The sequence below is a fragment of the Pseudomonas sp. SDO52101_S400 genome, from assembly GCF_054071635.1.
In genome coordinates this window covers 1-57308 of record NZ_JBSVWF010000018.1, presented here as the reverse complement: position 1 = coordinate 57308, position 57308 = coordinate 1, and the positions used below count along the sequence as shown (strand labels likewise).

Here is a 57308-nt window from a genome sequence, read left to right as displayed (position 1 = left end):
AGTTGTGCCACTGGTAGCCACACCTTTGGCATTGACGGCAATTTTTGTGTAAGTGCCGGCAGCAACACCTGAATCGGCAAGTGCCAGGGCAATGTTGGCATTCGCCGATCCGTCAAATGAGGCGCTACCACTCGCCGCGCCGGAGATGGAAATGCTGCGCGCCGTTTCAAGCTTTCGAGCCGCGAATGCAGTTGCATTGATTCCAAGGGCGTCAGTGATCCCAAAACCGGCCAGTGTCACGGGGTTGGCCCCGGCTGTCGCACGGCCATACTCGTCGACAGTCAGACTCTTGTAAGTCCCGGCAGCAATCCCGGTACGCCCCGCCAGCATCTTGAATGTCAGCGCGGTGGTGCCGAGGGTGATCGGCGCGTTGGTGGTCAGGTGCCACAGCGAATCGCCGTTGAGCGTGCCCTCTTCCACCATCACCGTCAGGCCCGGCGTGACCTTGGCGCTGACGTTGGCATCGTTGGCCCGAACCCAGTCACCGTTGGCGACGATCCACAGGCCGTTGTCCTTGGCCAGGGTCTGGTTCGGCAGCAACACGCGGTCGCCGGCAATCACCGCCACACCGTCGATCTGCTGCGCACCGTTCAACACCACGTTGGCGGTGGCGGCGACGCGCACCGATTGCTTGCCATCGAGTTTGCCGAGTTCTTCGGCGAGGTAGCTCATGACCCAGGCGCGAGTGGCCTTGACCACAGTGTCATCGATCAGCAGCGTCACCAGCGAGGCATTGCTGGTCTCGAAAATCGAGCGGATGTAGAACTCTTTGCCCGAGCCGGAGGTGGCCAGCACCGGTTTGAATGACTCCGGGTATTTGACGATGGCGTAGAGAATCCCGGTGTCGGTCCACAGGCCGGCTTCACGTACGTACCAGCCGCCGACGTCAGGCGGGATGGTGACTTCGGCGAGCAGCCAGCTCGGATTTTTCTCGTCCTGGAATAGTGCGTTAAGCGGTCCGCGCCAGACTTCGCGCTTCAGCGCGGTAGCCGTCGCGGCCGGGTTGTAGACCGCGCCGCCGCCATCGCCGACCGAAATCTGCGTCAGCTTGATCGGCACGCCCGCTGCCTTGCAGGCGGTTTCGTAGGCAATCCCTGCGTTGGTGAGCAGGGTGTAATAGTCAGCCATTCAGGCCCCCTGAGGATAAATAGTGGATGTTTCGACGGTGTAGAAACCGGCCGCCATGAAGGCTTCACCGGAGGTTTCGAGGCCTTCGAGGAATACCGGGTAGACCGTGGTCAGTTCGCCGCAGAAGGTCGCGGCGCCGATGACGTGACTGCCGAAGGCACTGAGGCCGACCGACACCGACAGCACGTCCCGTTCGCTCTTGGCATCAGCCAGGCGTCGGTCGAGACGGGCGTCGATAGCTTCGCTGTAGGGTTGTTCGCTGAAGGCCCGCACAGAGAAGCTGTAAGGCGCGCCCGGAGGAGTCTGTTCGTACCAGGCGCGGATTTCGGGTCTCAGTTGCAAGCCTTTGGCGGCGTTTTCCAGTGCCTTACGGGTACCGGCCTGACGCGCGGTGGGCCAGGCCAGTTCGACGGTCAGGCGCTTTTCCGCTTCCGGAGCGTCGGTGCTCCATTCAGCCACGCCGCGATCCGCCGCGAGATACGGCAGGAACGCGACCGGCGTTTCGCTCGGGTTCATCAGTTCGGGAAACGGCGGCACGATGCGGTCAAGCAACGCGCCGAAACCGATGTCGAGCGCCCGTTCCAGCGCCGAGCTGTTGGCCGGCAGCAGAGTAGGACGCGATGTCTGATCCGTCATAGCGTCTGCACCTCGACTTCGACCGCCGTGCAGTACGGCGCTTGAAACGCGGTGCACACGATCGGTGTCAGCGGTTCGAGAATCTGCAATTGCACGGCGCCGGCGCTGTGCAGCGTGTAGTCGATCCAGCTCGGATCGACCCGGCCTTCCAGGCGATGGCAACTGTCGGCGTAAGCTTGCAGATGCTGCTCGGCGGCGACTTTGGTCAGGCCCGAATCGGGACCGGAATTGATCTTCGCCACGACGCGGATCTTGTAGCGCTGAATGTCAGCGCCCTGCACCGTGACCTTGTCGGTTTCCGGACAGACATCGGGTCGGGCAAAGTGTTGGCGCACGCCGTCGAGCAGTGCAGCGGACGGTGTACCGTCGGCGTCGCGGGAGAGCACCGTAACCTGCACTTCGCCGGGCGCCGAGCGCCGGCCATTGCCATCCTTGACCTGTGCGGCGAGGCCATCGGGGTTGAAGGTGTATGTGACGTTCACCACCCCCGCATCGGTGGATTCGACTTTTACCGCCGGCCGTTCGCCGAGGGTGAAGACTTCACGGCGGTACTGCATCCGCGAACCCGCCGCCGGGGCATGGGGCGCCAGGTAGTAGCGCAGCCGGGCGTCATCGTCGCTCTCGTAAATCGCCGGTACCGGCGGGAATGCCGCCGGGTCGCCCGGGTCGAGCAACTGCCGCTCCAGGCCCATGTCCGCCAGCCGCGCATCGAGGTTGCTGCCGGTGGCCCACCACGCCAGCATCTGCTTGATGCGAGCGTTGTATTTGCGTTCGTGGGTTTGCAGGCGAACGCAGAAAGCCTCCAGGGCCAGGGTCAGCAGTTCGCTTTCGTTTTCCAGGCTGGTCTTGAGTTTCGCAGCGCTGTCCGGCGAGCGAGTACCGACGTACTCGAGCACGAAGGTCTTGAACTCGGCGAGCAGATCCTCGAAGGCCTCGACCTTGATCAGCGAAGGTTCGGCCAACTGGTTCTGACCAGGGATCAACATGCTCATGTCACCACCTCGAAAGTCTGTTGGCGGTTTTTCCAGGTGCCGGCAAAACGCAGCAGCAACCCTGCGCCCTGACGGCTGGCGACGATCACTTGCGGCTGGAAGTCGCCGATACCGTTCTGTGCGTTGTAGAACGCTTGCGCGGCGTGGCTTTGCGCCAGAAGCAGAACGTCGTCGCCGAGGTTCTGCCCCAACAGCGTGGGGATCAGCGAACCGTACAAGGGCCGCTTCTGCCGTGTGCCCAAAGGCGTGGTCAGGGCCCGGGTCGCGCGCTGCACGAATTGCAGCCAGTCGTCGACCGTGGCTCCGGTGTTTCTATCGATTCCGATCATGGGAGGCTCTTGATTCAGGGGCTGATGACGCGACCCTGGTGATCCACCAGCGGGCCGCTGAAATGCACGCCCGAAGCGTCGATGGTCAGGCCGACCGCGCCCAGTTGCAGGTTGATCGCTTGCGGCGTCATCGCCAGCCGCGCCGGGCCGATGCTCAGTTCAAGCGCTTCGCGAGAGCCGCTGAAGGCTGCCGGACCGTTCTGCCAGTGCAGGGTGTGCGTGGCGTCGTCGTAGCCGCTTTCGCTGCCGTCGACATGTACCCGTCGCGTCAGCGTGGGGATGGTCGAAACAGGTGGAAAACGGTCACTGTTCAAGCCGAACAACGCCACACTTTGCGCACCGCTTTCGCCGCTTCCGTAGTTGAACAGCAGACACTGTTCGCCAACGCTGGGTATCCGCGATTCGCTCTGGGCTCCGGCGCTCGGGTTGAAGAACTTGATGGCCGGGGTGAGCAATCCACCGTGGCTGACCCGACAGGTGTTGCTCGCGGCATCGACCTCCTGACAGATACCGATTCGGCAAAAACTCTCGGCGCGCCGGTGCAGGTCTTCGATCTCCGCTTCCATCTCGGCCAGGCGCTCGATGATCGGGCCCAGTTGCATACGCAGTAATGCGTCGAACATCGGTCAGGCCTCCAGCGAGGTGTATTGGTCGGGGTCGTCGATGTCGCTGACTTCCCAGGTGCGGGCGAATTTCGGTGTGCCGAGCGGATCGTCGAGCAAGGTCGGGCCGAGGTAAAGGGTCTGGTTGAATGTCAGGGTCCACGCCTTGTTTGGCTGATCGGCGCGAATCGCCAGTGAAGGTAATCCATCGATGTTCATCGGCAGATCGCATTGATCGCCAGGTAGACCCCAGCGGTTGTCGGTGATCAGGTTTTTCAGCGCGGCGATCAGGTCGCAGGCAGCAAACGCCGTGGCGGACAGCGCCGGAATGACCTGCAGCGACAGCGTCAGTACATGGGCAATCCGTCCGTTGGCTGCACGCTCTCCCGGTGCATTTCGCTCGATGTCGATCAACACCCAGGCTTTGTCGCCGGGTGTGGTGAAGTCATCGTGATTGCCGACTTGTATGTTCAGGCCGGCGTTGTTGCGCAAGGCTGTCGCCATTGCCGTGAACAGCTGCGAAGGCTGCTGAATGGGTGTGGGCACGCTTGACCTCCTTTTCTGATGTCCACGCGAAGCCGCGCCGCACAAGGTGCAGCGAGGCACGAAAGTGAAAGATTTACTGTGAGTCGCGGGGCGGGATTTCGCAGACGCCGATGCGCTTGGCGGCCCAGCGTTCATAAAGACCGATGGCCACGTCGGCGCCGGCCATTGCCGTCAGGCAACCAATCGCACACGCGGCCCAGATGGACATACCGGCGGCATACAGCAGCATGATCGCCGACACCCCGCAGATAACGCAGGCCCCGGAACGCAACGCCAGACGCCTGATCAGCGCCCAGCCACGCGCGCCCTCCTTGTCGGCACGCCACATTTCGCCGGATACGCCGCCCACCAGGGCGAGCAGGATGACCAGCCAGATCGGCATGTCCGCCAACGCTTGTTGCTCGTTTGTCATGTCACGCCTCCTTGGGTGATTGATGAGTAATGTGTGTTGGGTTCAATCGTTTTCTCTTGAGGTAGGCATTCCAAAAAGCCCGGCAATTAGCCAGGCTTTTCAGTAATGCATTCCCGGAGCCGGGACTTGATCGGCGCTGCGAATCAGAAAGGAGCAGCCGGCCAAATGATCTGCGGAAATACGGCGTTGTTTTTCACTTCACTCAAGGCAACGAAATACTGCTTGAAAGCAACCAGTGCCGCTTCATCAGCCGGGGTGGCAACTCCCAGATCCAGTTTGTATTGCAGAGGATTGAAGTCGAGCCAGCGCGCTGCCTCGTCAAAGTGCAGTTGCATGCGACCGCTGGTGAAAAGCTCCTGCTCTGCGGCAGTTGTCTCAAAATACTCTTCGCCGGCAGGCCCCCACTGCATCTTCATCCCCGGTTGAACAGCGTCGTTACCGGTGATGTCCCGCCACACGGAACTCGGTTCAGCAGCCGGTCTGGCTGGCGCCTCTCCCTCAATGTCCAGAACCTGAAGAACGACGGTGTAACCGGATGCAGTCAATGTCAGTGCATATCGATTCATTTCAATTTCCTTATCAGCGGTTCCAAAGCGAACTCGGCTAGTGGATGTCTGTCAGTACGGAGCCACAGGCCAGACAATGTTTGCCGGGTAACCCGATTGCTTGTCGATGTCGCTGACAGCGATGGAATACATCTTGTGAGCCAGCAACTTGGCCTCGTCATCAGGGGTGGCCACGCCGGTGTCTACCTTGAACTGCAGGGAGTTGAGCAGCAGCCAGTTGGCGGCCACGTTCAGCAGTTGCCATTTGTTCAGTTGCGCCTTGGCGATGAGTTCCTGCTCGGTCGGCGGTGGCGGCACATAGGCGGCAAAAGTCCAGACACCGTCGGTTTTGGTGGCCACCCAGCCCAGTTGTACTTCAGGGTGGTCAGTCACTTCTGCCCAGATAATGCTTGGGTGAAACATTTGCGTGATGTCACCGTCGGTTTCAAAAAACTCGACAATTCGATCCTGATCAACACGTCCATATCGGCGCATGATTTTTCCTTTTTTCCGCGTTATTTAATAAGTGATTTATCGATGTGCAATGCACGGTTGAACGGGTGATGCACTGGATATCGATGCTGGTGCCTCAGACAGGCATTCCAAAAAGCCCGGCGCAACGGCCGGGCTTTTCAGTAATGCGTTCTCGAAAGTGGTGCTGAATCAGAAAGGTGCTACCGGCCAGGTCACCGTGTAGGGGTAACCCGATTGTGTTTTCACCTCACAGACCGCGACGTAGTACTGCTTGTAAGCCAGCAGAGAGGCTTGCTCTTCAGGTGTGGCAATGCCCATATCCAGTTTGTATTGCAGCGGGTTGAGCATTAGCCAACCTTCTGCGGCTCCCAGCAGGAAGCGAACGTGATTGGTAACGATATCGACTTGATCCTGGTAGGTTGGCTCGGAGAAGGCCCAACCATTCACCGTGTACTCAGCTTTCCACCCGATTTGAATGGGCGTGTCGACGCTGGTCTCGACCCAGAAGCCCGATGCTCCTGGCGGGATCGATGGCATTTGCTCGGCATCCACAAATTGCAAAACCTTTGCAAAGGGGATCAGGTTGTTCGTTTCGATCAAGACATAACGAATCATTAATTCTTCCTTGTTGCTGATGATCAGTGCGGTTGTTGTCGAACTCTGCGACCCGGTGGTGCAAGTGACCATTTCAGGCAGGCATTCCAAAAAGCCCGGCAATCGGCCGGGCTTTTCAGTAATGCGCTCCTTCGCCTTCCTTCGGTCCATTGTTCAAAGAAGGAAGCTGACTTTTCGGCGCTACTGGCGCGGTACGAGTCCATTCAAATTGTTTTTCCGACCGCGGTCCCTGCCCGCCGGATAACTGCTTCTGGTGCTTTACGCTGCACACCCGGGTCAGTTGCCAACCCTCTGAACCGTTGAGGCCGGTTCATCGCTGCCTGTTCTTGTGGAACTAAAGAGCTGTTGTTGCCAGCCGCTTTGTCGAGCGGCTTGGTGGCAAGAATATGCACTCATGCATATCCAGTCAATGCGCAAATGCATTTATTTATGCATGAGAAATGCGCAGATGCATGAAAGCCCCGCCATTCAAGGGTCTTAGGGTTTTGCGCAGGCGAAAAAAAACCCGCCGAGGCGGGTTTTATCTGAAAGGGATCGGGTTATCGGGCGTACATGCCCCACCAGAAGACGTGACCGAGGATGACGATCTGCTCTTCCTGCATATCCTGGAAGCTGTAGTCCTCGTCCGGGTGTTCATCGCGGTTGAAGCTGCGCAGACGGATACCGGTAGGCAGGCGATAAAGCTGCTTCACCCGCAATTGGCCGTTGTGATTGATCGCATAAAGGTCGCCATCAATGATGTCGCCAATCCCGCACTTGCCCGCATTGACCCCGACTGTGGCGCCGTCACGCAGCACCGGCAACATGCTGTTGCCCCGTACGGTCACGCATTTGGCCTGGTCGAACTGCACGCCATTATGGCGCAGGCTACGCTTGCCAAAGCGCAGGCTAGAGCGCTCGCTCTCTTCGATGACGAATCTTCCTGATCCAGCAGCCAATTCAACCTCGCGAAGAAAGGGCACCGACACCTCGTCGTCATCGACTGGCGTGTCATCGTCCCACAGGCTTATGTCCTTGAGTTCGGAATGCGACTCCTCGCGCCCGCCGCCGGCGACCGGCGCAACATCCGCGCGCCCGCGCAACTGATCGGTGCTCACGGCGAAGTACTCGGCAATCTTCGAGATGTGTTTATCCGAAGGATCGACGATCTTCCCGCTGAGAATCCGCGAGAGAGTGGATTGAGGCACGCCGGTGCGACGGTGGAGCTCCGTGGGGGAGATCCCGTGCTGGTCGAGCAGTGCTCTTAAGACGGAGGATACGTTGCGTTTTTGCATATGCGAATAGTGCTTGATCTTTTTTCAGAAGACAAATGCATAAACGCATAAATTAGCAAAAGGGACAAGGGAGATCAAAAAATGATGCACCGTTTTCAGACCCCAGAATGCGGATCGCTCATTGCGCAAAGCCTGGATCCAAACGCTGGAGGATCATCAGTCTCGCGTATTCTTTGATGACATAGCGAATCCGTCCGGCATAAAATGGCATGAATTCTGTATCAAAATAAACACAAGCGGTAAAGGGAATATATTGTCAACATGGGATTTATTCGATTCTTTCTAGCATTATCCGTAATGTTCTCCCACATCGGCCCCCTCAGCTGGATTCCTGTAGTACCCGCAGGGTTTGCCGTTAACTGTTTCTATCTTATGTCCGGATTTTATATAACACTGGGATTAAACGAACGATACAAAACGCCAAACACTAATAGTGAATTCTACATTGGTCGCGTTTTGAGACTCTGGCCCGTTTATCTATTCTCTTTATTTATTTTGATACCGACAGGAATGATTGAGGCGGTAGCACACAACATCTCGCAACAACCATTGATTATTCAGGCGATCGCCACCTTCTCGAATATTTTCATGTTGGGCTCGGATCTACTTCTTCACATGAGTTCGGTTGATGGCAAGGTAGTATTCTCCGAATTCGGTATCGACAAGGCACACAACGGTGCTCAAAATATTATCAACCTTCCCGCGTGGACCCTATCGATCGAGATCCTATTCTATATAGCTGCCCCTTTCATTGTTAGAGACACAAACAAAACACTTATTTTTTTCGCCACCGCTGCATTGTATACGCTAGCAGCAAAAATATTCTTGTCTGCGACCTCCATGCATCTGCGAACGGACCTTTACTACTTGGGCCCTGCACTATATTTTGCGCTTGGAGCGGCTAGCTACTGGATACACAGACTCTATTCCGACAGTATAAATAAAACAGTCGCCATCTATATTTTGGCATTTGCAATTGTCGCACTCTGCACTGCTCACACAACACAGCAATCCTTAACACTTATTGGGTTGGCTGCACTGTCACCTCTCCTGTTCGAAAAAACAAAAAACAGCAAAATTGACAAATGGTTTGGAGATTTATCCTATCCGCTTTACATAACTCACATCCCAGTAACAATAGTAGTTCGATGGCTCGGCTACTTTGAAGCCAATACGTTCAGCTACGTCGTATCCATTATGTTTGGCACACTCATAGCCGTGTACGCTGTGGAATTACCGATCGAGAAACTTCGCAAAAATATGCGCGCACGTAAAAAATCAACACTCATTACCGCTACTCCTTAAAACCTCCAGCGCCCATATACTTTATGGGCGCTTAATCTACTCAGATGACATTTTCGAAAAGTAGCCAACCCAACAAAAATCTGCGAAGACCTCGTTCCTGGAAGCCAAAAATCACTCAATAAAAACCGAGAACTAATTTGACCATCGCGGACAGATCGTGACCGTCGTATACAGCCAGAATGAGCAGCACCTGCTACCCGCACAAGATCAACTCCAGCCAGCAATCAACCACGCCAAAAAAATCCCTGTACCATTTAGATATTTTGAACAGCGTCAGATAGATAAATAGAGCCAAATTCGCGTATGACAGACCTTTCAAGCCACACCCCGATGATGCAGCAGTACTGGCGCCTGAAGAATCAGCACCCGGATCAGCTGATGTTCTACCGCATGGGCGACTTCTACGAGATCTTCTATGAAGACGCGAAGAAGGCGGCCAAGTTGCTGGACATCACCCTGACTGCCCGTGGGCAATCGGCGGGACAGGCGATTCCGATGTGCGGGATTCCGTATCACGCGGCGGAAGGCTATCTGGCGAAACTGGTCAAGCTCGGCGAGTCGGTCGTTATCTGCGAGCAGGTCGGCGACCCGGCCACCAGCAAGGGTCCGGTGGAACGTCAGGTGGTGCGGATCATCACCCCGGGCACCGTCAGCGACGAGGCATTGCTGGATGAGCGTCGCGATAACCTGATCGCGGCGGTGCTGGGCGATGAACGTCTGTTCGGTCTGGCGGTGCTGGACATCACCAGCGGCAACTTCACGGTGCTGGAGATCAAGGGCTGGGAAAACCTGCTGGCGGAGCTGGAGCGGGTCAACCCGGTCGAGTTGCTGATCCCGGATGACTGGCCAAAGGATCTGCCGGCGGAAAAGCGCCGTGGTGTACGTCGCCGTGCGCCGTGGGATTTCGAGCGCGATTCGGCGCTGAAAAGTCTCTGCCAGCAATTCTCCACCCAGGACCTGAAAGGCTTCGGCTGCGAAACCCTGACCCTGGCCATCGGCGCCGCCGGTTGCCTGTTGGCGTACGCCAAGGAAACCCAGCGCACCGCCCTGCCCCACCTGCGCAGCTTGCGCCACGAACGTCTGGACGACACCGTGGTGCTGGACGGCGCCAGCCGCCGCAACCTGGAACTCGACACCAACCTGGCCGGTGGCCGCGACAACACCCTGCAATCAGTTGTAGACCGTTGCCAGACCGCCATGGGCAGCCGCTTGCTGACTCGTTGGCTGAACCGCCCACTGCGCGACCTCACCGTGCTGCTCGCACGTCAGAGTTCGATCACTTGCCTGCTCGACCGCTATCGCTTTGAAAGCCTGCAACCGCAGCTGAAGGAAATCGGCGACATCGAGCGGATCCTGGCGCGGATCGGTCTGCGCAATGCGCGTCCTCGCGACCTTGCCCGCCTGCGCGATGCCCTCGGCGCCCTGCCTGAACTGCAAGTGGCGATGACCGATCTGGAAGCGCCACACCTGCAACGCCTGGCAACCACTACCAGCACTTACCCGGAACTGGCGGCGCTGCTGGAAAAAGCCATTATCGACAACCCGCCGGCGGTCATCCGTGATGGCGGCGTGCTGAAAACCGGTTACGACAGCGAACTCGACGAGCTGCAATCGCTGAGCGAAAACGCCGGCCAGTTCCTGATCGATCTGGAAGCCCGGGAAAAGGCTCGCACCGGCCTGGCCAACTTGAAAGTGGGCTACAACCGTATCCACGGCTACTTCATCGAATTGCCGAGCAAGCAGGCTGAATCGGCACCGGCGGACTACATCCGTCGCCAAACCCTCAAGGGTGCCGAGCGCTTCATCACGCCTGAGCTTAAAGAGTTCGAAGACAAGGCGCTGTCGGCCAAGAGCCGTGCACTGGCTCGCGAGAAGATGCTCTATGAGGCGCTGCTGGAAGATCTGATCAGCCAGTTGCCGCCGTTACAGGACACTGCAGGTGCACTGGCTGAACTCGATGTGCTGAGCAACCTCGCCGAGCGTGCATTGAATCTCGACCTGAATTGCCCGACCTTCGTCAGCGAACCCTGCATGCGCATCACCCAGGGTCGTCACCCGGTGGTCGAACAAGTGCTGACCACGCCGTTCGTGGCCAACGACCTGAGCCTGGACGACAACACCCGGATGCTGGTAATCACCGGCCCGAACATGGGTGGTAAATCCACCTATATGCGCCAGACTGCATTGATCGTGTTGCTGGCGCATATCGGCAGCTTCGTGCCGGCGGCCAGCTGCGAACTGTCGCTGGTGGACCGCATCTTCACCCGAATCGGCTCCAGCGACGACCTGGCCGGCGGGCGTTCGACCTTCATGGTGGAAATGAGCGAAACCGCCAATATCCTGCACAACGCCACCGAACGCAGCCTGGTGTTGATGGACGAAGTGGGTCGCGGCACCAGCACTTTTGACGGTTTGTCCCTCGCTTGGGCGGCAGCCGAGCGACTGGCGCACCTGCGCGCCTACACGCTGTTTGCCACACACTATTTCGAACTGACCGTGCTGCCGGAAGCCGAGCCATTGGTGGCCAACGTGCACCTCAATGCCACCGAGCACAACGAACGCATCGTGTTCCTGCACCACGTGCTGCCAGGACCGGCCAGCCAGAGTTATGGCCTGGCCGTGGCACAACTGGCGGGAGTGCCGAGCGAAGTGATCGTACGTGCCCGTGAGCACCTGAGTCGCCTGGAAGACACCGCTTTGCCACATGAAGCGCCCAAACCTGCCGCCAAGGGCAAACCGGCGACGCCGCAACAAAGCGACATGTTCGCCAGCCTGCCGCATCCGGTGCTGGATGAGTTGGCTAAACTGGACATTGACGACATGACACCGCGCCGTGCGCTCGAAATGTTATATGCACTTAAGAACCGGATCTAAGCACCAAAGAACCGGATATAACGCAAAAGGCTTCAAGCTGTTAGAATCTCGCGCGGTTTGGGATGCTGCTGGCTAATAGCCTGGCTGGCAGACATCGCTCCCGAACCTGGCGACCCCAACCGTGAAGGGGCAACGCTGCCGCCGCCTGAGGAGAAAATTAGAAATGACCTTCGTCGTCACCGACAACTGCATCAAGTGCAAGTACACCGACTGCGTAGAAGTCTGTCCGGTGGACTGCTTTTACGAAGGCCCGAACTTCCTGGTGATTCACCCGGATGAGTGCATCGACTGCGCCCTGTGCGAACCAGAATGCCCGGCCGTAGCCATTTTCTCCGAGGATGAAGTCCCGGACGAGATGCAAGAGTTCATTCAACTGAACGTCGAGCTGGCGGAAATCTGGCCTAACATCACCGAGAAGAAAGAATCGCTGCCGGACGCCGAAGAGTGGGATGGCGTCAAAGGCAAGATCAAAGACCTCGAACGCTGATCTGCCCTGCGTTTGAAGAAAAGGCCCATTGCGGGCCTTTTTGCTTTTCCGGGTTTTGCTTTATTTCAGGCAAAAAAAGGGGCGGTTTGACCCGCCCACATTTTTTCCCTATTCCCTATGTTCCTTTTCATCGTCCTGATGAATCGCGTCCTGCGATGTCCATTCCCCTCTTCCTTGAAGGGCGTGTCTGTCCGTCGACACAACCCAGATACTAGAGATTTCCCTGACAGCCGCAACCGGCCTGCTCAGCTAAAACACGCTGTCATATGCACTTAATATTTAAAAATAACCATACAAATCAATAAGTTGAACATACTCAACAAGCTCAATGGACGTCTGCCGCAGTGTAAAAATAGCGAACACTTACGAAAGAGTAAGCCTGGGCTTACAACGCGAGACTACAAACCCGGGGAAGCAAACCGCTTTGCCGCAGAAAACAAAAAGCCCCGAACCAGTCGGGGCTTTTTGCGGGCGATCATGCAAGGCGCTTATTGAAACAGCGACTCGCTCGACAGGCCGTTTTTCTCGAGGATTTCACGCAGGCGCTTGAGGCCTTCCACCTGAATCTGTCTCACCCGTTCCCGGGTCAGGCCGATCTCCAGGCCTACATCTTCCAGCGTGCTGCTCTCGTGACCGCGCAAGCCGAAGCGACGTACCACCACCTCGCGTTGCTTGTCGGTCAGCTCCGAGAGCCATTGATCGATGCTCTGCGACAGGTCGTCGTCCTGCAGCAGTTCGCATGGATCGGTCGGACGGTCATCCGTGAGGGTATCCAGCAGGGTTTTATCCGAATCCGGACCCAGCGAGACGTCGACCGAAGAAACCCGCTCGTTCAGGCCCAGCATGCGCTTGACCTCGCCCACCGGTTTTTCCAGCAGGTTGGCGATTTCTTCGGGTGAAGGTTCGTGATCGAGTTTTTGCGTCAGCTCCCGTGCAGCCCGCAGGTACACGTTGAGCTCCTTGACCACATGGATCGGCAGCCGGATGGTCCGGGTCTGATTCATGATCGCGCGTTCGATGGTCTGACGGATCCACCAGGTCGCGTAGGTCGAGAAGCGGAAGCCCCGCTCGGGATCGAACTTTTCCACCGCGCGGATCAGCCCGAGGTTGCCCTCTTCGATCAGATCCAGCAGCGACAGCCCCCGATTGACGTAACGCCGGGCGATTTTGACCACCAGCCGCAGGTTACTTTCAATCATGCGCTTGCGCCCGGCGGGATCGCCACTTTGCGACAAGCGCGCAAAATGAACTTCCTCTTCCGGGGAGAGCAATGGGGAAAAGCCGATTTCGTTGAGGTACAGCTGCGTGGCATCGAGTGCCCGGGTGTAGTCGATGTACTTGTGTTGCTTAAGTGAAGCGGAGTGTTTGGATTTGGCACGAACGGAAGGTGGAGCAGCCCCTTCATCATTCGACATCGAATCCGAATCGATGCCGGTCTCCATCAGGAGAACCTCATCGTCGATGTCAAACTCCGGCACTTCTTTACTGAGAGCCATTGTTATAGTCCTTTGGTGAGTTCGACCCCAAGCTCAAGCGACGCCTTTATCCTTGGCAACGCTGGAGCCTGTCCCCTCTACGCGACGGAACAGGCTGGTCTGCAAATCAACGTCTTGGCAGGAACTGCAGCGGATCTACAGGTTTACCTTGTCGGCGAATCTCAAAATGCAGTTTCACCCGGTCTGTACCCGTTGACCCCATTTCGGCAATTGTCTGTCCGACTTTGACCTGCTGCCCCTCCCGTACCAACAGCCGACGGTTGTGTCCGTAAGCACTGACGTAGGTTTCGCTGTGTTTGATGATGACTAATTCGCCGTAGCCCCTTAAGCCACTCCCGGCGTAAACCACCGTCCCATCAGACGCAGCTAAAACAGGCTGTCCCAAATCCCCGGCGATATCAATTCCTTTATTCAAACTACCGTTTGAAGAGAATTTTCCAATCAGAATGCCATTAGATGGCCATCCCCAGCCGGTCGGGGCCGGACCCGGAGGAGGCAATGGAGCGGGTGCCGGCTTGTTGGCGACGGACGGTACAACGGTCGTGGCAGCTGCCCCGGAACCGGTGGTTGTGGTGGTCGTCGTGCCATTTGCCTGGCGCCGGATTATCGTGGTTTTGCTCGACGAAGACGGCGCAGAACCGCTGTTGCTCACCACTGCGGTCGGCGTTGAACCAGGGCGGCCGTCGAAGCGAATCGTCTGACCCGGATGGATCGTGTACGGCGTAGGAATATTGTTCCGGGCTGCGAGGGCTTTGTAGTCCCAGCCGTAGCGAAACGCGATCGAAAACATCGTGTCGCCCGGACGGACTACATATTGCCCGGTCGTTACGGTAGGACGCTGGGCCACCGCATTGTTGCGATCAACGACCCGCACGTTGCTCGATTTGGTGCTGGAGCAACCGACCAGCAAGGTGCTCAAGACAAGGCCAGTCACCAGGCGCTGAAAGCTCGTGTTACCCATACGCTGCGCAATGACTGTGAGACTCACCCGCCGCTCCCTTTGTGGTGGCTGAAAAATGTGGAATGCCGATTCCGGCATGTAACTTCGCAAGTATAACGGGCGAAACAGGCTTTACCTTTAATGAAGCGATATCGCTCGACGCACACGTTTGCTCATGGACGATAAATCCTGTTTAAACAATCGATGCCGCTGTAAGACAGGCGCTCTGGCAAGGAATTCAGCGCCGGCAAACAAATGCTCAGGCCAGTGGCCCGTTGAGCAATGGCACGAAGCGAACCGCCCCGAGAACGTGTCGGGAGAAGCCGTTTTCTTCGCGCACGATCAACATCAATTGCTGCACTTCTCCGGAGCCGACCGGAATCACCAGCCGACCGCCAGGTGCCAGTTGATCGAGCAAGGCCTGTGGCACATCGGTCGCAACGGCCGTAACGATGATGCCGTTGTACGGCGCCAGTGCCGGCCAGCCTTCCCAGCCATCGCCCCAGCGGAACACCACGTTGCGCAGGTTGAGCTCGACCAGGCGTTCCTTGGCCCGGTCCTGCAGCACCTTGATCCGCTCGACGGAGAACACCCGTTCGACCAGTTGCGACAACACTGCGGTCTGGTAACCGGAACCGGTGCCGATCTCAAGCACCTTGTCCAGCGGCCCCGCCTCGAGCAGCAGCTCGCTCATGCGCGCGACCATATAAGGCTGGGAGATGGTCTGGTTGTGGCCGATCGGCAGCGCGGTGTCTTCATAGGCCCGGTGCGCCAGCGCTTCATCGACAAACAGATGACGCGGCGTGCGGCGGATCACTTCCAGCACGTTCGCGTTGGACAGTCCTTCTTCATACAAACGCTGAATCAGGCGTTCACGGGTGCGCTGGGAGGTCATCCCGATGCCGCTGCGCAACCGGTCGTCTTGTTCACGAGCCATCAGTTGAGCCCCTCCAGCCAGCCGTCGAGACTTCTGAAGGCATCATTGAAGGTGCGATCGAGCTGCAACGGAGTGATGGAAACGTAACCCTGCATCACCGCATGGAAATCAGTGCCCGGCCCGCCATCCTCAGCATCACCGGCGGCGGCAATCCAGTAACCGGCCTTGCCACGGGGATCGACCACTTTCATCGGCGCTGCCGCACGGGCGCGATGCCCCAGGCGCGTCAGCTGAATGCCGCGAATGTGATCGATGGGCAGATTGGGAATGTTCACGTTCAGTACCGTGCGCGGTGGCAGATCGAGCCCGGCGTGGGCCTCGACCAGTTTGCGCGCAAAGTAGGCAGCGGTGGGCAGATTGTCCAGCTGCCGGGAGGCTAGCGAGAAGGCAAACGATGGGCGTTCGAGAAAACGGCCTTCAAGGGCCGCCGCCACCGTCCCGGAATACAACACATCGTCGCCCAGATTGGCGCCTAGGTTGATGCCTGAAACCACCATGTCCGGCTCGCGCTCCAGCAAACCATTGAGCCCCAGGTGCACGCAGTCGGTCGGCGTGCCGTTGAGACTGATGAAACCGTTGGCCAGGTATTGCGGGTGCAGCGGACGGTCCAGCGTCAGCGAACTGCTGGCACCGCTCTTGTCCTGTTCCGGGGCGATAACCACACACTCCGTGTAATCCGCCAGCGCAGCATAAAGCGCGGCAAGACCGGGTGCGGTTACCCCATCGTCGTTAGAAATCAGAATACGCATGGGCTGTCCGTCTGCCCCACCGGCACCAGATCAACGAGTTCGCGCACCAATACGGTGGCGAAGCATCCGGCCGGGAGGACGAATTCCAGTTGCAGAATGTCAGGCTCGGGATAATGCCACGTCAACCCGCCAATGGGCAGCCGCAGGATACGACGTTCGTGGCTCATACCGGCATTAATCAACCAATCGCGCAGATCCGCCTCGCGTGCGGCGATTGCCTGCTCCAGATCATGGACAGCGCCGGCGGCCGGTGAGTCACCTTCGCCCCACTGCGGCCCGGTCGGATGCAGGTCGAGAATCGCCAGGCGCGGGTCGCTGCACTCGGCAACACCCGCCGGGAAAAAGCTGCGGCTGTCGGTGAAGGCCAGCAGATCGCCGACCTGCGCGCGCTGCCAGGTGCCGTCAGCCACCCGCGCCGCCAGCACCTGGTTGAATAGAAAGCTGCGAGCGGTCGACAGCAGGCGCGAACGCACATTGCGCTGCTCCGGCAGGGCCTTGCGCGCCGCCCATGAACGAGCGTCGACCACGTTGCCGCCGTCATGGCCAAAACGCTGGGCGCCGAAATAGTTCGGGATACCTTGTTTGGCAATCAGTTGCAGACGCTCATCGATGGCAGCCTTGTCGCCATTGAACTGGGTCAGGCGCAGCGTGAAACCATTGGCCGAATGCGCGCCGCGTTGCAGCTTGCGCTTGTGACGAGTGGTCTTGAGGATCTTCAGCGTGTCGTTTTCCGCCGCCGACAGATCCGGATCGGCCTTGCCCGGCAGTTGCACGCTGAACCACTGACGAGTCAGCGCCTGACGGTCTTTGAGGCCGGCATAGCTGACCGTACGCAACGGCACACCGGCCGCCTTGGCGATGCGGCGTGCCGCTTCTTCGGTGTTCAGGCCGCGCTTTTCCACCCAGATCCACAGGTGCTCGCCGTCACCGCTGAACGGGATGTCGAGGACTTCATCGACCTGAAAATCTTCGGCGATGGCTTTCAGTACCGCGGTGCCGAGCGCGTCGCCATAGGCCCGCGGGCCGAGCAGTTGCAGTTCGTTCATGCGCGCAGCAACAAGGCAACGGAATGCACGGCGATGCCTTCTTCGCGACCGACAAAGCCGAGCTTCTCGGTGGTGGTGGCTTTCACGTTCACTTGATCCAGTTCTACTTGCAGATCCGCGGCAATCAACGCGCGCATCGATTCGATATGAGGGGCCATTTTCGGTGCCTGGGCAACGATGGTGTTGTCGACGTTGCCGACTTTCCAGCCTTTGGCGTGGATCAGGCTGACCACATGACGCAACAGCACACGGCTGTCGGCGCCCTTGAATTGCGGGTCGGTGTCCGGGAAGTGCTTGCCGATATCACCCAGCGCCGCCGCGCCGAGCAAGGCATCGCTCAAGGCATGCAGCAGGACGTCACCGTCGGAGTGAGCGAGCAGCCCGAAGCCGTGTGCAATTCGCACGCCGCCCAGAGTAATGAAATCGCCTTCAGCGAAACGGTGCACATCATAGCCGTGGCCAATACGCATAAAAAAACGCCCCGAATTTTGTCAGGGCGTGATTCTACCTGCTTTGTCAGGCATTAGGCGCCTAGAGCGCGTGCGTGATGCTGCAAGTGGTCGTCTATGAAGCTGGCGATGAAGAAATAGCTGTGGTCGTAGCCCGGTTGCAGGCGCAACGTCAGCGGGTGGCCCGCCTGTTTTGCCGCTTGTTGCAGCGCTTCCGGCTTTAGCTGGGTGGCGAGGAAATCGTCGCGATCACCCTGATCGACCAGCAGTGGCAGTTTCTCGTCCGCTTCAGCGATCAGCGCACAGGCATCCCACTCGCGCCATTTCGAACGGTCTTCGCCCAGATAGCGGGTGAATGCCTTCTGGCCCCACGGGCAATCCATCGGATTGTTGATCGGTGAAAACGCCGACACCGACAGATAGCGCCCCGGATTGCGCAACGCACAGACCAGTGCACCGTGACCGCCCATGGAATGGCCGCTGATGCTGCGCTTGTCCGACGCCGGGAAATGCGCTTCAACCAGTGAAGGCAATTCCTGCACGACGTAGTCATGCATCCGATAGTGCCGCGACCACGGTTCCTGCGTGGCATTCAGATAAAACCCGGCACCGAGGCCGAAATCCCAGGCCCCGTCAGGATCACCCGGTACATCCGGGCCGCGCGGACTGGTGTCCGGTGCCACGATGATCAGCCCGAGCTCGGCCGCCATGCGCATGGCGCCGGCCTTCTGCATGAAGTTCTCGTCCGTGCAGGTCAGGCCCGACAACCAGTACAGCACCGGCAACTTTCCGCCCTGCTCTGCCTGCGGCGGCAGATACACAGCGAACACCATGTCGCAGCCCAGCACTTCGGAGCGATGGCGATAGCGCTTGTGCCAGCCGCCGAAACTCTTCTGACAGGAGATGTTTTCCAGACTCATGTAGGACTCCTACGCAACCACGGCTGCACATTGGCAGCCGTGGCATCGCGATTGATCAGAAATGAATGACGGTGCGGATGCTCTTGCCTTCGTGCATCAGGTCGAAGGCTTTGTTGATGTCTTCCAGGCCCATGGTATGGGTGATGAAAGTATCCAGCGGGATTTCGCCGCTTTGCGCCATGTCGACGTAGCTTGGCAACTCGGTACGGCCACGCACGCCGCCGAACGCCGAACCGCGCCAGACGCGACCGGTCACCAGTTGGAACGGACGGGTGGCGATTTCCTGGCCGGCACCGGCCACGCCGATGATGACCGACTCACCCCAGCCTTTATGGCAGCACTCGAGGGCCGCACGCATCAGTTGCACGTTGCCGATGCATTCGAAGGAGAAGTCGACGCCGCCATCGGTCATGTCGACGATCACTTCCTGGATCGGACGATCGAAATCTTTCGGGTTCACGCAGTCGGTAGCGCCCAGTTGCCTGGCGATTTCGAATTTGGCCGGGTTGATGTCGATGGCGATGATGCGCGAAGCCTTGGCTTTCACCGCACCAATCACGGCCGACAGACCGATGCCGCCGAGACCGAAGATGGCTACGGTGTCACCCGGTTTGACCTTGGCGGTGTTGATCACTGCACCGATACCGGTGGTCACGCCGCAACCGAGCAGGCAGACCTTTTCCAGCGGTGCATCTTTGGAGATCTTGGCCACGGAGATTTCCGGCAACACGGTGTATTCGGAGAACGTCGAAGTACCCATGTAGTGGAAAATCGTTTGGCCCTTGTAGGAAAAGCGCGAAGTGCCGTCCGGCATCAGGCCCTTGCCCTGGGTGGCGCGAATCGCCTGGCACAGGTTGGTCTTGCCCGACTTGCAGAATTTGCACTGGCCGCATTCCGGGGTGTAAAGCGGGATCACGTGGTCGCCGACGGCAACCGAGGTCACGCCTTCACCGATCGCTTCAACGATGGCACCACCTTCGTGACCGAGGATCGACGGGAAGATACCTTCCGGGTCAGCGCCGGACAGGGTGTAGGCGTCAGTGTGGCAAACCCCGGAGGCCACCACGCGCAACAAAACTTCACCGGCCTTAGGCATGGCAACATCGACTTCTACGATTTCCAGCGGCTTCTTGGCCTCGAAGGCAACGGCGGCGCGCGACTTGATCATGCTGACTCTCCAGTGAATCCATTGAATAAAAAACCAGACAGGCAGTGTAGTCCAGCGCTGCATGATGAATAATCCGGACAAAAGCAAAACATTATTGCCATACAGGGATAATCCCCATGTCCGAAAACCGCTGGGAAGGCATCGATGAGTTCGTCGCCGTTGCCGAATGCAGCCAGTTCACCGCTGCTGCCGAACGTCTGGGCGTTTCCTCCTCGCACATCAGTCGCCAAATCGTACGGCTGGAAGAGCGTTTGCAGACACGACTGCTCTATCGCAGCACCCGGCGCGTCACGCTTACCGAAGCCGGCCAGACCTTCCTGCAACATTGCCAGCGCCTGCAGGACGGCCGCGAAGAAGCATTGCGTGCGGTCGGTGATCTGACGAGCGAGCCCAAAGGCATGCTGCGCATGACCTGTGCCGTGGCTTATGGCGAGCGCTTCATTGTGCCGCTGGTGACCCGGTTCATGGGGCATTACCCGCAATTGCGCATCGATATCGAACTGACCAATCGGCAACTCGATCTGGTGCACGAAGGCCTGGACCTGGCGATTCGCCTCGGGCGCCTTCAGGATTCCCGGTTGGTGGCGACCCGACTGGCCCCGCGTCGCATGTACCTCTGTGCATCGCCGTCCTACCTGGAACGGTACGGTCGGCCACACAGCTTGTCGGAACTGAGCCGACACAACTGCCTGATCGGCAGCTCGGATATCTGGCAGTTGGAACAGAACGGGCGGGAATTTTCCCAGCGGGTACAGGGAAACTGGCGGTGCAACAGTGGGCAAGCGGTGCTGGATGCGGCGCTACAAGGCGTCGGGCTGTGTCAGTTGCCGGACTATTACGTGCTGGAGCATCTGCACAACGGTGCGCTGATTTCGCTACTGGAGGCGCATCAACCGCCGAATACGGCGGTGTGGGCACTGTATCCGCAGCAGCGACACTTGTCGCCCAAGGTGCGCAAACTGGTGGATTTTCTCAAGGAAGGCTTGGCCGAGCGGCCTGAGTATCGGATTTAACGACGGTTGGCCCAGCGCTGGCGCAACCATTCGAGGTCTTCCGGGCGGGTGACTTTCAGGTTATCCGCACGACCTTCGATCAGGCGCGGTGCCATGCCCGCCCACTCCATCGCCGAGGCTTCATCGGTGATCAGCGCATCGGCCACCAGACTGTCCGCCAGTGCGCGGTGCAGTGCTCCGAGACGGAACATCTGCGGCGTGTAAGCCTGCCAGATCACACTGCGATCAACGGTTTCGACCACACGACCGTGCTTGTCGACCCGCTTCAGGGTGTCGCGCGCGGGTACGGCCAGCAAGCCACCGACCGGATCGTTCGCCAGCTCAGCCAGCAGTTTATCGAGATCGTCACGGCTCAGATTGGGCCGTGCCGCATCGTGCACCAGCACCCAATCCTCATCGTCGGCACCTTGCGCGTGCAGATGAAGCAAGGCGTTGAGCACCGAGCCGGAACGCTCGGCGCCACCATCAACCCGCTGAATCCGCGGGTCGCTGACGCAAGCCAGGTTCGGCCAGTAAGGGTCGTCGACAGCAAGACTGACCACCAGCCCCTTGAGGCTCGGGTGATCGAGGAAACAGCCGAGGCTGTGTTCGAGAATAGTGCGCCCGCCCAGTTGCAGATATTGCTTGGGACGGTCCGCGGCCATACGGGCACCGACGCCCGCGGCAGGAATCACGGCCCAGAAGGCCGGCAGGGAATCGATCATTGGGCCAACTGGTAAAGGGTTTCGCCGTCCTTGACCATGCCCAGTTCGTGACGAGCCCGCTCTTCAACGGTCTCCATGCCTTTCTTCAATTCGCTGACTTCAGCGTCCATCACCCGGTTGCGCTCCAGCAGGGCTTCGTTCTCGGCGTGCTGATCAGCAATCTGCTGATTCAGTTCGGCAACTTGCGCCAGACTGCCATTGCCCACCCACAGGCGGTACTGCAGACCGGCCAGCAGCAAGAGCAAGACGAGAAACAACCAGTAAGGACTGCGCATCGAATATCAGGTATCCAGTGAAAAAAGACAGCCACGCCAAAACTTTGAAGCATCTGATAGCACGAAGCCTGGAATATCCAGGCTTGTGCATATAAGGCATCAGATTAGTGGCAAATCCATCGCTGTCACGACTTTTCCGACACAATCCGGTGTCTTTCTATCATTTACTGCTCAGCCGCGGAACTCGGAGCGACCGTTGTACTTGGCTTTGCCATTCAACTGCTCTTCGATACGCAGCAGTTGGTTGTACTTGGAAACGCGGTCGGAACGGCACAGCGAACCGGTCTTGATCTGGCCAGCCGAAGTACCCACCGCCAGGTCGGCAATGGTCGAATCTTCGGTTTCGCCCGAACGGTGCGAGATCACGGCGGTGTAACCGGCAGCCTTGGCCATCTGGATGGCTTCCAGGGTTTCGGTCAGGGTGCCGATCTGGTTGAACTTGATCAGGATCGAGTTGGCGATCTTTTTATCGATGCCTTCTTTCAGGATCTTGGTGTTGGTCACGAACAGGTCGTCGCCAACCAGCTGGGTCTTCTCGCCGATTTTGTCGGTGAGGATCTTCCAGCCAGCCCAGTCGGATTCGTCCAGACCGTCTTCGATCGAGATGATCGGGTAACGCTCGGTCAGGCCTTTCAGGTAGTCGGCGAAACCTTCAGCGGTGAACACCTGGCCTTCGCCGGACAGGTTGTACTTGCCGTCTTCGAAGAATTCGCTGGCCGCGCAGTCCAGAGCCAGGGTCACGTCGGTGCCCAGCTTGTAACCGGCGTTGGCAACAGCTTCGGAGATCACTTTCAGTGCGTCTTCGTTGGACGCCAGGTTCGGCGCGAAACCACCTTCGTCACCGACAGCAGTGCTCAGGCCACGGGCCTTCAGAACAGCTTTCAGGTGATGGAAAATCTCGGTGCCCATGCGCAGACCTTCCGAGAAAGACTTGGCGCCAACCGGCTGAACCATGAATTCCTGGATGTCGACGTTGTTGTCGGCGTGTTCGCCACCGTTGATGATGTTCATCATCGGAACCGGCATCGAGTACACACCCGGGGTACCGTTCAGGTTGGCGATGTGTGCGTACAGCGGCAGGTCCTGATCCTGTGCAGCTGCCTTGGCCGCAGCCAGGGACACGGCGAGGATGGCGTTGGCGCCCAGGGTCGCTTTGTTTTCGGTACCGTCGAGCTTGATCATCGCGTGATCCAGGGCTTTCTGGTCGCTTGGGTCGGTGCCCAGCAGCAGATCGCGGATCGGACCGTTGATGTTGGCTACCGCCTTGAGCACGCCCTTGCCCAGGTAACGGCTCTTGTCGCCATCACGCAGCTCGAGCGCTTCACGCGAGCCAGTGGATGCACCGGACGGCGCGCAAGCGCTGCCGATGATGCCGTTGTCGAGAAGCACGTCCGCTTCCACGGTGGGATTGCCACGGGAGTCGAGAACTTCACGACCTTTGATGTCGACGATTTTTGCCATTGTTGTAAACACTCCAAAGTTGACGAAAACGACGCAGCTAGAGGAAATCTTTTGACCGTCGGCAAGTGTTGTGCAGCGGGCAGCTTGCAGACGACAACGCTCATACCCGAGGGCATGAGCGACAAATCGTGCGGTACTTTACCGGAGAATTGAGGTTTACGCGGTTTCTACCGTCGGAAAACTCTTCACCAGTTCGTCCAGGGCTTTGAGCTGGGCCAGGAATGGCTCCAGTTTGTCCAGACGCAAGGCGCAAGGGCCGTCGCATTTGGCGTTGTCCGGGTCCGGATGCGCTTCGAGGAACAGCCCCGCCAGCGACTGGGACATGCCAGCCTTGGCAAGGTCAGTGACCTGGGCGCGGCGACCGCCGGCGGAGTCGGAACGACCACCTGGCATTTGCAGCGAGTGGGTCACGTCGAAGAATACCGGGTACTCGAACTGCTTCATGATGCCGAAGCCGAGCATGTCGACCACGAGGTTGTTGTAGCCGAAGCTCGAACCGCGCTCGCAGAGGATCAATTGATCGTTACCCGCTTCCACGCATTTGTTCAGGATGTGTTTCATTTCCTGAGGCGCGAGGAACTGGGCTTTCTTGATGTTGATCACAGCGTTGGTCTTGGCCATCGCGACGACCAGATCGGTCTGGCGCGACAGGAAGGCCGGCAGCTGGATGATGTCGCAGACCTCAGCGACGACCGCGGCCTGCTCAGGCTCGTGGACGTCGGTGATGATCGGCACGCCGAAGGCTTGTTTGATGTCCTGGAAGATGCGCATGCCCTCTTCCAGGCCAGGACCACGATAGGAGGTCACAGAAGAACGGTTGGCCTTGTCGAAGCTGGCCTTGAACACGTAAGGGATACCGAGTTTTTCAGTGACCTTCACGTACTCTTCGCAAACCTGCATGGCCATGTCACGGCTTTCCAGCACGTTCATGCCGCCGAACAGCACCATGGGTTTGTCGTTGGCAATCTCGATGTCGCCGACGCGGATGATCTTCTGTGCCATCGGGGTTACGCCTTCTTCTGGTGTTGAGCCAATGCCGCTTTGACGAAGCCGCTGAACAGCGGATGGCCATCGCGTGGCGTCGAGGTGAACTCTGGGTGGAACTGGCAAGCGACGAACCATGGGTGATCCGGTGCTTCGACCACTTCAACCAGCGCAGCATCAGCGGAGCGACCGGAAATCTTCAGGCCGGCCTCGATGATCTGCGGCAGCAGGTTGTTGTTCACTTCGTAACGGTGACGGTGACGCTCGACAATCACATCCTTGCCGTAGCAGTCGTGCACCTTGGAGCCGGCTTCGAGCAGGCATTCCTGAGCGCCGAGGCGCATGGTGCCGCCCAGATCGGACGCTTCGGTACGCACTTCGACAGCACCGGTGGCGTCTTCCCACTCAGTGATCAGGCCGACAACCGGATGGCCGCTGGCACGATCGAACTCGGTGGAGTTGGCGTCTTTCCAGCCCAGCACGTTACGGGCGAACTCGATGACCGCCACTTGCATGCCCAGGCAGATGCCCAGGTATGGAACCTTGTTTTCACGAGCGTATTGAACGGCAGTGATCTTGCCTTCCACGCCACGTAGACCGAAGCCGCCCGGTACGAGGATCGCGTCGACGCCTTCCAGCAGCGCGGTGCCCTGGTTCTCGATGTCTTCGGAATCGATGTAGCGCAGGTTGACCTTGGTGCGGTTGGTGATGCCGGCGTGACTCATCGCTTCGATCAGCGATTTGTAGGCGTCCAGCAACTCCATGTACTTGCCGACCATCGCGATGGTGACTTCGTGCTCTGGATTGAGCTTGGCATCGACAACCTTTTCCCACTCGGAGAGGTCGGCGCCATTGCATTGCAGGCCGAAACGCTCGACGACGAAATCGTCCAGACCCTGGGCGTGCAGCACGGCCGGGATCTTGTAGATGGTGTCGACGTCTTCCAGGGAGATCACCGCACGCTCTTCAACGTTGGTGAACAGCGCGATCTTGCGACGCGACGACACATCCACCGGATGGTCGGAGCGGCAGATCAGCACGTCTGGCTGCAGGCCGATCGAACGCAGTTCCTTCACGGAGTGCTGGGTCGGCTTGGTCTTGGTCTCGCCAGCGGTGGCGATGTACGGAACCAGAGTCAGGTGCATCAGCATCGCGCGCTTGGAACCGACTTCCACACGCAGCTGGCGGATGGCTTCGAGGAACGGTTGCGATTCGATGTCGCCAACGGTACCGCCGATTTCAACCAGGGCCACGTCGGCATCGCCGGCGCCCTTGATGATGCGACGCTTGATTTCGTCGGTGATGTGCGGAATCACCTGGATGGTTGCACCCAGGTAGTCACCACGGCGCTCTTTGCGCAGCACGTGCTCGTAGACACGGCCGGTGGTGAAGTTGTTGTTCTGGGTCATGGTCGTGCGGATGAACCGCTCGTAGTGGCCCAGGTCCAGGTCGGTCTCGGCGCCGTCGTGGGTGACGAACACTTCACCGTGCTGGAACGGGCTCATGGTGCCCGGGTCGACGTTGATGTACGGATCCAGCTTCAGCATGGTGACCTTAAGCCCCCGCGCCTCCAGGATGGCCGCCAATGAAGCCGATGCAATGCCTTTCCCCAAAGAAGAAACAACACCGCCCGTGACGAATATGTAGCGCGTCATGAAAAACCCTAGAAGTCTGCGTTAAAGCGGTCCGAGCCGCCGGGGAAAGCGAAGGAAGGCCGAAGCCCCCGATCACCTGCATTAATCACAGTGCACCTTTCAAAAAAACCGCCGCGTTGGGACAGACCGGAAGTGAAAACACCGGTACGTTGCTCGCTACACATTTTTTGGAATCGCCCAGCAAAGACTGCTTGGTAATCGGCAACTCCTGCAATTCAGGCGAATCCACAGAAGTTGTATCAAGAAGGGAGCGTAGTCTACCGGAATGCCCCCTTCAGCTCAAACCTTGATCTTCATCAAAAGGCACCCAATGCAATCGCCAGCCTTCCTGCACGTTGCCATCAAGCCCCGGCAGGTTCGCCACGGCGAGCAATTCTTCACCGCGAAACAGCAGCGGCAATCTGCCACGCACGAAGCCCGGCACCGCGCGCTCATTGAGCAGGCGCTTGAGATCGCGGTGACCGCGATCCGCCAGATGCATCACCTCGCCGCCCTGCCGATAGCGGATGCGCAGCGGCCCTGCGGGAGCCTGACCGCTGAACATGACACGCCCGTTACCGGGCAAGCGTAGCGCCAGCGACGGGTCATGCCAGTCGCCGCTGACCACCGGCGCGCGCAACCATTGCCCGCTGAGCCACCACAGGCGACCGACGCTGCGGTGCAGCTCGCCATCCGCCAGACGCCAGACCGGAGAAGCACCGATGCCGGCATCGCGTAGATCCGCCCAACCCGACCAATGGTCGGTATCCGGCAGTAGGGTGAGTGGTTCCAGCCAGTGACTGAGTGCATTTCGCTGACGGGCTTCGGACAACCTGTCGATGGCCACAGACGCCAGTGATGGCAATCCCAACCACTCGAAATCAACGGATAACGTCGCTTGAGCCAGATCAATTTGCGCCAGCTCATCGAGCAAGCCTTGCGCCTCACGCAAATGTGCCGCACTGCGGGCCATGCTGGCGTGAGCCTGCGGCCAGCGACCAGCCAGCAGCGGCATGACCTGATGGCGCAGGTAATTGCGCGAAAACTGTCGATCCTGATTCGACGGATCCTCTACCCAGCGCAGGCCATGATCCTGCGCATAAGTTTCCAGCTCGGCACGCGTGACGTCGAGCAACGGCCGAACCAGATAACCCTGCCCCAGCGCGCGCTGAACGGGCATACCGGACAGCCCTCGGACCCCGGCGCCGCGCAACATACGAAACAGCAGCGTTTCGGCCTGATCGTCACGATGTTGCCCGGTCAATAACACGTCGTTGACCTGAGTCGCCGCACTGAACGCTGCATAACGGGCATCCCGTGCCGCCCGCTCCTGACTCGCCCCGGGCTGCACCTGCACACGCATCACTTGCAACGGCACCGACAGTTCATCGCAGACAGCCTGACAATGCGCCGGCCATGCGTCGGCCACAGCCTGAAGGCCATGATGGACATGGATGGCGCTCAGCGCCGGAAGGGATTCGGTTTTGGCGAGAGTTGCCAGAAGGTGCAACAGGACGGTGGAGTCGAGGCCACCCGAGAAGGCGATGCGCCAATGGGCCGCATTGAGCCAGGGCTTGAGATTGCGCAGAAGTCTGGAAGGCAAATCAATCGACGGCTGACCCATTTTTCTACCTTTTCACAAACCAAATGTGGGAGCGGGCTTGCTCGCGAAAGCGGTGAAACAGCCAACACAGTCGTTGAATGTTACATCGCATTCGCGGGCAAGCCCGCTCCCACAGTGTTTTGCATTGTCAGCCAAAACGGCTTTCGATCAGAGACCGTAGCTCATCAGACGATCGTAACGACGCTTGAGCAGCGCTTCGTTGTCGAACTTCTTCAGCATCGCCAGTTGCGAGCTAAGCTCGGCACGGATCGATGCCGCCGCAGCCGCCGGATCGCGGTGGGCGCCGCCCAGAGGCTCGCCAATCACTTTGTCGACAATGCCCAGGCCTTTCAGACGCTCAGCAGTGATGCCCATCGCTTCAGCGGCATCCGGCGCCTTTTCTGCGGTTTTCCACAGAATCGAAGCGCAGCCTTCCGGCGAGATCACCGCGTAGGTCGAGTACTGCAGCATGTTCAACTGATCGCAGACACCGATCGCCAGTGCGCCGCCGGAACCACCTTCACCAATTACGGTGGCGATGATCGGGGTTTTCAGGCGTGCCATGACGCGCAGGTTCCAGGCAATCGCTTCGCTCTGGTTGCGCTCTTCAGCGTCGATACCTGGGTAGGCGCCCGGGGTGTCGATGAAAGTCAGGATCGGCATTTTGAAACGCTCGGCCATTTCCATCAGGCGGCAAGCCTTGCGGTAGCCTTCCGGGCGCGGCATGCCGAAGTTGCGGCGTACCTTTTCGCGCACTTCACGGCCCTTCTGGTGACCGATCACCATCACTGGCTGGTCTTCCAGACGTGCCACGCCGCCCACAATGGCCGCGTCGTCGGAGAAGTGACGGTCACCGTGCAGCTCGTCGAACTCGGTGAAGATGTGCTCGATGTAGTCCAGGGTGTATGGACGTTTCGGGTGACGCGCCAGACGTGCGATCTGCCAGCTGGTCAGCTTGCCGAAAATGTCTTCGGTGAGCGTTTTGCTCTTGTCCTGCAGGCGGGAGATCTCATCGCCGATATTCAGCGAATTGTCATTACCGACCAAGCGCAACTCTTCGATCTTGGCTTGCAGGTCGGCGATCGGCTGTTCGAAATCTAGAAAATTCGGGTTCATAGGCGTCCGTCTAGGGTCGTGTCCCAAGTGAGCTTGGGCCGGCCGGTTGTCTATTCGCGCCCTACCTTAAGGGAGAGGCGCGCTAAGGTCGAGATTAAAAATTCAGGTTGCGGGCAAGCGGTTCGATACCACCTGCCGGTCAACGGTATTGGAGGAAGACGTTGTCTCGCCCGAACTGGTCACGCAGGGCTTGAATCAAGGCATCCGCCGGGTCGATCCGCCAGGTCTCGCCAAACTGCAGCAAGGTCTTCGCATCGGGACTGGTGTACTCCATGGTTATCGGGCACGCCCCGCGATGACGCTTGAGCAAATCACCCAACCAGCGTAGCTGATCGCCTTTCAGGTCCTGGGTCTGCAATTTCAGGCGCAGGCTCTCGGCCAGGTTGGTGCGCGCATCCTCCATGCTCATCACCCGCTTGACCCGCAGGCGCAGGCCGCCGGAGAAGTCATCGTTGCTGACCTCGCCTTCGACCACCACCATCGCATCGGTCTGCAGCAGCGATTGCGCGGAGTGGAACGCATCGGCGAACAACGATGCCTCGATCCGCCCGGAGCGGTCGTCGAGGGTGATGAAGCCCATCTTGTCGCCCTTTTTGTTCTTCATCACCCGCAGCGCAATGATCATCCCCGCCACGGTCTGGGTGTCCCGGGCCGGTTTCAGGTCGATGATCCGCTGGCGGGCGAAACGGCGGATTTCACCCTCGTATTCATCGATCGGGTGACCGGTCAGGTACAGGCCGAGGGTGTCTTTTTCACCCTTCAGGCGTTCCTTGAGCGTCAGTTCCTTGGCCTTGCGATGCAGCGCGTAAACGTCCGCATCTTCCTCCACGAACAGCCCGCCGAACAGGTCGGCATGGCCGCTGTCACGGGTACGGGCAGTCTGCTCGGCCGACTTGATCGCCTCTTCCATCGCCGCCAGCAGTACCGCGCGGTTGCGGTCGATGTTGGCCTGATAAGCCTTTTGCTCGTCATGGAAATACGGGCCGAGACGATCAAGCGCGCCGCTGCGGATCAGACCGTCCAGCGTGCGCTTGTTGATACGTTTAAGGTCAACCCGGGCGCAGAAGTCGAACAGATCCTTGAACGGTCCAGCTTGACGGGCTTCGGTGATTGCTTCCACCGGGCCTTCGCCGACGCCTTTGATCGCGCCCAGACCGTACACGATGCGGCCCTCGTCGTTCACCGTAAACTTGAACTCCGAGGTGTTCACGTCAGGCGCGTCGAGGCGCAGCTTCATCGTGCGCACTTCCTCGATCAAGGTCACGACCTTGTCGGTGTTGTGCATATCCGCCGACAGCACTGCGGCCATGAACGGCGCCGGGTAGTGAGCCTTCAGCCATGCAGTCTGGTACGACACCAGGCCGTAGGCGGCGGAGTGGGATTTGTTGAAGCCGTAACCGGCGAATTTCTCCACCAGGTCGAAAATGTTACCGGCAAGATCCGCGTCGATATTGTTCGACGCACAACCTTCAATGAAACCGCCGCGCTGCTTGGCCATTTCCTCGGGTTTCTTCTTACCCATCGCCCGTCGCAGCATGTCCGCACCACCGAGGGTGTAACCGGCCATGACCTGGGCAATCTGCATCACCTGTTCCTGATACAGGATGATGCCGTAGGTCGGCGCCAGTACCGGCTGCAGGCCTTCGTACTGGTAATCCGGGTGCGGATACGCCAGCTCCGCGCGACCGTGCTTACGGTTGATGAAGTCATCCACCATGCCGGACTGCAGCGGGCCCGGACGGAACAGGGCCACCAGTGCGATAAGGTCTTCGAGGCAGTCGGGCTTGAGCTTTTTGATCAGCTCTTTCATGCCGCGGGATTCAAGCTGGAACACCGCGGTGGTTTCAGCTTTTTGCAGCAGCTGATAAGTCGGCTTGTCATCCAGCGGGATGAACGCGATGTCCAGCGGTGGTTCGTTGACCTTGGCGCGGTCACGGTTGATGGTCTTCAGCGCCCAGTCGATGATCGTCAGGGTCCGCAGACCGAGGAAGTCGAACTTCACCAGACCAGCCGCCTCGACGTCGTCCTTGTCGAACTGGGTCACCAGACCGTCGCCGGCCTCGTCGCAATAAATCGGCGAGAAGTCGGTCAGCTTGGTCGGCGCGATAACTACACCACCGGCGTGTTTACCGACGTTACGCACCACGCCTTCGAGCTTGCGCGCCATCTCCCAGATTTCCGCCGCTTCTTCATCGACCTTGATGAAGTCGCGCAGGATTTCTTCCTGTTCGTAGGCTTTTTCCAGGGTCATGCCGACTTCGAACGGGATCATCTTCGACAGACGATCCGCCAGACCGAACGACTTGCCCTGGGCCCGCGCCACGTCCCGCACCACAGCCTTGGCCGCCATGGAACCGAAGGTGATGATCTGGCTCACCGCGTTGCGGCCGTATTTTTCGGCCACATAGTCGATTACCCGGTCGCGACCATCCATGCAGAAGTCGACGTCGAAGTCGGGCATCGATACCCGTTCCGGGTTGAGGAAACGTTCGAACAGCAGGTCATATTCCAGCGGGTCGAGGTCGGTGATCTTCTGTACATAGGCCACCAGCGATCCGGCACCCGACCCCCGGCCAGGCCCCACCGGCACGCCGTTGTTCTTGGCCCACTGGATAAAGTCCATCACGATCAGGAAGTAACCGGGGAACCCCATCTGGATGATGATATCCAGCTCGAAATTCAGCCGATCAACGTAGACCTGACGCTTGGCCTCGTAATCCTCGGTGGTGTCCTTGGGCAGCAGCACGCTGAGGCGGTCTTCCAGACCGTCGAACGACACCTTGCGGAAATACTCATCGATGGTCATGCCATCGGGAATCGGATAGTCGGGCAGGAAGTGCTTGCCCAGCTTCACGTCGATGTTGCAGCGCTTGGCGATCTCGACGGTGTTTTCCACCGCATCCGGCAGGTCACTGAACAGCTCGGCCATTTCCTCGGCGCTTTTCAGGTACTGCTGGTCGCTGTAGTTTTTCGAACGACGCGGATCGTCGAGGGCGCGGCCCTCACCGATGCAGACGCGGGTTTCGTGGGCGGCGAAGTCTTCCTGCTTGATGAAGCGCACATCGTTGGTCGCGACCAGCGGTGCACCGAGCTTGTCGGCCAGCGCCACGGCGCCGTGCAATTGCTCTTCGTCATTCGGACGGTTGGTGCGCTGGATCTCCAGATAGAAACGATCCGGGAACACCGCCATCCATTCGCGCGTGAGGGCCTCGGCCTCGGCGGGGTTGCCGCCGATCATGGCCATGCCGATCTCGCCTTCTTTCGCGGCGGACAGCATGATCAGGCCTTCGTTGGCCTCGGCGACCCATTCGCGCTCGATAATGATCATGCCGTTGCGCTGACCCTCGATGAAGCCACGGGAAATCAGCTCGGTCAGGTTGCGATAGCCCAGGGCGTTCATGACCAGCAAGCTGATACGGCTCAGCGGACCATCGGGATCCTTGTTCGACAGCCACAGGTCGGCGCCGCAGATCGGCTTGATCCCGGCGCCCATGGTGTTTTTATAGAATTTGACCAGCGAACACATGTTGTTCTGGTCGGTAACCGCAACGGCCGGCATGCCCATGCCGGTCAGGGCCTTGACCAGCGGCTTGATCCGCACCAGCCCGTCGACCAGGGAGTATTCAGTGTGCAGGCGTAGATGAACGAATGAAGCCGGCATAGTGATCCTGTCCAGTTACATAGAGACAACAAGGCCCGGATTGTACCGGGCCCTGAGCAAAACATCAGCCTCGCCGCTAAACCTGCGTGAGGCCTTCCAGCGCTTCATAAGCCTGCCGCACCGGAGCGAACGAGCGCCGGTGAATCGGCGTCGGCCCGAGGCGCACCAGCGCTTCCAGATGAACGGGCGTCGGGTAGCCTTTGTGGCCGCCGATGCCGTAACCCGGGTAGATCAATTCGAACGCTGCCATCTCACGGTCGCGGCTGACCTTGGCCAGAATCGACGCAGCCGCAATAGCCGGAACCTTGCTATCGCCCTTGACCACCGCTTCGGAACGCATCGGCAGCTTAGGGCAACGGTTGCCATCGATCATCGCGAGTTTCGGCTGGATGTGCAGACCCGCCACCGCACGCTGCATCGCCAGCATGGTGGCGTGAAGGATGTTCAGCTCGTCGATTTCCTCGACTTCGGCACGGGCGATACACCAGCTCAGTGCCTTCTCGCAGATTTCGTCGTAGAGCTTTTCACGCTTGGCTTCGGTGAGTTTCTTCGAGTCGTTGAGACCGAGAATCGGCCGATTCGGATCGAGGATCACCGCCGCCGTGACGACCGCACCGCACAACGGGCCGCGACCGACTTCATCAACGCCGGCCACCAACTCTTCGACTTCGGCAACCAGGGTGAAATCCAGGCCCATCTGCATGCTTGTCTTGCTCATCGTGTTTGACCGATCAGGTTCAGAACGGCGTCAGCCGCCTGATTGGAGGCGTCCAGGCGCAGAGTACGGTGGATCTCATCGAAGCCCCGCGTCTGCTCTTCGCCACCGTCAATCAACGGCGACAAGGTCTGGGCGAGCGCTTCGACCGTCGCATCATCCTGCAACAATTCCGGCACCAGCAATCGCTGGGCCAGCAGGTTCGGCAGGGACACGTACGGGCTCTTGACCATGCGCTTGAGAATCCAGAACGTCAGCGGTGCAAGACGATAGGCCACGACCATCGGGCGCTTGTACAGGAGTGCTTCCAATGTCGCTGTACCCGACGCGATCAGTACGGCGTTGCACGCTGCCAGGGCCAGATGGGACTTGCCATCGAGCAGGGTCACCGGCAGGTCGCGACCGGCCAGCAACTCTTCAAGCTGGGCCCGACGCTCGGGGTTGGCACATGGGATGACGAAACGCAACCCGGGGCGCATGGCACGCAGGCGTTCAGCGGTATCGAGGAAAAGCGCACCCAGACGACTGACTTCGCCACCTCGGCTGCCGGGCATCAACGCGACTAGCGGACCGTCAGGCAGCCCCAGTTCGGCGCGCGCAGCGGCACGATCGGCTTCCAGTGGAATGGTATCGGCCAGCGTATGACCGACGAAACGTACCGGTACGCCTTTCTCTTCGTAAAATCTGGCTTCGAACGGCAACAGCGTGAGCATCAGGTCGCAACCTTCGCGGATCTTCAGAACTCGCTTCTGCCGCCACGCCCATACCGAAGGGCTGACGTAGTGCACAGTCTTGATCCCGGCCTGACGCAGCTTGAGTTCGATATTGAGGTTGAAATCCGGAGCATCAATGCCAATGAACGCGTCCGGTTTTTCGGCAATCAGGGTGGCGATCAAGTCCTTGCGGCGCTTGAGCAATTCACGCAACCGCCCGAGGACCTCCACCAGCCCCATGACCGACAGCCGCTCCATGGGGAAATAGGAGGTCAGGCCTTCAGCCTGCATCAACGGGCCACCGACGCCGATGAATTCGACCGCTGGATGCTGTGCCTTGAGAGCACGCATCAGGCCCGCGCCCAGAATGTCACCGGAAGCCTCACCTGCCACCAGCGCAATACGCAGATTGGCCATGATCAGCGGGTGATGCCGCGAGACGACGACTGGATGGAGTCACGGAACACCGCAACTTCCGGGAACTCGGTGGCAGGCTCGGCCAGTTCGGCCAGCGCTTGCTCGACAGTCAGCCCCTGGCGGTAAACGGTTTTATAGGCGCGGCGCAAGGCATGAATGGCATCCTCGCTGAACCCACGACGGCGCATGCCTTCAAAGTTCATGCTGCGCGCTTCGGCTGGATTACCGAACACCGTAACGAACGCCGGAACGTCCTTGCCGATGGCCGTGCCCATGCCGGAAAAACTGTGAGCGCCAATGTGGCAATACTGGTGTACCAGGGTAAAACCGGACAGGATCGCCCAGTCCTCGACGTGCACATGCCCGGCAAGCGCGGTGTTGTTGACCAGAATGCAGTGGTTGCCGATGACGCTGTCGTGACCGATGTGGGCGTAAGCCATGATCAGGTTGTGATCGCCCAGGGTAGTTTCCGAGCGATCCTGAACAGTGCCACGGTGAATCGTCACACCTTCACGGATAACGTTATGGTCACCAATCACCAGACGGGTTTCTTCACCCTTGTACTTGAGATCAGGCGTGTCTTCGCCTACCGAAGAAAACTGGTAAATGCGATTGTGCTTGCCGATTCGGGTCGGACCTTTGAGGATCACGTGAGGCCCGATCACTGTTCCCTCGCCGATTTCCACACCTGCGCCGATGATCGACCACGGGCCGACCTCGACACCCTCAGCCAGTACGGCCGAAGGATCGATGATTGCGCGAGGGTCAATCAAACTCATAGCTTGCGTTCCGCACAGATGATTTCAGCGGAGCAGACAGGCTTGCCATCGACCGAAGCCTGGCATTCGAATTTCCAGATCTGACGCTTGCAACTGATGAACTTGGCTTCAAGAATCAACTGGTCGCCCGGCAGCACAGGCTGACGGAAACGCAGTTTGTCGGAACCGACGAAATAGTAGAGGGTGCCATCGGCCGGTTTCACGTCGAGCATCTTGAAACCAAGGATCCCGGCAGCCTGAGCCATCGCTTCGATGATCAACACGCCAGGCATGATTGGATGCGCCGGGAAGTGACCATTGAAAAAGGGTTCGTTGATGCTGACATTCTTGTAGGCGCGAATGCGCTTGCCTTCAGTATCCAGTTCCACCACCCGGTCCACCAGCAGGAACGGGTAACGGTGAGGCAGGTATTCGCGAATCTCGTTGATGTCCATCATTTCGGGGGGAAGCCTATGTAAAGATTGGGAGCGCGACTGACGCGCACTCCTCTAGCAAATCAAGGAGGCAGTCCAGAGGCTGTGCACACTTGATATGGAAATGGTATCAGCCTTCAGATGAAGCATTACCGCCAGGGGTCACTTCCCCTGCCCGCTTTTCCAGCTGTTTCAACCGTCGCGCGAGGTCATCGAGCTGACGGATGCGTGCCGCGCTTTTGCGCCATTCGGCAGCCGGCTGCATGGCCGTACCGGAAGAGTAGGCACCCGGCTCGGTAATCGAGTGAGTCACCATGGTCATCCCGGTCAGGAAAACGTTGTCGCAAATATCGATGTGCCCTACCAGGCCAACACCGCCGGCGAGCATGCAGTGTTTGCCGATTTTGGTGCTGCCGGAAATCCCCACACACGCCGCCATGGCGGTGTGATCCCCGACCTGAACGTTGTGGGCGATCTGAATCTGGTTGTCGAGTTTCACGCCGTTGCCGATCACAGTATCGGCCAACGCACCGCGGTCGATGGCGGTATTCACGCCGATCTCCACATCGTCGCCGATGGTAACGCCGCCGATCTGGGCGATTTTCTGCCAGATGCCTTTCTCGTTGGCAAAGCCGAAGCCTTCACCACCGAGTACTGCGCCGGACTGGATAACCACGCGCTTGCCGATGCGCACATCGTGATACAGCGTCACCCGCGGGGCCAGCCAGCCACCCTCGCCGATTTCACTGCGGGCGCCGACAACGCAGTGTGCGCCGAGCGTCACGCCCGCACCGATCCGGGCACCGGCTTCGATAACCACAAAGGGACCAATGCAGGCAGTCGGATCGACGACGGCGTCCGAAGCAATCACTGCGGTCGGATGAATACCGGCTGCGGATTTCGGCTTCGGGTCGAACAAGTGGGAAATGCGTGCATAAGCCAGATAAGGGTCCGGCACCACCAACGCATTACCGGCATAACCTTCGGCATCAGCCGCTTTGAGCAGCAGTGCAGCCGCCTGCGAGCCAGCGAGGTATTTGCGGTATTGGGGGTTTGCCAGAAAGCTCAACTGAGCTGGGCCAGCCTCCTGCAAGGTGGCTAGCCCAGTTATTTGCTTCTCGGGGTCGCCACTCAAGGTGGCACCGAGGAACTCGGCCAACTGGCCGAGTTTGATAGTCACGGCCATGGGTTACTTCAGCTGATTCATGCGCTCGATAACCTGGCGCGTGATGTCATATTGAGGTTTGACATCAATCACTGCGCCACGCTCGAACACCAGGTCAAAACCACCTTTCTTGATGACTTCTTCCACTGCGCTATCCAGTTTCGGCTTGAGCTGCTTGAGCATTTCACGGTCAGCAACGGCTTTGGCTTCGTTCAGTTCCTTGGACTGGAACTGGAAGTCACGGGCCTTTTGCTTGAATTCCAGCTCCAGGCGCTCACGCTCGCCCTGCTGCATCTTGTCGCCGCCAGCCATCAGACGGTCCTGGATACCCTTGGCACTGCTTTCCAGTGTCTTGAGCTTGGTCAGTTGAGGACCGAATTTCTTCTCGGCATCCACAGCGTATTTCTTGGCCGCGTCGGATTCCAGCAGTGCCATCTGATAGTTCAGAACAGCGATTTTCATGTCGGCAAATGCCGGGCCTGCCACCAGTACGGAGGCCAGGAGAACCAATTGAGTCAACTTACGCACGATGCACTCCTACAAAATCCATTGTCGTTATCTTGGGTCAGACGCTTAGAACGTCTGGCCGAGGGAGAATTGGAACACTTGAGTTTCAGCGTTATCCGGTTTCTTGATCGGTGTGGCCAACGCGAAGCTCAAAGGACCCAGTGCGGTAACCCAGGTCACGCCAACACCGACGGAACTGGCCATGTTGCTCAGGCTGATGTCGTTGCACTTGGTGCTGGACTTCGAGCCGTCGGCGTTCACAGTATCCTTGCACTGCGAGTCAAACACGTTACCCACATCCCAGAATACCGAGGTACGCAGGGAGCGCTGATCCTTGACGAATGGCAGCGGGAACAGAACCTCGACACCGCCCTGGATCAGGACGTTACCGCCGAACGGAAGCGGATCCTGGTCCGGGTCTGCCAAGGTGCCAGGGTTAGTACCCTTACTTGGCGTACTGCGCGGACCGAGAGTGCTGTCCTTGAAGCCACGAACCGAGTTGAAACCACCAGCATAGTAGTTTTCATAGAACGGCAAGCCATCAGTCGAACCATAACCGTCGCCATAACCCAGTTCGGTATGCAGACGCAGCGTGTAGTTCTCGGTAATCGGCTGGAACAGCTGACCGCGGTAATCAAGTTTGTAGAACGACAGGTCGCTGCCTGGAATGGTGGATTCCAGGGTCAGGCTCTGGGAGCGGCCACGGGTTGGCAAAACGCCTTTGTTCAGAGTGGACTCGGACCAGCCGGCCGACGCCTTGAAGTTCAGGTATTGGTCGCCTTCCTTCTTAACGAAGTCGAAAATCTCGTCAACGGTGTAAGTACCGGTCTTGATCTTGTCCTGTTGAGCGGACAGACCGAAGGTCAGACGCGAAGTCTCGCTGATCGGGTAGCCAACGTTCACACCGGCACCCAGGCTGTCTACCGCATAGCTTGCTACGTCGACGTCGAGGTCTTTGTAGTCGGTGGTGCGATAGAACGCGTTGTAACCCAGGCTCACGCCATCGGCGGTCCAGTAGGGGTCAACGTAGCCGAAGTTGTAGCGGCTCTGGTATTCGCTGCGGGTCAGGCCGACGCTTACACGGTTACCAGTACCGAGGAAGTTGTTCTGGGTGATCGAACCACCGAGGATCAGACCGGCGCTCTGGGCGAAACCGACGCTGGCGGTGATCGAGCCGGAAGCCTGTTCTTCAACGCTGTAGTTCACGTCAACCTGGTCGTCGACACCCGGAACGGCCGGAGTTTCAACGTTGACCTCTTTGAAGAAGCCCAGACGCTCCAGACGGGTCTTGGACTGGTCGATCAGGTAGGTCGAAGCCCAGCCGCCTTCCATCTGACGCATTTCGCGACGCAGCACTTCGTCTTCGGACTTGGTGTTGCCGCGGAAGTTGATACGGTTGACATAGGCACGCTTGCCCGGATCAACAGCGAACAGGATGTCTACGGTGTGATCATCATCGTGCGGTTGCGGAACGCCGTTGACGTTGGCGAAGGTGTAACCCTCGTTACCCAGACGACGAGTGATCAATTCCGAGGTGGTGGTCATCAGCTTGCGCGAGAACACCTGGCCTTTCTGCACCAGCAGCAACGACTTGACCTGGTCTTCAGGAACTTTCAGGTCACCGCTGAGCTTGACGTCACGAACGGTGTACTTCTCGCCTTCGGTCACGTTGACGGTGATGTAGACGTGTTTCTTGTCCGGGGTGATGGACACCTGGGTCGAAGCGATATCCATGTTGATATAGCCGCGGTCCAGGTAGTAGGAACGCAGACGTTCCAGGTCACCGGAAAGCTTTTCACGGGCGTACTTGTCATCGTTCTTGAAGAACGACAGCCAGTTGGTGGTTTTCAGTTCGAACAGGTCGGTCAGGTCTTCTTCAGGGAAAACCGTGTTGCCCACCACGTTGATGTGCTGAATGGCAGCGACGGTGCCTTCGTTGATCTTCACTTTCAGGCCGACACGGTTGCGCGGCTGTGATACCACTTCGGTATCAACCGTGGCCGAGTAACGACCTTGCGCAACGTACTGACGCTGCAGCTCGTTACGCACGCCTTCAAGGGTCGCACGCTGGAAGATCTCGCCTTCGGCCAGACCGGATTGCTTGAGGCCTTTCATCAGGTCTTCGGTGGAGATCGCCTTGTTGCCTTCGATCTCGATGCTCGCGACCGAGGGACGTTCGACGACAGTGATCACCAGAACGTTGCCTTCGCGGCCCAGCTGGATATCTTGAAAGAAACCGGTTTTGAACAACGCACGAGTGGATTCCACCAGGCGACGATCATCCGCCTGCTCGCCGACGTTCAACGGCAAGGCACCAAAGACGCTACCCGCGGAGACCCGCTGGAGGCCATTGACGCGAATATCAGAGATAGTGAAGGACTCGGCGTGAACTTCGGCGATCATCAATACGGTGAGAACCGCAGTTAGCAGCAGACGTTTCATGAAGTCCTTTCTTATTCCAACTGGCAATAAACAAACTGCCGCAAAATGCGGCAGATTCGCAATTCAGCGAAGCGTTACAGTCGACCCAGATCGTTGACCAGAGCAAGCAACATCACCCCGACCACCAAACTGATACCGATCTGTATCCCCCAACCTTGCACCCGATCCGACAAGGGACGACCACGCGCCCACTCGATCAGATAAAACAACAAATGCCCCCCATCCAGTACAGGAATGGGCAGCAAATTCAGAACCCCCAGGCTAATACTCAGATAAGCAAGGAAATTCAGGAAATCAGCGACACCCGACTGGGCAGAAGCGCCCGCCACTTTAGCAATGGTTATCGGTCCACTCAAGTTTTTTACCGAGAGCTCGCCGAACAGCATTTTCTTCAGTGAATCCAGCGTCAGGACGCTCATGGTCCAGGTACGACGGACGCCCTCGCCAATCGCGGCCAAAGGACCATAGCTGACCTCACGAATCATCTCTGGCGGCCAGTCGACAGCTTTCACTCCCGCCCCCAGATAACCGCTTGGCGACTTGCTTTCGCCACGCGCCGCCAAGGTCACGGGGATGTCGATTTGAGCACCGTCGCGCTCGACGTGCAGCATGATTTTGGTATCAGGACGCGTACGAACGGTGTCGACCACTTGTTGCCAGTCATCCAGCGCCTTGCCATCCAGCGCCAGCAGGCGGTCGCCGGTTTTCAACCCGGCTGCCTGAGCCGGGCCTTTCGGATCGAGTTCAGCGAGAATCGGCGGCAACGCCGGACGCCACGGACGGATGCCCAGGGACCGAATCGGATCCGGCTCATCGGCGCCCTTCAGCCAGTGATCGAGTGCAAGCTCACGCGCAGAGTCAGCCGTGGAACCCTGCTCCCGCACCAGCACCTGCAAGGAACCGCTCTCCCCCAGGCGACGCACCAACTGCAGATTGACCGCGGCCCAGCCGGAAGTCGGCTCACCGTCGATAGCGATGATTTCCTGACCCGTACTCAGACCGGCCTTTGCCGCAAGGCTGCCGGACTCAACCGCACCAATGACCGGGCGCACCTGTTCGCTGCCCAGCATTGCCAGCACCCAGAAGAACACCATGGCCAGCAGGAAGTTGGCGACAGGGCCGGCTGCAACGATGGCAATCCGCTGGCGAACGGACTTGCGATTGAAAGACAAATGAAGCTGATCGGCGGGCACCTCGCCTTCACGCTCATCGAGCATCTTGACGTAGCCACCCAGCGGAATGGCCGCGATGACAAACTCGGTTCCCTGCTTGTCATGCCAGCGCAGCAACGGCATACCGAAGCCTACGGAAAAGCGCAGAACCTTGACGCCACAGCGACGCGCGACCCAGAAATGGCCGAATTCGTGAAAGGTGACCAGCACACCCAAGGCGATCAGGGTGCCGGCAATCATATAGAGCGCGCTCATCTACTTTCTCCGCAATCCTGTTCTATGCCGCGTGGAGCCATGTACCGCAAGGCCTATCGACCGTAACGGGTCAACCATTGGCCAGCCAGGGCGCGTGCTGCCGCGTCCGCCGTAAACACCGCATCGAGATCATTCAGAGCAACCACCGGCTCGAGATTCAACACTTCCTCGATGATACTCGCGATTTCGAGGTAGCGAACCCGCCCGTCGAGAAACGCTGCAACCGCCACTTCATTTGCCGCGTTGAGCATGGCCGGCGCACTGTTGCCCGCCTCAGCCGCCTGACGCGCAAGTCGCAGGCACGGGAAGCGCTCTTCATCGGGTGCTTCGAAGTCCAGGCGCGCGATGGCAAACAGGTCCAGTGGCGCCACACCCGAATCGATGCGCTCAGGCCACGCCAGCGCATTGGCGATCGGCGTACGCATGTCAGGATTACCCAGCTGCGCCAACACCGAACCGTCGATGTAATCAACCAGCGAATGAATCACGCTCTGTGGATGGATCACCACCTCGACTTGCGAAGGTTTGGCATCAAACAGCCAGCAGGCCTCGATCAACTCGAGACCCTTGTTCATCATGCTGGCCGAATCCACGGAGATTTTGCGACCCATGGACCAATTTGGATGAGCACAGGCCTGATCAGGTGAAACATGCGCCAGCTCAGCCATCGGCGTCTGCCGGAAAGGACCACCAGAGGCCGTCAGCAGAATCCGACGCACGCCGACTTTACTCAGCCCTCGGGCAAAATCCTGCGGCATGCACTGGAAAATCGCATTGTGCTCACTGTCGATCGGCAGCAGGACCGAACCACTCTTGCGCACAGCCTCCATGAACAAGGCGCCGGACATCACCAGCGCCTCTTTGTTGGCCAGGAGAATCTTCTTGCCTGCCTCGACTGCCGCAAGGGTAGGACGCAGGCCGGCCGCGCCGACGATGGCCGCCATCACGGCGTCCACCTCAGGGGCTGCCGCGACCTGACACAACCCCTCCTCCCCCACCAGCACCCGAGTCGACAGGCCAGCGGCACGCAAGTCGTCCTGCAGGCCACGAGCAGCAGCGACTTCAGGCACCACCGCAAACTGAGGGACATGGCGTACACACAAAGCAAACAGCTCACTGAGACGAGTAAAGCCGCTCAGTGCAAAAACCTGATAACGCTCGGGGTGACGAGCGATGACATCCAGAGTACTCAGACCGATCGAGCCGGTTGCCCCAAGAACGGTAATCTGCTGCGGGCGGCTCACGGTGCAGCCATCCACAACAGCACGGCGAATACAGGGATCGCCGCTGTCAGACTGTCGATTCGATCCAGTACGCCACCATGACCAGGCAGCAGGTTACTGCTGTCCTTGATGCCGGACTGACGCTTGAACATGCTTTCCGTCAGGTCACCCACCACCGAGATGAACACGATCAGCGCTGCACCGATCAAACCCTTGAACAGCTGCGCCACCGTCCAGTCGCGAAACAGAGCGACCAGCGTGGTGATGACAAGACTCAGCACCAGGCCGCCATACACGCCTTCCCAGCTTTTGCCCGGACTGACTTGCGGGGCAAGCTTGCGCTTGCCGAAAGCACGGCCGGAGAAATAGGCACCGATATCGGCGCCCCAGACCAACACCATCACCGCCATGATCAGCCAGTTGCCCAGCGGATATTGCTTGATCTGCACCAGCCCTTGCCAGGCCGGCAGGAGAATCAGCAAGCCGATCACCAGTTTGCTGGCAGCACTGGCCCAGCGCTCACTGGAGCGCGGATAGGTCAGCACCAGCCAGGTCGCTACCGCCCACCAGATCACCGAGGCACCCAGCACCCAAGGCGCCAGTCCCGGCAAGATGTACATGACGAACAACATCAGCGCGACCACTGCCGCATAGCCGACGCGAAACGATTGCGCAGCGAAGCCGGCCAGGCGCGCCCATTCCCAGGCACCCAGACTCACGACCAGCCCGATGAACAGCGCGAAACCGGAACCTTCGAGCAGGAAAAAACCGCCCAGAGCGATCGGCAGCAGGATCAGCGCAGTGATGATTCGTTGTTTAAGCATTAAACCCGGGCTCCAGCTTCGACCTGCTCGCTCGTTTTACCGAAACGACGCTGGCGCGAAGCGAAATCGGCCAGCGCAATACGCATGGCATCGTGTTTGAAGTCCGGCCAGAACAGGTCGGAGAAGTACAACTCGGCGTAGGCCAGCTGCCACAGCAGGAAATTGCTGATGCGGTGCTCTCCGCCCGTGCGGATACACAGGTCCGGCAACGGCAGGTCGCCGGTCGCCAGACAGGTTTGCAGCAGATCAGGAGTGATGTCTTCCGGACGCAGATGCCCGGCCTGAACCTCGCGAGCCAGGCGCTGCGCAGCTTGCGCAATATCCCACTGACCGCCGTAGTTGGCGGCGATCTGCAGGATGAAGCGATTGGCACCTGCGGTCATGGCCTCGGCTTCGCGCATGGCAGCCTGAAGCTCAGGATGAAAGCGCGAGCGGTCGCCAATGATGCGCAGACTGATGTTGTTGTCATTGAGGCGCTTGGCCTCACGACGCAATGCCTTGAAGAACAGATCCATCAAGGCACTGACTTCATCGGCCGGGCGCTGCCAGTTTTCACTGGAAAAGGCGAACAGCGTCAGCACTTCGACACCAGCCTCGGCACACACCTCGATCACCGCCCGCACAGCGTCCACGCCCGCTTTATGCCCGGCGACACCCGGCATAAAGCGTTTTTTCGCCCAGCGATTATTGCCATCCATGATGATCGCGACATGGCGCGGCACCGCGGACGGCGCAGTCTGCTTGGTCTTATCCATTTAAAGCTCGACCCTTATACGGCCATCAGGTCTTTTTCTTTCTGTGCCAGATTCGCGTCGATTTGAGCCACATATTTCTTGGTCAGATCGTCGATCTCGCCAGTAGCGCGACGCTCTTCGTCTTCGCTGATTTCCTTTTCCTTGACCAGATCCTTCAGCGAGCTGTTGGCATCACGACGGATATTACGCACGGCAACGCGAGCGTCTTCAGCAACATCGCGAGCCTGCTTGGTGAAGCCCTTGCGGGTTTCTTCGGTCAGGGCCGGCATGCTGATCAGCAGCAGTTCGCCCAGGTTGGTCGGGTTCAGGTTCAGGCCGGCACTGCCGATTGCCTTGTCGACAGCGCCCAGCATGTTGCGCTCGAAAGCCACGACCTGCAGGGTGCGAGCGTCCTTGACGGTGATGTTGGCCACTTGCTTGATCGGAGTGTCGGAGCCGTAGTACGGCACCATCACGCCTTCCAGAATGCTTGGGTGCGCCTGACCGGTACGGATGCGGCCGAAGTTGTGCGCCAGGGATTCCAGCGACTTCTGCATGCGCTGTTCGGCGTCTTTCTTGATTTCATTGATCATTGTTGAACTTCCTCGATCAGGGTTCCTTCAGCGCCGCCATGTACGATATTCAGCAGAGCGCCGGGCTTGTTCATGTTAAATACGCGCAACGGCATCTTGTGGTCGCGGCACAGGCAGATAGCCGTCAGATCCATTACGCCCAGCTTGCGATCCAGCACTTCATCGTAAGTCAGATGATCGAACTTCTCGGCATGCGGGTCTTTGAACGGGTCGGCAGTGTAGACGCCATCGACCTTGGTCGCCTTGAGAACGACATCCGCGTCGATTTCGATTGCGCGCAGGCAGGCTGCCGAATCCGTGGTAAAGAACGGATTGCCGGTACCGGCCGCGAAAATCACCACGTCCTTGGAGTTCAGGTGGCGCATGGCCTTGCGACGATCATAGTGATCGGTCACACCGACCATGGAAATAGCCGACATCACGATGGCCGAGATATTGGCACGTTCCAGCGCATCGCGCATGGCCAGAGCGTTCATCACAGTGGCCAGCATGCCCATGTGGTCACCAGTGACCCGATCCATGCCGGCCTTGCTCAGCGCTTCACCGCGGAACAGGTTGCCGCCGCCGATCACCAGACCGACCTGAACGCCGATACCGACCAACTGGCCGACTTCCAGCGCCATGCGATCCAGCACCTTCGGATCGATCCCGAACTCTTCCGAGCCCATCAGGGCCTCGCCGCTAAGCTTGAGTAGAATGCGTTTATAGCGAGCCTGATAACCACTGCCCTGCTGAGCCATTGCGAATCTCTCCTGCGGCGTATTTAAAAATTCTTTGCGAGCTGTTTACAGCTGGCGTTCACTCTAGCTTGGCGCTGCTTCAGCGCCATCGGAACATGGCTTTGTAAGTCAGTTCCAAGGGGAAACCAATTAAAAATTGGTAACCCTATCTGAAAAGAGGCTGCGCGCGTGAGCGGGCAGCCTCTTTCGGGCGACAGTTGAAAAACTGTCTTATTGCTTGGCGGCAGCCAGCTGTGCAGCAACTTCTTCAGCGAAGTTGTCGACTGGCTTCTCGATGCCTTCGCCTACTTTGAAGTAAGTGAAGGAAACGATTTCAGCGCCGCCTTTCTTGGCCAGCTCGCCAACCTTGACTTCAGGGTTCTTGACGAACGCCTGCTCAACCAGGCTCGCTTCTGCCAGGAACTTGCTGATACGGCCCTTGACCATGTTCTCAACAATGTTTTCTGGCTTGCCTTTGATTTTTTCTTCGTTCAGCTGCAGGAACACAGCTTTTTCACGCTCGATCGCTTCGTCCGAAACCTGCGAAGGCAGCAGGAATTCAGGGTTGCTTGCAGCAACGTGCATCGCGATGTCTTTGGCCAGCTCGACGTCGCCGCCTTTCAGGACAACAGCAACACCGATCTTGTTGCCGTGCAGGTAGGTGCCGACTACGTCGCCTTCTACGCGCACCAGGCGACGGATGTTCACGTTTTCGCCTACTTTGGCAACCAGCGCTTCGCGAGCGGCTTCTTGAGCAGCGATCAGCGGAGCTGCATCGGTCAGCTTGTCAGCGAATGCTTTGTCGACGCTGGCAGCAACGAAGTTTTTGAAGTCGTCTTGCAGAGCCAGGAAGTCGGTCTGCGAGTTGACTTCGATCAGAACGGCAGCCTTGCCGTCGTCCTTGATGGCGATAGCGCCTTCAGCGGCAACGTTGCCAGCTTTCTTGGCAGCCTTGATGGCGCCCGAAGCACGCATGTCATCAATGGCTTTTTCGATGTCGCCGCCAGCCTTTTCCAGGGCTTTCTTGCAATCCATCATGCCTTCGCCGGTACGCTCGCGCAGTTCTTTGACCAACGCTGCAGTAATTGCTGCCATTTTCAAATTCCTCTTGGATAGGTTTTCAACCATTCCACCCGATCGAACGGGCGTTCAATTCTTCCCGAACCACCTTGTAGCCGCTGCACGTTACAGATCCTGTAGCTGCGCTGCCGACAAATTGGTTTTCGAGGTGGCAAAAAGGGGGCCAAGCCCCCTTTTTGCTTACTGAGTCAACGCCAGGGCGTCAATTACTCAGCTGCAGCCTGAGTTTCTTCAGCTGCGAACTCTACAGTGCCGCCAGCAACGTTGTTGCGACCACGGATTACTGCGTCAGCCATCGAACCCATGTACAGCTGGATAGCGCGGATTGCGTCATCGTTGCCTGGGATGATGTAGTCAACGCCTTCCGGGCTGCTGTTGGTATCGACAACGCCGATGACCGGGATGCCCAGCTTGTTGGCTTCGGTGATCGCGATGCGCTCGTGGTCAACGTCGATCACGAACAGTGCGTCTGGCAGACCGCCCATGTCCTTGATGCCGCCCAGGGAGCGATCCAGCTTCTCAAGATCACGGGAGCGCATCAGCGCTTCTTTCTTGGTCAGCTTGGCGAAAGTACCGTCTTCGGCTTGAACTTCAAGGTCACGCAGACGCTTGATGGAAGCACGGATGGTTTTGAAGTTGGTCAGCATGCCGCCCAACCAGCGGTGATCGACGTACGGCGAACCGCAACGTGCTGCTTCTTCAGCAACGATCTTGCCAGCGGAACGCTTGGTGCCGACGAACAGAATCTTGTTTTTGCCCTGGGCCAGACGCTCTACGAAAGTCAGAGCTTCGTTGAACATTGGCAGGGTTTTTTCAAGGTTGATGATGTGAATCTTGTTACGCGCGCCGAAAATGTACTTGCCCATTTTCGGATTCCAGTAACGGGTTTGGTGACCGAAGTGCACACCGGCCTTCAGCATATCGCGCATGTTGACTTGGGACATGATAGTTCCTTGATAAGTCGGGTTGGGCCTCCACGTATCCCAATGACCAACCCCCGATCCGAGGATCAAAGGCACCCAGGCCATCGTGTCGACACGTGTGTGGGTTAATGCTTCCGGAGCTATCCCCGGAAAGCGGCGCATTTTATATCACAGGAAGGGCACAAACGGAACCCGGAATCTGTAATCACGTCAGGGACATGGGCACCAGCCCCTTGGAATCGCCGTGCCGCGCCTTATTGTATAGGTCGAAGCGATGCACGCAGGCGCGGATTTGCGCCTTTGGTCTGTTAGAATCGCGTTTTTCAGGGCCATCTGGCGAAAACCGCCGCCCTGTCCGTATCAGCAAGCGCCGCCGAGCGCAGAGAGAGCCTGTATGACCGTCACCCTCAAAACTCCCGAGGACATCGCTGGTATGCGTGTCGCCGGCAAACTGGCCGCCGATGTGCTGGAAATGATTGCCGAACACGTAAAGCCGGGCGTGACCACCGATGAGCTGAACCAGATCTGCCACGATTACATCGTCGACGTGCAGAAAGCCATCCCTGCCCCGCTCAACTACAAGGGCTACCCGAAGTCGATCTGCACCTCGATCAACCACGTGGTCTGCCACGGCATCCCGAACGACAAGCCGCTGAAAAACGGCGACACCCTGAACATCGACGTCACCGTGATCAAGGACGGCTACCACGGCGACACCAGCCGCATGTTCCACGTCGGCACCGTACCGGTATGGGCCGAGCGCCTGTCCCAGGTCACCCAGGAATGCATGTACAAGGCGATCGAGATCGTCAAACCCGGCTGCCGCCTCGGTGACATCGGTGAAATCATCCAGAAGCACGCTGAAAAGAACGGCTTCTCCGTGGTACGCGAGTTCTGCGGACATGGCATTGGCAAGGTGTTCCACGAAGAGCCACAGATCCTGCATTACGGCCGCGCCGGCACCGGCATGGAACTGAAGGCCGGCATGACCTTCACCATCGAGCCGATGATCAACCAGGGCAAGGCCGACACCAAGGTGCTGGGCGACGGATGGACCGCGATCACCAAGGACCGCAAGCTCTCGGCACAGTGGGAACACACTTTGCTTGTCACCGACACCGGCTACGAGATCTTCACCCTGCGCAGCGATGACACGATCCCGCGCGTATCGGCCTGATCCAGACACCGCTCCCAGCCTATAGAAGGAAAGCCAATCGATGCCGCAGGTGGATCCCGAACTCTTCGACCGCGGCCAGTTCCAGGCTGAACTGGCCCTGAAAGCGAGCCCCATCGCCGCATTCAAGAAGGCGATCCGCCAGGCCCGCGAAGTGCTCGACGCACGCTTTCGCAGCGGCCGCGACATCCGGCGACTGATCGAGGACCGCGCCTGGTTCGTCGATAACATCCTGCAAAAGGCCTGGGACCAGTTCAACTGGAGCGAAGACGCCGACATCGCGCTGGTCGCGGTGGGCGGCTACGGTCGCGGTGAGTTGCACCCCTATTCAGATATCGACTTGCTGATCCTGCTGGACAGCGCCGATCACGAAATATTCCGCGACTCCATCGAGCGTTTTCTGACGCTGTTGTGGGACATCGGCCTGGAGGTCGGTCAGAGCGTTCGCTCGGTGGACGAGTGCGCGGAAGAGGCCCGCGCCGACCTGACGGTGGTCACCAACCTGATGGAAAGCCGCACCATCTGCGGCCCCGAGCGCCTGCGCCAGCGCATGCTCGACGTCACCAGCACCGCCCACATGTGGCCGAGCAAGGAATTCTTCCTGGCCAAGCGCGCCGAGCAAAAGGCCCGCCACCACAAATACAACGACACCGAATACAACCTGGAACCCAACGTCAAAGGCTCACCCGGCGGACTACGGGACATTCAGACAATTCTGTGGGTCGCCCGTCGCGAGTACGGCACCCTGAACCTGCGCGCCCTGGCAGGCGAAGGCTTCCTTGTCGAGAGCGAAAACGCCTTGCTGGCGTCGTCCCAGGAATTCCTTTGGAAAGTGCGCTACGCCCTGCACATGCTGGCCGGACGCTCAGAAGACCGCCTGTTATTCGATCATCAACGCACCATCGCGGGCCTGCTGGGGTTTGAGGGCGACGACGCCAAGCAGGCCGTCGAAAACTTCATGCAGCAGTATTTCCGCGTGGTGATGAGCATCGCTCAGCTCAGCGACCTGATCATCCAGCACTTCGAGGAAGTCATCCTCGCGCCGGAAGACGAAGCGCCGCCGCAGCCGATCAACTCGCGCTTCCAGCTGCACGACGGCTACATCGAGGCACGCAACGACAACGTATTTCGCCGCACACCGTTCGCCATGCTCGAGATCTTCGTGCTGATGGCCCAGCAGCCGGAAATCAAAGGTGTACGCGCCGACACCATTCGTCTGCTGCGGGAAAACCGCCACCTGATCGACGACAACTTCCGCAACGACATCCGCAATACCAGCCTGTTCATCGAACTGTTCAAGTGCAAGATCGGTATCCACCGCAACCTGCGGCGGATGAACCGATATGGCATTCTCGGGCGCTACCTGCCGGAGTTCGGTTTTATCGTCGGACAGATGCAGCACGACTTGTTCCATATCTATACGGTCGATGCGCACACGCTGAATCTGATCAAACACCTGCGTAAATTGCAGTACACCCAGGTGTCGGAAAAATTCCCGCTGGCCGCCAAGCTCATGGCCAAGCTGCCCAAGCCCGAACTCATCTACATGGCGGGCCTGTATCACGACATCGGCAAGGGCCGGCATGGCGATCACTCGGAGATCGGCGCGGTCGATGCCGAGGCGTTCTGCCAGCGCCATCAATTGCCGGTGTGGGACAGCCGCCTGATCGTCTGGCTGGTGCAGAACCATCTGGTGATGTCGACCACTGCCCAGCGCAAGGACTTGTCCGACCCGCAGGTGATCCATGACTTCGCCCTGGCAGTCGGTGATGAAACCCGCCTCGACTACCTGTACGTGCTGACCGTAGCCGACATCAACGCGACCAACCCGACGCTGTGGAATTCCTGGCGCGCCAGCCTTCTGCGCCAGCTCTACACCGAGACCAAGCGTGCCCTGCGCCGAGGCCTGGAAAACCCGGTGGATCGCGAGGAGCAGATCCGCCAGACCCAGAGCGCAGCACTGGACATTCTGGTACGTGGCGGTACCGACCCGGACGACGTCGAGCAGTTGTGGGCGCAACTGGGCGATGACTACTTCCTGCGCCACACCGCCGGCGACGTGGCCTGGCACAGCGATGCGATTCTCCAGCAGCCGGCCGATGGCGGGCCGCTGGTGCTGATCAAGGAAACCACCCAGCGCGAATTCGAGGGCGGTACGCAGATCTTCATTTATGCGCCGGACCAGCACGACTTCTTTGCGGTGACCGTGGCCGCGATGGATCAGCTCAACCTGAACATTCACGACGCCCGGGTCATCACCTCCAGCAGCCAGTTCACCCTCGACACCTACATCGTGCTCGACACCGAAGGCGAATCCATCGGCGACAATCCGACCCGGGTCAAGCAGATCCGCGACGGCCTGACCGAAGCCCTGCGCAACCCGGACGATTACCCGACCATCATCCAGCGTCGGGTGCCGCGCCAGCTCAAGCACTTTGCTTTCGCACCACAGGTGACGATCCACAACGACGCCCAGCGTCCGGTGACGGTGCTGGAACTCACCGCACCCGACCGTCCGGGCCTGTTGGCGCGGATCGGGGGGATTTTCCTGGAGTTCGATCTGTCGCTGCAGAACGCCAAGATCGCCACCCTGGGCGAGCGGGTGGAAGACGTGTTCTTCATCACCGACGCCCACAATCAGCCGCTGTCCGACCCGCTGCTGTGCAGCCGTTTGCAGGATGCCATCGTCGAGCAGCTCAGCGTCAATCAGGAACCCGATATCAAACTGTCGCGCATCAGCATTTGACTGAGCGCCCGGATTCAACCGCTTTGCACGAGACCCAGCACCGATGAACAACGCCCTGACCCAGTTGCAGCCCTACCCGTTCGAAAAGCTCCGCGCCCTGCTCGGCAGCGTCACACCGAATCCGGACAAGCGCCCGATAGCGCTGTCCATCGGCGAGCCGAAACACCGTTCGCCAAGCTTTGTCGCCGAGGCGCTGGCCAACAACCTGGATCAGATGGCGGTGTACCCGACTACCCTCGGCATCCCGGCCCTGCGCGAAGCCATTGCGGCCTGGTGCGAACGTCGTTTCAACGTGCCGAGCGGCTGGATCGACCCGGCGCGTAATGTGCTGCCGGTCAACGGCACTCGTGAAGCACTGTTCGCCTTCACCCAGACCGTGGTCAATCGCGGCGACGACGCGCTGGTGGTCAGCCCGAACCCGTTCTATCAGATCTACGAAGGTGCGGCGTTCCTCGCCGGCGCCAAGCCGCACTACCTGCCGTGCCTGGACGAGAACGGCTTCAACCCGGATTTCGAAGCGGTATCGCCGGACATCTGGAAGCGCTGCCAGATCCTGTTCCTGTGCTCGCCAGGCAACCCGACCGGCGCGCTGATCCCGGTCGACGTGCTGAAAAAGCTGATCGCCCTGGCCGACGAGTACGATTTTGTGATCGCTGCCGACGAGTGCTACAGCGAACTGTACTTCGACGAACAGACTCCGCCGCCGGGCCTGCTCAGCGCCTGTGCCGAACTGGGCCGCAAGGACTTCAAGCGTTGCGTGGTATTCCACAGTCTGTCCAAGCGCTCGAACCTGCCGGGCCTGCGCTCCGGTTTTGTTGCCGGCGACGCCGATATCCTCAAGGGCTTCCTGCTGTACCGCACCTACCACGGCTGCGCGATGCCGGTTCAGACCCAACTGGCCAGCGTTGCCGCGTGGAACGATGAAGTACACGTACGCGCCAACCGTGCGCTGTACCGCGAGAAGTTCGATGCCGTGCTGGCGATCCTCAGCCCGGTGATGGATGTACAGCGCCCGGATGGCAGCTTCTACCTGTGGCCGAACGTGCAAGGTGATGACGCCGCGTTCTGCCGGGATCTGTTTGCCGAAGAGCACGTGACCGTGGTGCCGGGCTCGTACCTGTCGCGAGACGTCGACGGGGTCAATCCGGGCGCCGGGCGCGTGCGGATGGCACTGGTTGCACCACTGGCCGAATGTGTCGAGGCGGCCGAGCGTATCCGCGATTTCGTCCTGCGTCGCAAGTAATGCCTGAATGCCCGTGCCGGGCAACCCGGCACGGGTGGTCAAATACCACGTAACACTTCTCCTGCTTTTTCTACCCCTTTTTTGTGCCGGCCAGACGTTAGTCTTGAGTCGCGCCATTCGCTGCGCATAAATGAACGCCAACTTTAACTTCATGGAAGAAGTGAACAATGAAAGAACTTCTGGATTGCCAACTGATTCAATGGTCTGACGACCTGGCCGCTTACACAGCCGCCATCAACGAGAACCCGGCGAATGCCGCTACCCAAAACGCACCGGGTTCTCGCCGCAAACGCTCCGTGGTCAATTATTCGAAACTCTGGGCAAATGGTCGAACCCTGAAGATCGCTTTTCTGGATGCACCCGGCGCCGACCATAAATCCGCGATTATCAAAGCGGCCTGTAAATGGCTGCCCTCTATCAACCTAAAATTCGAATTTGTCGATGATCTTAAAGGCGATATCCGCATCGCCACTCGAAACAACGACAACAGTTCGATGCTGGGCACTGACGCGTTGTTGATACATCCGGACCATCCAACGATGAATCTGGGGGTCAAACCAGAGCATCCCGATTTCGAGGTCATCGTGATCCACGAATTCGGCCATGCGCTGGGTGCCATGCATGAACATCAGCACCCTCAAGCCAATATTCCTTGGGACAAACCCAAGGTGTACGAATTTTACCGAAATCGGGAAATGAATCCGCTGACCCGTGAACAGGTCGACCGCAACCTGTTCGCGTCTTTCGATACGCTGGAGGCGCTTTATACGAACTATGACAGGCGATCGATCATGCACCATCCTGTATCGAACGATTTGACCATTGGTAACTGGGAAGTCCCGATCAACCGCAAGATCAGCAAAAAAGACAAACAACTGATGAAGCTGCTTTATCCGAAATAAGCCACAACCTAAAACAACAAGTTTGTCAGGTGCAACGCCTGACAAACTTAAATCAAACACACACCTACTTACATCAAACAACTTCCACAAACTTACGCCCACCAATAACTTCACCACCATCCAAACTCATCGAGTTTCTGGAGACGCAATTATTCCCCTACTAGCGAGGACACTTGAACATGAATCAAACAATTGCCGGGAGCGGCCGAAAAAAACGCGCAGTCGGAAAACCGGCTCACTTCTGGACGCCTGGCCAGACACTACGCATAGCCTTCCTGAACGGCGACCAGGCGTTCAAGGATGCTGTCAAAGCTGCCGCGAGCAACTGGCTGCCTCACATCAACCTTAAGTTCGATTTTGTCGAGGGACAATCAGGGGACATTCGTATAAAAAGCGATCCCGGCATTTACCAGTCGGCCATCGGTAACAATGCAATGCTGATCGAAGCACACGAGCCGACCATGAGGCTCTCACCGGATCTGCGATCACCGGTATTTTTCACCGCCAATGTCATGCATGAGTTCGGGCACGCACTGGGTGCCGAACATGAGCACCTGCACCCGGAGTCAAACATTCCCTGGAACAAGGCGGCGGTCTATGCCGCGCACTGGGTAGATGAAAACGCCGATGAAGACGATGCCACGCGCCGGGCTGTCGATGAACGCTACTTCAACCTGCTCGATGCCAGCGATTTCGACTATTCATCCTACGATCCGAAATCGATCATGCACTACGCCGTGCGTCAGGACTGGACCCATGGCGACTTCAAGATCGATCTGAATCTGAAGCTCAGTGAAAAGGACAAGGCGTTCATGGCGAAAGCCTATCCCTTCCCTGCAGCACTAACGGCGTAACTCACACGGGGCAAATCGAGGCGATTACTTGACCTGCCCCAGGTTCGCCTCACTCAAATCCAGTTCGCCCAACACCTCACGCAACACGTCATCACCAATCTGATGGTGGCGACTGAGGCTGTACAGCTCAAGGCGCTGCGCCCGCAGTGCCTTGAGCCGCAAGCGGCGCTCCAGCAGATCCATCTGAAACGCCAGCGCCTGGGCTTCGGCCGAATCGTTGAACACCTCCAACTGATGGCGATACTCGGACATGATCCGCGCCTTGAGCTCCGCTGCCAGTGCGGCTTGCGCAGCGTCCTGCGGGCTGACTTCCTCGGTCTCCAGCGCATGGATCGCCGCTTCCGCCGTCTTGCGCCAGGCGTCGCGCACTTCCTGACGACGCTTGTCGTCCGGGCTCTTTTCAATGCCGCGCAACAATAATGGCAGTGCAATACACGCCGCCACCAGCGACATCAGAATCACCCCGGCGGCAATGAAGATCAGCAAATCACGCTCGGGAAAGGCCTCGCTGCCCATCAGCATCGGCACCGACATCACGCCCGCCAGGGTCACCGCCCCACGGACGCCACCGACGGTCAGCAGCCAGCAGGAACGGGCAGTTGGCACTTGCGTCAGATCGCCCTTACCGCGCAAACGGCGCAGCAGCACCGACAGACGCCAGATGCTCTGCACCCAGATAAAGCGCAACAACACCAGCGCCAGGAAAATCGCCAACACGTCGAGGCAGCGATAGATCAGGGTTGGCCACAACGACGTCTCGTGGCTGACCACAGCCTTGATGATGTCCGGCAGTTGCAAGCCGAGCAGCAGGAAGATCAATCCGTTGAAAGCAAACTCCAGCAACGACCAGACGCTGCGGTTGAGCAATCGCGTGCTGGTCTGGCGCGGCAGCAGATCGAGCCAGCTCTGCATCATCCCCGCCGCCACTGCCGAGAGAATGCCCGAGGCGCCGAGCCGTTCGGCCAACACGTAAGCGGCAAACGGCAGCAGCAACATGAACACCACGTGAGTCGCCGGATCGTCCCAGCCCCGAGCGATCATCCAGGCGCGCAACCTTCCGACCAGCCAGCTCAGCGCCACACCCACCGCCAGCCCGCCGACCGCCACCAGCACGAACGTCAGACTGGCGTTGGCCAAAGAAAACGCACCAGTGACCGCCGCAACCAGGGCGAACTTGAACGTCACCAGGCCCGAGGCATCGTTCATCAGCGCTTCGCCTTGCAGCATGTGCATCAGCGGCGTCGGCAAGCGGTTCTGCGATATGGCCGAGACTGCCACGGCATCGGTCGGTGACAACACCGCCGCCAGCGCAAAGGCCACCGGCAATGGAATCGTCGGCAACAGCCAGTGAATGAAATAGCCGGCACCGACCACGGTAAACAGCACCAACCCGACCGCCAGCGTCAGTATCGGTCCGCGCAGACGCCACAATTCGCGCTTGGGCATGCGCCAGCCATCGGAAAACAGCAGCGGCGGCAGGAACAGAAACAGGAACAGTTCGGGATCAAGCGCCACGTGCAAGCCAAGTGTCGGCCAGGCCAACAAGGCCCCGGCGGTGATCTGTACCAGCGGCAGCGGCAACGGGATAACCCGTCCGACCAGACGCGAAACACTGACCAGCATCAGCAGGATCAGGACGGTATAAGCGGTTTGCATAAAGCGGAAATCCCGGACAATCGACAGCGTTGAACTGCCATATTAGCCGCTTAGGCTGTGCGTGACCGTTGCACCTATGTCGCAGCCCCCGTCCGGGAAATCAACCTCGGCCGCCGCGAAACGGTTTGGTCATGGCATAATCCGACACCATTTTTTTCCAGCACCTGTAAAGGGGGCGATTCCTTGACCGTTTCAAGCAAAACGTTGCACCTTTTCGGCATCAAAGCCTGCGACACCATGAAAAAGGCGCGCACCTGGCTCGATGAACACGCTGTCAGCTATGACTTCCACGATTACAAGACCGCCGGCATTGACCGTGAACACCTGACCCAATGGTGCGACGAGCATGGCTGGCAAACGGTGTTGAACCGCGCAGGCACGACCTTTCGCAAACTCGACGACGAACGCAAAGCCGATCTCGACCAGTCGAAAGCCATCGAACTGATGCTCGCTCAACCCTCGATGATCAAGCGCCCGGTGCTCGATCTCGGTGACCGAACCCTGATTGGCTTCAAGCCAGATATCTACGCGGCCGCCCTCAAGTAAGCAGCCCGTCACTTTTTGTAGAGGTATTCACATGTCCAATTCCCTGTTCAGTATCGCCTTCGGCGTCGGCACCCAGAACCGTCAAGGCGCATGGCTGGAAGTGTTCTACGCCCAGCCGCTGCTCAATCCTTCGGCCGAGCTGGTCGCTGCCGTTGCACCGATCCTCGGTTACACCGAAGGCAACCAGGCCATCACCTTCACCACCGCACAAGCCGCCCAACTGGCTGAAGCGGTGAAAGGCATCGACGCGGTACAAGGCAAGTTGCTGACCCGTCTGGCCGAAAGCCACAAGCCACTGGTCGCCACCCTGCTGGCCGAAGACGCGCAACTGACTTCGACCCCTGAGGCTTACCTGAAGCTGCACCTGCTGTCCCATCGCCTGGTCAAGCCGCACGGCGTGAGCCTGGCCGGGATCTTCCCGCTGCTGCCGAACGTTGCCTGGACCAGCCAGGGCGCGATCGACCTGAGCGAACTGGCCGAGCTGCAACTCGAAGCCCGTCTGCGCGGCGAGCTGCTGGAAGTGTTCTCGGTGGACAAGTTCCCGAAAATGACCGACTACGTGGTTCCGGCCGGCGTGCGTATCGCTGACGCCGCACGTCTGCGTCTGGGCGCCTACGTGGGCGAAGGCACCACCGTGATGCACGAAGGTTTCATCAACTTCAACGCCGGCACCGAAGGCCCGGGCATGATCGAAGGCCGCGTTTCCGCTGGCGTCTTCGTCGGCAAGGGTTCGGACCTGGGCGGCGGCTGCTCGACCATGGGCACCCTGTCGGGCGGCGGCAACATCGTGATCAAGGTTGGCGAAGGCTGCCTGATCGGCGCCAACGCCGGTATCGGTATCCCGTTGGGCGACCGCAACACCGTCGAGTCGGGCCTGTACGTGACCGCCGGCACCAAGGTGGCGCTGCTGGACGAGCACAACAACCTGGTCAAGGTTGTGAAAGCACGCGAGCTGGCCGGTCAGACTGACCTGCTGTTCCGTCGCAATTCGGAAACCGGTGCCGTGGAATGCAAGACCCACAAATCGGCGATCGAACTGAACGAAGCGCTGCACGCTCACAACTAAGCGCCGCTGTGACCTCCTGTGGGAGCGGGCTTGCTCGCGAAGACGGTGTGTCAGTCACCCTTGATTTCGACT

At 58.9% G+C, this 57308-nt stretch carries 54 protein-coding genes (1 of these 54 running past the window's edge); 11 read left to right on the top strand and 43 right to left on the bottom strand.

Going from position 1 to position 57308, the window contains the following annotated elements; translation table 11 throughout:
* The 11 genes from ACW9HX_RS11615 to ACW9HX_RS11565 form a co-directional block, all read right to left on the bottom strand.
* A protein-coding gene (locus tag ACW9HX_RS11615) for a phage tail protein (protein WP_457380717.1) crosses the window boundary here: on the bottom strand, window positions 1–1128 show its 5' portion. 486 nt of this gene lie to the left of the window's left edge; the window shows 1128 of its 1614 coding nt (coding positions 1–1128); the start codon lies at window positions 1126–1128; its stop codon lies beyond the left edge, outside the window.
* The gene (locus ACW9HX_RS11610; protein ID WP_457380716.1) at window positions 1129–1764 is read right to left on the bottom strand and encodes a phage tail protein I; all 636 of its coding nucleotides are present in this window, start codon (window positions 1762–1764) and stop codon (window positions 1129–1131) included.
* On the bottom strand, window positions 1761–2756 hold the full coding sequence (locus tag ACW9HX_RS11605) for a baseplate J/gp47 family protein (protein WP_457380715.1): 996 nt from the start codon (window positions 2754–2756) through the stop codon (window positions 1761–1763). The genes ACW9HX_RS11610 and ACW9HX_RS11605 overlap by 4 nt, the downstream gene beginning before the upstream one ends.
* Complete coding sequence (locus ACW9HX_RS11600) at window positions 2753–3085, bottom strand: phage baseplate protein (protein ID WP_102621413.1); 333 nt, start codon at window positions 3083–3085, stop codon at window positions 2753–2755. The genes ACW9HX_RS11605 and ACW9HX_RS11600 overlap by 4 nt, the downstream gene beginning before the upstream one ends.
* A 14-nt stretch (window positions 3086–3099) precedes the next feature.
* Complete coding sequence (locus tag ACW9HX_RS11595) at window positions 3100–3708, bottom strand: phage baseplate assembly protein V (protein WP_457380714.1); 609 nt, start codon at window positions 3706–3708, stop codon at window positions 3100–3102.
* A gap of 3 nt (window positions 3709–3711) precedes the next feature.
* On the bottom strand, window positions 3712–4233 hold the full coding sequence (locus tag ACW9HX_RS11590) for a hypothetical protein (RefSeq protein WP_457380713.1): 522 nt from the start codon (window positions 4231–4233) through the stop codon (window positions 3712–3714).
* A 73-nt stretch (window positions 4234–4306) separates the two neighbouring features.
* On the bottom strand, window positions 4307–4645 hold the full coding sequence (locus ACW9HX_RS11585) for a phage holin family protein (protein ID WP_064593815.1): 339 nt from the start codon (window positions 4643–4645) through the stop codon (window positions 4307–4309).
* A gap of 143 nt (window positions 4646–4788) precedes the next feature.
* A complete protein-coding gene (locus ACW9HX_RS11580; protein WP_457380712.1) occupies window positions 4789–5211 on the bottom strand; it encodes a tail fiber assembly protein in 423 nt (140 codons plus the stop codon).
* A gap of 51 nt (window positions 5212–5262) precedes the next feature.
* On the bottom strand, window positions 5263–5685 hold the full coding sequence (locus ACW9HX_RS11575) for a tail fiber assembly protein (RefSeq protein ID WP_457380711.1): 423 nt from the start codon (window positions 5683–5685) through the stop codon (window positions 5263–5265).
* Between the two features lie 168 nt (window positions 5686–5853).
* Window positions 5854–6279 carry a tail fiber assembly protein gene (locus tag ACW9HX_RS11570; protein WP_457380710.1) on the bottom strand — a complete coding sequence of 142 codons (426 nt, stop codon included), beginning with the start codon at window positions 6277–6279 and terminating at the stop codon, window positions 5854–5856.
* A 539-nt stretch (window positions 6280–6818) separates the two neighbouring features.
* A complete protein-coding gene (locus ACW9HX_RS11565) occupies window positions 6819–7553 on the bottom strand; it encodes a LexA family transcriptional regulator (protein WP_457380709.1) in 735 nt (244 codons plus the stop codon).
* 261 nt (window positions 7554–7814) lie between these two features.
* On the opposite strand from ACW9HX_RS11565, the gene ACW9HX_RS11560 reads away from it, so the two are divergent.
* The 3 genes from ACW9HX_RS11560 to fdxA all read left to right on the top strand — a co-directional run bounded on the left by ACW9HX_RS11560 (window position 7815) and on the right by fdxA (window position 12219).
* Window positions 7815–8858 carry an acyltransferase family protein gene (locus ACW9HX_RS11560; RefSeq protein WP_457380708.1) on the top strand — a complete coding sequence of 348 codons (1044 nt, stop codon included), beginning with the start codon at window positions 7815–7817 and terminating at the stop codon, window positions 8856–8858.
* A 303-nt stretch (window positions 8859–9161) separates the two neighbouring features.
* Window positions 9162–11732: a DNA mismatch repair protein MutS gene (gene mutS, locus ACW9HX_RS11555; protein ID WP_457380707.1), complete on the top strand. Its 2571-nt coding sequence runs from the start codon at window positions 9162–9164 to the stop codon at window positions 11730–11732.
* A 163-nt stretch (window positions 11733–11895) separates the two neighbouring features.
* Complete coding sequence (gene fdxA, locus ACW9HX_RS11550; RefSeq protein ID WP_020296593.1) at window positions 11896–12219, top strand: ferredoxin FdxA; 324 nt, start codon at window positions 11896–11898, stop codon at window positions 12217–12219.
* Between the two features lie 488 nt (window positions 12220–12707).
* Here the strand turns inward: fdxA and rpoS are convergent, their stop codons facing one another.
* The 8 genes from rpoS to ACW9HX_RS11510 form a co-directional block, all read right to left on the bottom strand.
* Complete coding sequence (gene rpoS / locus ACW9HX_RS11545; RefSeq protein ID WP_007954831.1) at window positions 12708–13715, bottom strand: RNA polymerase sigma factor RpoS; 1008 nt, start codon at window positions 13713–13715, stop codon at window positions 12708–12710.
* A gap of 106 nt (window positions 13716–13821) precedes the next feature.
* Complete coding sequence (locus ACW9HX_RS11540; protein ID WP_457380706.1) at window positions 13822–14703, bottom strand: peptidoglycan DD-metalloendopeptidase family protein; 882 nt, start codon at window positions 14701–14703, stop codon at window positions 13822–13824.
* A 211-nt stretch (window positions 14704–14914) separates the two neighbouring features.
* Window positions 14915–15550, bottom strand: coding sequence for a protein-L-isoaspartate(D-aspartate) O-methyltransferase (locus ACW9HX_RS11535; protein WP_173861377.1), 636 nt, complete (start codon window positions 15548–15550; stop codon window positions 14915–14917).
* Window positions 15551–15591: 41 nt separating this feature from the next.
* Window positions 15592–16341 (bottom strand): 5'/3'-nucleotidase SurE, encoded by a 750-nt coding sequence (gene surE, locus ACW9HX_RS11530; protein ID WP_457380705.1) that lies wholly within the window; start codon window positions 16339–16341, stop codon window positions 15592–15594.
* Window positions 16329–17387 carry a tRNA pseudouridine(13) synthase TruD gene (gene truD, locus ACW9HX_RS11525; RefSeq protein ID WP_085712855.1) on the bottom strand — a complete coding sequence of 353 codons (1059 nt, stop codon included), beginning with the start codon at window positions 17385–17387 and terminating at the stop codon, window positions 16329–16331. The genes surE and truD overlap by 13 nt, the downstream gene beginning before the upstream one ends.
* Window positions 17384–17857 (bottom strand): 2-C-methyl-D-erythritol 2,4-cyclodiphosphate synthase, encoded by a 474-nt coding sequence (gene ispF, locus ACW9HX_RS11520; RefSeq protein WP_007954821.1) that lies wholly within the window; start codon window positions 17855–17857, stop codon window positions 17384–17386. Before ispF ends, truD begins: the two co-directional genes overlap by 4 nt.
* Window positions 17858–17910: 53 nt before the next feature.
* A complete protein-coding gene (fghA, locus tag ACW9HX_RS11515; RefSeq protein ID WP_457380704.1) occupies window positions 17911–18756 on the bottom strand; it encodes an S-formylglutathione hydrolase in 846 nt (281 codons plus the stop codon).
* Between the two features lie 55 nt (window positions 18757–18811).
* Complete coding sequence (locus ACW9HX_RS11510) at window positions 18812–19924, bottom strand: S-(hydroxymethyl)glutathione dehydrogenase/class III alcohol dehydrogenase (RefSeq protein WP_065259207.1); 1113 nt, start codon at window positions 19922–19924, stop codon at window positions 18812–18814.
* 116 nt (window positions 19925–20040) lie between these two features.
* Here ACW9HX_RS11510 and ACW9HX_RS11505 point away from each other — a divergent pair, with 116 nt between their 5' ends.
* On the top strand, window positions 20041–20937 hold the full coding sequence (locus ACW9HX_RS11505) for a LysR substrate-binding domain-containing protein (protein ID WP_457380703.1): 897 nt from the start codon (window positions 20041–20043) through the stop codon (window positions 20935–20937).
* Here ACW9HX_RS11505 and ispD read toward each other — a convergent pair.
* The 23 genes from ispD to rpsB form a co-directional block, all read right to left on the bottom strand.
* Window positions 20934–21641, bottom strand: coding sequence for a 2-C-methyl-D-erythritol 4-phosphate cytidylyltransferase (gene ispD / locus ACW9HX_RS11500; RefSeq protein WP_457380702.1), 708 nt, complete (start codon window positions 21639–21641; stop codon window positions 20934–20936). The genes ACW9HX_RS11505 and ispD overlap by 4 nt on opposite strands.
* On the bottom strand, window positions 21638–21916 hold the full coding sequence (ftsB, locus tag ACW9HX_RS11495; RefSeq protein WP_003222158.1) for a cell division protein FtsB: 279 nt from the start codon (window positions 21914–21916) through the stop codon (window positions 21638–21640). The genes ispD and ftsB overlap by 4 nt, the downstream gene beginning before the upstream one ends.
* 171 nt (window positions 21917–22087) lie before the next feature.
* Entirely contained in the window at window positions 22088–23377 is a 1290-nt protein-coding gene (gene eno, locus ACW9HX_RS11490; RefSeq protein ID WP_007954808.1) for a phosphopyruvate hydratase, read from the bottom strand.
* A 156-nt stretch (window positions 23378–23533) separates the two neighbouring features.
* Complete coding sequence (gene kdsA, locus ACW9HX_RS11485) at window positions 23534–24379, bottom strand: 3-deoxy-8-phosphooctulonate synthase (protein ID WP_457380701.1); 846 nt, start codon at window positions 24377–24379, stop codon at window positions 23534–23536.
* A gap of 5 nt (window positions 24380–24384) precedes the next feature.
* On the bottom strand, window positions 24385–26016 hold the full coding sequence (locus ACW9HX_RS11480; protein WP_003222153.1) for a CTP synthase: 1632 nt from the start codon (window positions 26014–26016) through the stop codon (window positions 24385–24387).
* Between the two features lie 274 nt (window positions 26017–26290).
* A complete protein-coding gene (gene tilS / locus ACW9HX_RS11475; protein WP_457380700.1) occupies window positions 26291–27619 on the bottom strand; it encodes a tRNA lysidine(34) synthetase TilS in 1329 nt (442 codons plus the stop codon).
* 147 nt (window positions 27620–27766) lie between these two features.
* Entirely contained in the window at window positions 27767–28714 is a 948-nt protein-coding gene (locus ACW9HX_RS11470; protein ID WP_085748116.1) for an acetyl-CoA carboxylase carboxyltransferase subunit alpha, read from the bottom strand.
* A gap of 139 nt (window positions 28715–28853) precedes the next feature.
* A complete protein-coding gene (gene dnaE / locus ACW9HX_RS11465) occupies window positions 28854–32375 on the bottom strand; it encodes a DNA polymerase III subunit alpha (RefSeq protein ID WP_457380699.1) in 3522 nt (1173 codons plus the stop codon).
* Window positions 32376–32451: 76 nt separating this feature from the next.
* Window positions 32452–33078: a ribonuclease HII gene (gene rnhB, locus ACW9HX_RS11460; protein ID WP_085712847.1), complete on the bottom strand. Its 627-nt coding sequence runs from the start codon at window positions 33076–33078 to the stop codon at window positions 32452–32454.
* A gap of 11 nt (window positions 33079–33089) precedes the next feature.
* Complete coding sequence (lpxB, locus tag ACW9HX_RS11455) at window positions 33090–34220, bottom strand: lipid-A-disaccharide synthase (protein ID WP_457380698.1); 1131 nt, start codon at window positions 34218–34220, stop codon at window positions 33090–33092.
* 2 nt (window positions 34221–34222) lie between these two features.
* Complete coding sequence (lpxA, locus tag ACW9HX_RS11450; protein WP_457380697.1) at window positions 34223–34999, bottom strand: acyl-ACP--UDP-N-acetylglucosamine O-acyltransferase; 777 nt, start codon at window positions 34997–34999, stop codon at window positions 34223–34225.
* Window positions 34996–35436 carry a 3-hydroxyacyl-ACP dehydratase FabZ gene (gene fabZ / locus ACW9HX_RS11445; protein WP_003222142.1) on the bottom strand — a complete coding sequence of 147 codons (441 nt, stop codon included), beginning with the start codon at window positions 35434–35436 and terminating at the stop codon, window positions 34996–34998. Before fabZ ends, lpxA begins: the two co-directional genes overlap by 4 nt.
* A 106-nt stretch (window positions 35437–35542) precedes the next feature.
* Window positions 35543–36598, bottom strand: a complete 1056-nt coding sequence (lpxD, locus tag ACW9HX_RS11440) for a UDP-3-O-(3-hydroxymyristoyl)glucosamine N-acyltransferase (RefSeq protein ID WP_457380696.1) — start codon at window positions 36596–36598, stop codon at window positions 35543–35545.
* Window positions 36599–36601: 3 nt separating this feature from the next.
* Window positions 36602–37105, bottom strand: a complete 504-nt coding sequence (locus tag ACW9HX_RS11435) for an OmpH family outer membrane protein (RefSeq protein ID WP_003222140.1) — start codon at window positions 37103–37105, stop codon at window positions 36602–36604.
* A gap of 45 nt (window positions 37106–37150) precedes the next feature.
* Window positions 37151–39526 carry an outer membrane protein assembly factor BamA gene (gene bamA, locus ACW9HX_RS11430; RefSeq protein WP_457380695.1) on the bottom strand — a complete coding sequence of 792 codons (2376 nt, stop codon included), beginning with the start codon at window positions 39524–39526 and terminating at the stop codon, window positions 37151–37153.
* A 74-nt stretch (window positions 39527–39600) separates the two neighbouring features.
* Window positions 39601–40953, bottom strand: coding sequence for a sigma E protease regulator RseP (gene rseP / locus ACW9HX_RS11425; protein ID WP_457380694.1), 1353 nt, complete (start codon window positions 40951–40953; stop codon window positions 39601–39603).
* Between the two features lie 53 nt (window positions 40954–41006).
* Entirely contained in the window at window positions 41007–42197 is a 1191-nt protein-coding gene (ispC, locus tag ACW9HX_RS11420) for a 1-deoxy-D-xylulose-5-phosphate reductoisomerase (RefSeq protein ID WP_457380693.1), read from the bottom strand.
* Window positions 42194–43000 carry a phosphatidate cytidylyltransferase gene (locus ACW9HX_RS11415; protein ID WP_457380692.1) on the bottom strand — a complete coding sequence of 269 codons (807 nt, stop codon included), beginning with the start codon at window positions 42998–43000 and terminating at the stop codon, window positions 42194–42196. The genes ispC and ACW9HX_RS11415 overlap by 4 nt, the downstream gene beginning before the upstream one ends.
* Window positions 43000–43755 carry a polyprenyl diphosphate synthase gene (gene uppS, locus ACW9HX_RS11410; RefSeq protein ID WP_457380691.1) on the bottom strand — a complete coding sequence of 252 codons (756 nt, stop codon included), beginning with the start codon at window positions 43753–43755 and terminating at the stop codon, window positions 43000–43002. Before uppS ends, ACW9HX_RS11415 begins: the two co-directional genes overlap by 1 nt.
* 14 nt (window positions 43756–43769) lie before the next feature.
* On the bottom strand, window positions 43770–44327 hold the full coding sequence (gene frr / locus ACW9HX_RS11405) for a ribosome recycling factor (RefSeq protein ID WP_457380690.1): 558 nt from the start codon (window positions 44325–44327) through the stop codon (window positions 43770–43772).
* Window positions 44324–45067 carry a UMP kinase gene (pyrH, locus tag ACW9HX_RS11400; protein ID WP_011332683.1) on the bottom strand — a complete coding sequence of 248 codons (744 nt, stop codon included), beginning with the start codon at window positions 45065–45067 and terminating at the stop codon, window positions 44324–44326. The genes frr and pyrH overlap by 4 nt, the downstream gene beginning before the upstream one ends.
* Window positions 45068–45277: 210 nt before the next feature.
* Window positions 45278–46141, bottom strand: a complete 864-nt coding sequence (gene tsf / locus ACW9HX_RS11395; RefSeq protein WP_230735726.1) for a translation elongation factor Ts — start codon at window positions 46139–46141, stop codon at window positions 45278–45280.
* A 191-nt stretch (window positions 46142–46332) separates the two neighbouring features.
* Window positions 46333–47070, bottom strand: coding sequence for a 30S ribosomal protein S2 (gene rpsB / locus ACW9HX_RS11390; protein WP_003222119.1), 738 nt, complete (start codon window positions 47068–47070; stop codon window positions 46333–46335).
* Window positions 47071–47443: 373 nt separating this feature from the next.
* Between rpsB and map the strand changes: the two genes are divergently transcribed.
* The 5 genes from map (at window position 47444) to ACW9HX_RS11365 (ending at window position 53968) form a co-directional block, all read left to right on the top strand.
* On the top strand, window positions 47444–48226 hold the full coding sequence (gene map, locus ACW9HX_RS11385) for a type I methionyl aminopeptidase (RefSeq protein ID WP_085729805.1): 783 nt from the start codon (window positions 47444–47446) through the stop codon (window positions 48224–48226).
* Between the two features lie 40 nt (window positions 48227–48266).
* Complete coding sequence (locus ACW9HX_RS11380; RefSeq protein ID WP_457380689.1) at window positions 48267–50969, top strand: [protein-PII] uridylyltransferase; 2703 nt, start codon at window positions 48267–48269, stop codon at window positions 50967–50969.
* A 43-nt stretch (window positions 50970–51012) separates the two neighbouring features.
* Complete coding sequence (dapC, locus tag ACW9HX_RS11375; protein ID WP_457380688.1) at window positions 51013–52212, top strand: succinyldiaminopimelate transaminase; 1200 nt, start codon at window positions 51013–51015, stop codon at window positions 52210–52212.
* Window positions 52213–52379: 167 nt separating this feature from the next.
* Window positions 52380–53114, top strand: coding sequence for a M12 family metallopeptidase (locus ACW9HX_RS11370; protein ID WP_457380687.1), 735 nt, complete (start codon window positions 52380–52382; stop codon window positions 53112–53114).
* Between the two features lie 179 nt (window positions 53115–53293).
* On the top strand, window positions 53294–53968 hold the full coding sequence (locus ACW9HX_RS11365) for a hypothetical protein (RefSeq protein WP_457380686.1): 675 nt from the start codon (window positions 53294–53296) through the stop codon (window positions 53966–53968).
* Window positions 53969–53992: 24 nt separating this feature from the next.
* Here the strand turns inward: ACW9HX_RS11365 and ACW9HX_RS11360 are convergent, their stop codons facing one another.
* Complete coding sequence (locus ACW9HX_RS11360; RefSeq protein ID WP_457380685.1) at window positions 53993–55624, bottom strand: Na+/H+ antiporter; 1632 nt, start codon at window positions 55622–55624, stop codon at window positions 53993–53995.
* A gap of 183 nt (window positions 55625–55807) precedes the next feature.
* Between ACW9HX_RS11360 and ACW9HX_RS11355 the strand changes: the two genes are divergently transcribed.
* Together ACW9HX_RS11355 and dapD are read left to right on the top strand one after the other, a co-directional pair.
* Entirely contained in the window at window positions 55808–56170 is a 363-nt protein-coding gene (locus tag ACW9HX_RS11355) for an ArsC family reductase (RefSeq protein WP_003222107.1), read from the top strand.
* Between the two features lie 31 nt (window positions 56171–56201).
* Window positions 56202–57236 (top strand): 2,3,4,5-tetrahydropyridine-2,6-dicarboxylate N-succinyltransferase, encoded by a 1035-nt coding sequence (gene dapD / locus ACW9HX_RS11350; protein ID WP_007954762.1) that lies wholly within the window; start codon window positions 56202–56204, stop codon window positions 57234–57236.
* Window positions 57237–57308 lie beyond the last annotated feature (72 nt).

What these genes read in the sequence shown, in the direction of transcription:
- ACW9HX_RS11610 (WP_457380716.1), bottom strand. Translation starts at nt 1,764, where the DNA reads ATGACGGATCAGACATCGCGTCCTACTCTGCTGCCGGCCAACAGCTCG.
- ACW9HX_RS11605 (WP_457380715.1), bottom strand. Translation starts at nt 2,756, where the DNA reads ATGAGCATGTTGATCCCTGGTCAGAACCAGTTGGCCGAACCTTCGCTG.
- ACW9HX_RS11600 (WP_102621413.1), bottom strand. Translation starts at nt 3,085, where the DNA reads ATGATCGGAATCGATAGAAACACCGGAGCCACGGTCGACGACTGGCTG.
- ACW9HX_RS11595 (WP_457380714.1), bottom strand. Translation starts at nt 3,708, where the DNA reads ATGTTCGACGCATTACTGCGTATGCAACTGGGCCCGATCATCGAGCGC.
- ACW9HX_RS11585 (WP_064593815.1), bottom strand. Translation starts at nt 4,645, where the DNA reads ATGACAAACGAGCAACAAGCGTTGGCGGACATGCCGATCTGGCTGGTC.
- ACW9HX_RS11580 (WP_457380712.1), bottom strand. Translation starts at nt 5,211, where the DNA reads ATGAATCGATATGCACTGACATTGACTGCATCCGGTTACACCGTCGTT.
- ACW9HX_RS11575 (WP_457380711.1), bottom strand. Translation starts at nt 5,685, where the DNA reads ATGCGCCGATATGGACGTGTTGATCAGGATCGAATTGTCGAGTTTTTT.
- ACW9HX_RS11570 (WP_457380710.1), bottom strand. Translation starts at nt 6,279, where the DNA reads ATGATTCGTTATGTCTTGATCGAAACGAACAACCTGATCCCCTTTGCA.
- ACW9HX_RS11565 (WP_457380709.1), bottom strand. Translation starts at nt 7,553, where the DNA reads ATGCAAAAACGCAACGTATCCTCCGTCTTAAGAGCACTGCTCGACCAG.
- ACW9HX_RS11560 (WP_457380708.1), top strand. Translation starts at nt 7,815, where the DNA reads ATGGGATTTATTCGATTCTTTCTAGCATTATCCGTAATGTTCTCCCAC.
- mutS (WP_457380707.1), top strand. Translation starts at nt 9,162, where the DNA reads ATGACAGACCTTTCAAGCCACACCCCGATGATGCAGCAGTACTGGCGC.
- fdxA (WP_020296593.1), top strand. Translation starts at nt 11,896, where the DNA reads ATGACCTTCGTCGTCACCGACAACTGCATCAAGTGCAAGTACACCGAC.
- rpoS (WP_007954831.1), bottom strand. Translation starts at nt 13,715, where the DNA reads ATGGCTCTCAGTAAAGAAGTGCCGGAGTTTGACATCGACGATGAGGTT.
- ACW9HX_RS11535 (WP_173861377.1), bottom strand. Translation starts at nt 15,550, where the DNA reads ATGACCTCCCAGCGCACCCGTGAACGCCTGATTCAGCGTTTGTATGAA.
- surE (WP_457380705.1), bottom strand. Translation starts at nt 16,341, where the DNA reads ATGCGTATTCTGATTTCTAACGACGATGGGGTAACCGCACCCGGTCTT.
- truD (WP_085712855.1), bottom strand. Translation starts at nt 17,387, where the DNA reads ATGAACGAACTGCAACTGCTCGGCCCGCGGGCCTATGGCGACGCGCTC.
- ispF (WP_007954821.1), bottom strand. Translation starts at nt 17,857, where the DNA reads ATGCGTATTGGCCACGGCTATGATGTGCACCGTTTCGCTGAAGGCGAT.
- fghA (WP_457380704.1), bottom strand. Translation starts at nt 18,756, where the DNA reads ATGAGTCTGGAAAACATCTCCTGTCAGAAGAGTTTCGGCGGCTGGCAC.
- ACW9HX_RS11510 (WP_065259207.1), bottom strand. Translation starts at nt 19,924, where the DNA reads ATGATCAAGTCGCGCGCCGCCGTTGCCTTCGAGGCCAAGAAGCCGCTG.
- ACW9HX_RS11505 (WP_457380703.1), top strand. Translation starts at nt 20,041, where the DNA reads ATGTCCGAAAACCGCTGGGAAGGCATCGATGAGTTCGTCGCCGTTGCC.
- ispD (WP_457380702.1), bottom strand. Translation starts at nt 21,641, where the DNA reads ATGATCGATTCCCTGCCGGCCTTCTGGGCCGTGATTCCTGCCGCGGGC.
- ftsB (WP_003222158.1), bottom strand. Translation starts at nt 21,916, where the DNA reads ATGCGCAGTCCTTACTGGTTGTTTCTCGTCTTGCTCTTGCTGCTGGCC.
- eno (WP_007954808.1), bottom strand. Translation starts at nt 23,377, where the DNA reads ATGGCAAAAATCGTCGACATCAAAGGTCGTGAAGTTCTCGACTCCCGT.
- kdsA (WP_457380701.1), bottom strand. Translation starts at nt 24,379, where the DNA reads ATGGCACAGAAGATCATCCGCGTCGGCGACATCGAGATTGCCAACGAC.
- ACW9HX_RS11480 (WP_003222153.1), bottom strand. Translation starts at nt 26,016, where the DNA reads ATGACGCGCTACATATTCGTCACGGGCGGTGTTGTTTCTTCTTTGGGG.
- tilS (WP_457380700.1), bottom strand. Translation starts at nt 27,619, where the DNA reads ATGGGTCAGCCGTCGATTGATTTGCCTTCCAGACTTCTGCGCAATCTC.
- ACW9HX_RS11470 (WP_085748116.1), bottom strand. Translation starts at nt 28,714, where the DNA reads ATGAACCCGAATTTTCTAGATTTCGAACAGCCGATCGCCGACCTGCAA.
- dnaE (WP_457380699.1), bottom strand. Translation starts at nt 32,375, where the DNA reads ATGCCGGCTTCATTCGTTCATCTACGCCTGCACACTGAATACTCCCTG.
- rnhB (WP_085712847.1), bottom strand. Translation starts at nt 33,078, where the DNA reads ATGCAGATGGGCCTGGATTTCACCCTGGTTGCCGAAGTCGAAGAGTTG.
- lpxB (WP_457380698.1), bottom strand. Translation starts at nt 34,220, where the DNA reads ATGGCCAATCTGCGTATTGCGCTGGTGGCAGGTGAGGCTTCCGGTGAC.
- lpxA (WP_457380697.1), bottom strand. Translation starts at nt 34,999, where the DNA reads ATGAGTTTGATTGACCCTCGCGCAATCATCGATCCTTCGGCCGTACTG.
- fabZ (WP_003222142.1), bottom strand. Translation starts at nt 35,436, where the DNA reads ATGATGGACATCAACGAGATTCGCGAATACCTGCCTCACCGTTACCCG.
- lpxD (WP_457380696.1), bottom strand. Translation starts at nt 36,598, where the DNA reads ATGGCCGTGACTATCAAACTCGGCCAGTTGGCCGAGTTCCTCGGTGCC.
- bamA (WP_457380695.1), bottom strand. Translation starts at nt 39,526, where the DNA reads ATGAAACGTCTGCTGCTAACTGCGGTTCTCACCGTATTGATGATCGCC.
- rseP (WP_457380694.1), bottom strand. Translation starts at nt 40,953, where the DNA reads ATGAGCGCGCTCTATATGATTGCCGGCACCCTGATCGCCTTGGGTGTG.
- ACW9HX_RS11415 (WP_457380692.1), bottom strand. Translation starts at nt 43,000, where the DNA reads ATGCTTAAACAACGAATCATCACTGCGCTGATCCTGCTGCCGATCGCT.
- uppS (WP_457380691.1), bottom strand. Translation starts at nt 43,755, where the DNA reads ATGGATAAGACCAAGCAGACTGCGCCGTCCGCGGTGCCGCGCCATGTC.
- frr (WP_457380690.1), bottom strand. Translation starts at nt 44,327, where the DNA reads ATGATCAATGAAATCAAGAAAGACGCCGAACAGCGCATGCAGAAGTCG.
- pyrH (WP_011332683.1), bottom strand. Translation starts at nt 45,067, where the DNA reads ATGGCTCAGCAGGGCAGTGGTTATCAGGCTCGCTATAAACGCATTCTA.
- tsf (WP_230735726.1), bottom strand. Translation starts at nt 46,141, where the DNA reads ATGGCAGCAATTACTGCAGCGTTGGTCAAAGAACTGCGCGAGCGTACC.
- rpsB (WP_003222119.1), bottom strand. Translation starts at nt 47,070, where the DNA reads ATGTCCCAAGTCAACATGCGCGATATGCTGAAGGCCGGTGTGCACTTC.
- map (WP_085729805.1), top strand. Translation starts at nt 47,444, where the DNA reads ATGACCGTCACCCTCAAAACTCCCGAGGACATCGCTGGTATGCGTGTC.
- ACW9HX_RS11380 (WP_457380689.1), top strand. Translation starts at nt 48,267, where the DNA reads ATGCCGCAGGTGGATCCCGAACTCTTCGACCGCGGCCAGTTCCAGGCT.
- dapC (WP_457380688.1), top strand. Translation starts at nt 51,013, where the DNA reads ATGAACAACGCCCTGACCCAGTTGCAGCCCTACCCGTTCGAAAAGCTC.
- ACW9HX_RS11370 (WP_457380687.1), top strand. Translation starts at nt 52,380, where the DNA reads ATGAAAGAACTTCTGGATTGCCAACTGATTCAATGGTCTGACGACCTG.
- ACW9HX_RS11365 (WP_457380686.1), top strand. Translation starts at nt 53,294, where the DNA reads ATGAATCAAACAATTGCCGGGAGCGGCCGAAAAAAACGCGCAGTCGGA.
- ACW9HX_RS11360 (WP_457380685.1), bottom strand. Translation starts at nt 55,624, where the DNA reads ATGCAAACCGCTTATACCGTCCTGATCCTGCTGATGCTGGTCAGTGTT.
- dapD (WP_007954762.1), top strand. Translation starts at nt 56,202, where the DNA reads ATGTCCAATTCCCTGTTCAGTATCGCCTTCGGCGTCGGCACCCAGAAC.